Source organism: Kitasatospora phosalacinea, assembly GCF_000717185.1.
In the GTDB taxonomy this organism is placed as follows: domain Bacteria; phylum Actinomycetota; class Actinomycetes; order Streptomycetales; family Streptomycetaceae; genus Kitasatospora; species Kitasatospora phosalacinea_A.
This window is the reverse complement of record NZ_JNYE01000033.1, coordinates 1-57,671: the sequence shown is the minus strand read 5'-3', so window position 1 is coordinate 57,671 and position 57,671 is coordinate 1. Positions and strand designations below refer to the sequence as shown.

Annotated in this window: 47 protein-coding genes and 1 pseudogene; 15 read left to right on the top strand and 33 right to left on the bottom strand. The window is 73.9% G+C overall.

Features of this window, described 5'->3' with window-relative positions; all coding sequences use genetic code 11:
- Positions 1-177 precede the first annotated feature (177 nt).
- The 4 genes from OO57_RS39510 to OO57_RS16505 form a co-directional block, all read right to left on the bottom strand.
- Positions 178-666: a hypothetical protein gene (locus OO57_RS39510; protein ID WP_051777743.1), complete on the bottom strand. Its 489-nt coding sequence runs from the start codon at positions 664-666 to the stop codon at positions 178-180.
- A 188-nt stretch (positions 667-854) separates the two neighbouring features.
- Positions 855-2,006 carry an adenosine deaminase gene (locus tag OO57_RS16515; RefSeq protein ID WP_033253233.1) on the bottom strand — a complete coding sequence of 384 codons (1,152 nt, stop codon included), beginning with the start codon at positions 2,004-2,006 and terminating at the stop codon, positions 855-857.
- A 48-nt stretch (positions 2,007-2,054) separates the two neighbouring features.
- Positions 2,055-2,744: a hypothetical protein gene (locus OO57_RS16510; protein WP_033253232.1), complete on the bottom strand. Its 690-nt coding sequence runs from the start codon at positions 2,742-2,744 to the stop codon at positions 2,055-2,057.
- Positions 2,745-2,853: 109 nt separating this feature from the next.
- Positions 2,854-3,810, bottom strand: a complete 957-nt coding sequence (locus OO57_RS16505; protein WP_033253231.1) for a LysR family transcriptional regulator — start codon at positions 3,808-3,810, stop codon at positions 2,854-2,856.
- A gap of 64 nt (positions 3,811-3,874) precedes the next feature.
- Here OO57_RS16505 and OO57_RS16500 point away from each other — a divergent pair, with 64 nt between their 5' ends.
- Both OO57_RS16500 and OO57_RS16495 read left to right on the top strand, forming a co-directional pair.
- On the top strand, positions 3,875-5,149 hold the full coding sequence (locus tag OO57_RS16500; RefSeq protein ID WP_033253230.1) for an MFS transporter: 1,275 nt from the start codon (positions 3,875-3,877) through the stop codon (positions 5,147-5,149).
- Positions 5,146-5,703, top strand: a complete 558-nt coding sequence (locus OO57_RS16495; RefSeq protein ID WP_033253229.1) for a Uma2 family endonuclease — start codon at positions 5,146-5,148, stop codon at positions 5,701-5,703. The genes OO57_RS16500 and OO57_RS16495 overlap by 4 nt, the downstream gene beginning before the upstream one ends.
- Before the next feature lie 18 nt (positions 5,704-5,721).
- Here the strand turns inward: OO57_RS16495 and OO57_RS16490 are convergent, their stop codons facing one another.
- The 8 genes from OO57_RS16490 to OO57_RS16455 all read right to left on the bottom strand — a co-directional run bounded on the left by OO57_RS16490 (position 5,722) and on the right by OO57_RS16455 (position 16,478).
- Entirely contained in the window at positions 5,722-6,999 is a 1,278-nt protein-coding gene (locus OO57_RS16490) for a thymidine phosphorylase (RefSeq protein WP_033253228.1), read from the bottom strand.
- A gap of 85 nt (positions 7,000-7,084) precedes the next feature.
- Entirely contained in the window at positions 7,085-7,492 is a 408-nt protein-coding gene (locus OO57_RS16485; RefSeq protein ID WP_033253227.1) for a cytidine deaminase, read from the bottom strand.
- The gene (locus tag OO57_RS16480; protein WP_033253226.1) at positions 7,489-8,754 is read right to left on the bottom strand and encodes an ABC transporter permease; all 1,266 of its coding nucleotides are present in this window, start codon (positions 8,752-8,754) and stop codon (positions 7,489-7,491) included. Before OO57_RS16480 ends, OO57_RS16485 begins: the two co-directional genes overlap by 4 nt.
- Complete coding sequence (locus OO57_RS16475; protein ID WP_051777741.1) at positions 8,751-9,917, bottom strand: ABC transporter permease; 1,167 nt, start codon at positions 9,915-9,917, stop codon at positions 8,751-8,753. The genes OO57_RS16480 and OO57_RS16475 overlap by 4 nt, the downstream gene beginning before the upstream one ends.
- A gap of 4 nt (positions 9,918-9,921) precedes the next feature.
- Positions 9,922-11,535, bottom strand: a complete 1,614-nt coding sequence (locus OO57_RS16470; protein WP_051777739.1) for an ABC transporter ATP-binding protein — start codon at positions 11,533-11,535, stop codon at positions 9,922-9,924.
- 328 nt (positions 11,536-11,863) lie between these two features.
- Positions 11,864-12,919: a BMP family lipoprotein gene (locus tag OO57_RS16465; RefSeq protein WP_033253224.1), complete on the bottom strand. Its 1,056-nt coding sequence runs from the start codon at positions 12,917-12,919 to the stop codon at positions 11,864-11,866.
- 285 nt (positions 12,920-13,204) lie between these two features.
- On the bottom strand, positions 13,205-15,046 hold the full coding sequence (locus OO57_RS16460) for a glycosyl hydrolase family 28-related protein (protein ID WP_033253223.1): 1,842 nt from the start codon (positions 15,044-15,046) through the stop codon (positions 13,205-13,207).
- A 181-nt stretch (positions 15,047-15,227) separates the two neighbouring features.
- A complete protein-coding gene (locus OO57_RS16455) occupies positions 15,228-16,478 on the bottom strand; it encodes an amidohydrolase (RefSeq protein ID WP_418909892.1) in 1,251 nt (416 codons plus the stop codon).
- Positions 16,479-16,879: 401 nt separating this feature from the next.
- Here OO57_RS16455 and OO57_RS16450 point away from each other — a divergent pair, with 401 nt between their 5' ends.
- Entirely contained in the window at positions 16,880-18,943 is a 2,064-nt protein-coding gene (locus OO57_RS16450; RefSeq protein WP_051777736.1) for a S53 family peptidase, read from the top strand.
- A 291-nt stretch (positions 18,944-19,234) separates the two neighbouring features.
- Here OO57_RS16450 and OO57_RS16445 read toward each other — a convergent pair whose 3' ends face one another.
- On the bottom strand, positions 19,235-20,824 hold the full coding sequence (locus OO57_RS16445; protein ID WP_033253222.1) for an acyl-CoA mutase large subunit family protein: 1,590 nt from the start codon (positions 20,822-20,824) through the stop codon (positions 19,235-19,237).
- Between the two features lie 175 nt (positions 20,825-20,999).
- On the opposite strand from OO57_RS16445, the gene OO57_RS16440 reads away from it, so the two are divergent.
- Entirely contained in the window at positions 21,000-21,743 is a 744-nt protein-coding gene (locus tag OO57_RS16440) for an SDR family oxidoreductase (RefSeq protein ID WP_033253221.1), read from the top strand.
- Positions 21,744-22,056: 313 nt separating this feature from the next.
- A complete protein-coding gene (locus OO57_RS16435) occupies positions 22,057-22,494 on the top strand; it encodes a 2-oxo-4-hydroxy-4-carboxy-5-ureidoimidazoline decarboxylase (protein WP_418909891.1) in 438 nt (145 codons plus the stop codon).
- Between the two features lie 39 nt (positions 22,495-22,533).
- Here OO57_RS16435 and OO57_RS16430 read toward each other — a convergent pair whose 3' ends face one another.
- On the bottom strand, positions 22,534-23,235 hold the full coding sequence (locus OO57_RS16430; RefSeq protein WP_033253219.1) for a hypothetical protein: 702 nt from the start codon (positions 23,233-23,235) through the stop codon (positions 22,534-22,536).
- Positions 23,236-23,477: 242 nt separating this feature from the next.
- Between OO57_RS16430 and sdhC the strand changes: the two genes are divergently transcribed.
- From sdhC to OO57_RS16410, 4 genes are read left to right on the top strand one after another with little or no spacing between them, the layout of a single operon-like run.
- Entirely contained in the window at positions 23,478-23,858 is a 381-nt protein-coding gene (gene sdhC, locus OO57_RS16425; protein WP_033253218.1) for a succinate dehydrogenase, cytochrome b556 subunit, read from the top strand.
- A gap of 5 nt (positions 23,859-23,863) precedes the next feature.
- Positions 23,864-24,352 (top strand): succinate dehydrogenase hydrophobic membrane anchor subunit, encoded by a 489-nt coding sequence (locus OO57_RS16420; protein ID WP_106974005.1) that lies wholly within the window; start codon positions 23,864-23,866, stop codon positions 24,350-24,352.
- 27 nt (positions 24,353-24,379) lie between these two features.
- Positions 24,380-26,122: a succinate dehydrogenase flavoprotein subunit gene (sdhA, locus tag OO57_RS16415; RefSeq protein ID WP_033253217.1), complete on the top strand. Its 1,743-nt coding sequence runs from the start codon at positions 24,380-24,382 to the stop codon at positions 26,120-26,122.
- Positions 26,122-26,895: a succinate dehydrogenase iron-sulfur subunit gene (locus OO57_RS16410; protein WP_033253216.1), complete on the top strand. Its 774-nt coding sequence runs from the start codon at positions 26,122-26,124 to the stop codon at positions 26,893-26,895. The genes sdhA and OO57_RS16410 overlap by 1 nt, the downstream gene beginning before the upstream one ends.
- A gap of 67 nt (positions 26,896-26,962) precedes the next feature.
- Here the strand turns inward: OO57_RS16410 and OO57_RS16405 are convergent, their stop codons facing one another.
- The 3 genes from OO57_RS16405 to OO57_RS16395 form a co-directional block, all read right to left on the bottom strand.
- Positions 26,963-28,306: a hypothetical protein gene (locus OO57_RS16405; RefSeq protein WP_158715142.1), complete on the bottom strand. Its 1,344-nt coding sequence runs from the start codon at positions 28,304-28,306 to the stop codon at positions 26,963-26,965.
- Positions 28,307-28,560: 254 nt separating this feature from the next.
- Complete coding sequence (locus OO57_RS46800; protein ID WP_033253214.1) at positions 28,561-30,177, bottom strand: hypothetical protein; 1,617 nt, start codon at positions 30,175-30,177, stop codon at positions 28,561-28,563.
- Between the two features lie 109 nt (positions 30,178-30,286).
- Positions 30,287-30,562: an SCO4848 family membrane protein gene (locus OO57_RS16395; protein WP_033253213.1), complete on the bottom strand. Its 276-nt coding sequence runs from the start codon at positions 30,560-30,562 to the stop codon at positions 30,287-30,289.
- Positions 30,563-30,699: 137 nt separating this feature from the next.
- On the opposite strand from OO57_RS16395, the gene OO57_RS16390 reads away from it, so the two are divergent.
- Positions 30,700-31,941: a D-alanyl-D-alanine carboxypeptidase family protein gene (locus OO57_RS16390; RefSeq protein WP_234337368.1), complete on the top strand. Its 1,242-nt coding sequence runs from the start codon at positions 30,700-30,702 to the stop codon at positions 31,939-31,941.
- A gap of 70 nt (positions 31,942-32,011) precedes the next feature.
- Here OO57_RS16390 and OO57_RS16385 read toward each other — a convergent pair whose 3' ends face one another.
- From OO57_RS16385 to OO57_RS16375, 3 genes are all read right to left on the bottom strand, one after another.
- Entirely contained in the window at positions 32,012-32,872 is an 861-nt protein-coding gene (locus OO57_RS16385; protein WP_033253212.1) for a class I SAM-dependent methyltransferase, read from the bottom strand.
- A gap of 88 nt (positions 32,873-32,960) precedes the next feature.
- Positions 32,961-33,905 carry a YihY/virulence factor BrkB family protein gene (locus OO57_RS16380; protein WP_033253211.1) on the bottom strand — a complete coding sequence of 315 codons (945 nt, stop codon included), beginning with the start codon at positions 33,903-33,905 and terminating at the stop codon, positions 32,961-32,963.
- 216 nt (positions 33,906-34,121) lie between these two features.
- Positions 34,122-35,120, bottom strand: a complete 999-nt coding sequence (locus tag OO57_RS16375) for a glycosyltransferase family 2 protein (protein WP_051777734.1) — start codon at positions 35,118-35,120, stop codon at positions 34,122-34,124.
- 140 nt (positions 35,121-35,260) lie between these two features.
- Here OO57_RS16375 and OO57_RS16370 point away from each other — a divergent pair, with 140 nt between their 5' ends.
- Both OO57_RS16370 and OO57_RS16365 read left to right on the top strand, forming a co-directional pair.
- On the top strand, positions 35,261-38,842 hold the full coding sequence (locus OO57_RS16370; RefSeq protein ID WP_033253210.1) for a bifunctional glycosyltransferase/CDP-glycerol:glycerophosphate glycerophosphotransferase: 3,582 nt from the start codon (positions 35,261-35,263) through the stop codon (positions 38,840-38,842).
- Between the two features lie 220 nt (positions 38,843-39,062).
- Positions 39,063-41,483 (top strand): CDP-glycerol glycerophosphotransferase family protein, encoded by a 2,421-nt coding sequence (locus tag OO57_RS16365; RefSeq protein WP_051777732.1) that lies wholly within the window; start codon positions 39,063-39,065, stop codon positions 41,481-41,483.
- A gap of 70 nt (positions 41,484-41,553) precedes the next feature.
- On the opposite strand, the gene OO57_RS16360 is transcribed toward OO57_RS16365, so the two are convergent.
- The 7 genes from OO57_RS16360 to OO57_RS16330 form a co-directional block, all read right to left on the bottom strand.
- Positions 41,554-43,320: a Stealth CR1 domain-containing protein gene (locus tag OO57_RS16360; RefSeq protein ID WP_158715141.1), complete on the bottom strand. Its 1,767-nt coding sequence runs from the start codon at positions 43,318-43,320 to the stop codon at positions 41,554-41,556.
- Positions 43,321-43,441: 121 nt separating this feature from the next.
- Positions 43,442-43,999 carry a 2'-5' RNA ligase family protein gene (locus tag OO57_RS16355; RefSeq protein WP_051777728.1) on the bottom strand — a complete coding sequence of 186 codons (558 nt, stop codon included), beginning with the start codon at positions 43,997-43,999 and terminating at the stop codon, positions 43,442-43,444.
- Positions 43,999-44,991 (bottom strand): tryptophan--tRNA ligase, encoded by a 993-nt coding sequence (gene trpS, locus OO57_RS16350; protein ID WP_033253244.1) that lies wholly within the window; start codon positions 44,989-44,991, stop codon positions 43,999-44,001. Before trpS ends, OO57_RS16355 begins: the two co-directional genes overlap by 1 nt.
- A 74-nt stretch (positions 44,992-45,065) precedes the next feature.
- On the bottom strand, positions 45,066-46,379 hold the full coding sequence (locus OO57_RS16345; protein WP_033253209.1) for a hemolysin family protein: 1,314 nt from the start codon (positions 46,377-46,379) through the stop codon (positions 45,066-45,068).
- 80 nt (positions 46,380-46,459) lie between these two features.
- Positions 46,460-47,452: a malate dehydrogenase gene (locus tag OO57_RS16340; RefSeq protein ID WP_033253208.1), complete on the bottom strand. Its 993-nt coding sequence runs from the start codon at positions 47,450-47,452 to the stop codon at positions 46,460-46,462.
- 310 nt (positions 47,453-47,762) lie between these two features.
- On the bottom strand, positions 47,763-48,176 hold the full coding sequence (locus OO57_RS16335; RefSeq protein ID WP_051777726.1) for a DUF3017 domain-containing protein: 414 nt from the start codon (positions 48,174-48,176) through the stop codon (positions 47,763-47,765).
- Between the two features lie 5 nt (positions 48,177-48,181).
- Positions 48,182-49,036: a bifunctional methylenetetrahydrofolate dehydrogenase/methenyltetrahydrofolate cyclohydrolase gene (locus OO57_RS16330; RefSeq protein ID WP_033253207.1), complete on the bottom strand. Its 855-nt coding sequence runs from the start codon at positions 49,034-49,036 to the stop codon at positions 48,182-48,184.
- 346 nt (positions 49,037-49,382) lie between these two features.
- On the opposite strand from OO57_RS16330, the gene OO57_RS16325 reads away from it, so the two are divergent.
- Together OO57_RS16325 and OO57_RS16320 are read left to right on the top strand one after the other, a co-directional pair.
- Positions 49,383-49,865: a DUF2752 domain-containing protein gene (locus tag OO57_RS16325; RefSeq protein WP_199811269.1), complete on the top strand. Its 483-nt coding sequence runs from the start codon at positions 49,383-49,385 to the stop codon at positions 49,863-49,865.
- Between the two features lie 137 nt (positions 49,866-50,002).
- The gene (locus OO57_RS16320; RefSeq protein ID WP_033253206.1) at positions 50,003-50,761 is read left to right on the top strand and encodes an RDD family protein; all 759 of its coding nucleotides are present in this window, start codon (positions 50,003-50,005) and stop codon (positions 50,759-50,761) included.
- A gap of 89 nt (positions 50,762-50,850) precedes the next feature.
- Here the strand turns inward: OO57_RS16320 and purH are convergent, their stop codons facing one another.
- Together purH and purN are read right to left on the bottom strand one after the other, a co-directional pair.
- Complete coding sequence (gene purH, locus OO57_RS16315) at positions 50,851-52,434, bottom strand: bifunctional phosphoribosylaminoimidazolecarboxamide formyltransferase/IMP cyclohydrolase (RefSeq protein WP_051777724.1); 1,584 nt, start codon at positions 52,432-52,434, stop codon at positions 50,851-50,853.
- Positions 52,431-53,090, bottom strand: coding sequence for a phosphoribosylglycinamide formyltransferase (purN, locus tag OO57_RS16310; protein ID WP_234337367.1), 660 nt, complete (start codon positions 53,088-53,090; stop codon positions 52,431-52,433). The genes purH and purN overlap by 4 nt, the downstream gene beginning before the upstream one ends.
- 365 nt (positions 53,091-53,455) lie before the next feature.
- Here purN and OO57_RS16305 point away from each other — a divergent pair, with 365 nt between their 5' ends.
- A complete protein-coding gene (locus OO57_RS16305; RefSeq protein ID WP_051777722.1) occupies positions 53,456-54,076 on the top strand; it encodes a hypothetical protein in 621 nt (206 codons plus the stop codon).
- A 54-nt stretch (positions 54,077-54,130) separates the two neighbouring features.
- On the opposite strand, the gene OO57_RS41130 is transcribed toward OO57_RS16305, so the two are convergent.
- The 4 genes and pseudogenes from OO57_RS41130 to OO57_RS16285 all read right to left on the bottom strand — a co-directional run bounded on the left by OO57_RS41130 (position 54,131) and on the right by OO57_RS16285 (position 57,633).
- Positions 54,131-54,349, bottom strand: coding sequence for a DUF397 domain-containing protein (locus OO57_RS41130; RefSeq protein ID WP_033253240.1), 219 nt, complete (start codon positions 54,347-54,349; stop codon positions 54,131-54,133).
- A gap of 36 nt (positions 54,350-54,385) precedes the next feature.
- Positions 54,386-55,333, bottom strand: a pseudogene (locus tag OO57_RS39505) (helix-turn-helix domain-containing protein); the annotation flags it as partial.
- Between the two features lie 414 nt (positions 55,334-55,747).
- The gene (locus tag OO57_RS16290; RefSeq protein ID WP_033253203.1) at positions 55,748-56,485 is read right to left on the bottom strand and encodes a response regulator transcription factor; all 738 of its coding nucleotides are present in this window, start codon (positions 56,483-56,485) and stop codon (positions 55,748-55,750) included.
- Positions 56,482-57,633, bottom strand: a complete 1,152-nt coding sequence (locus OO57_RS16285) for a sensor histidine kinase (protein ID WP_033253202.1) — start codon at positions 57,631-57,633, stop codon at positions 56,482-56,484. The genes OO57_RS16290 and OO57_RS16285 overlap by 4 nt, the downstream gene beginning before the upstream one ends.
- Positions 57,634-57,671 lie beyond the last annotated feature (38 nt).

Sequence of the window (57,671 nt, the reverse complement as noted above, 5' to 3'; positions counted from 1 at the left end):
TCGCCGCGAACGGGCCCACCTGGCCCTGCCGCCGATCCTCCCGCAGGAACCCCCGCAGCACCGCCACTTCGGACCGCACGAACACCGCCGAACACCGCTGCGCGCCACCGCCCCCGGGCGCGCCGGAGGGCCGCTCCCGCGTACGGGAACGGCCCTCCGGCCACGCCTACCGCCGGGTCAGCCGCCCAGGCCCGGCAGGCCGGGCAGGCCGGGGGCGCCGCCGCCGGTCGGGGAGAGGCTGGTCAGGGTGCCGACCACGCCGCCGACCGGGGTCTTGGCCAGGCCCTGGCCGCCGGGGACGGAGTCCAGCCCGCCGACCCGGTTGGCCGCGGCGGGCGCGGGGGCGCCCTGCTCCTGGTCCACGCCGCCCGGGCCGGTCTGCTCGGCGACCGGCGGGGCCTGCTCCTCGGCGGGCGCGGGGGCGGCGGCCGGGGCGCCGGCGGTCGGGTTGAGGGTGCCGGTCACGGTGCCGAGCTGGTCGCCGCCGGGGAGCTTGCTCACCGCGCCGGTGGCCGCGCCGGTCACGCCGGGGTTGGTGAGCGCGCTGGTCGGCAGTCCGAGGCCGCCGGGGGCGACCGGCGCGGCGGCGGCGGAGCCCGCGGCGACCGCGGCGAAGGCGACGCCGAGCGCGGCGGTACCGGCAGCCTTGAGAGTGGCCTGCTTCATGTGTGCGTCCTCAGTCCTGGTCGGGCCGGTGCACCGGCGGACGCCCGAGGGGGTCGGGGACGTCGCCGTCACACCGAGTCAGCAGTGACCGGCCCACCGTAGTGAGCGGACCGCGTCCCCTCCAAAGCCCGACCACTCCGGAGAGTGATAAGTCAGACCATCTCCGTGGACGCCGCGGCCGCGCCGGACTACTGGTCGCGCGGGCCGAACAGCCACTCCGCCTTCAGCTCGGCGTACCCCGGCTTGATCACGTCGTTGATCATCGCCAGCCGCTCGTCGAACGGCAGGAACGCCGACTTCATCGCGTTGACGGTGAACCACTCCAGGTCCGCGAGGGTGTAGCCGAACGCGTCCACCAGGTGCGCGAACTCGCGGCTCATCGAGGTGCCGCTCATCAGCCGGTTGTCGGTGTTGACCGTGACCCGGAACTTCAGCCGGGTCAGCAGCCCCAGCGGGTGCTCCGCGTACGAGGCCGCCGCGCCGGTCTGCAGGTTCGAGGTCGGGCACATCTCCAGCGGGATCCGCTTGTCCCGGACGTACGCGGCCAGCCGGCCCAGCTCGACCCGGCCGTCCGCGCCGACCGTGATGTCGTCCACGATCCGCACGCCGTGGCCGAGCCGGTCCGCGCCGCAGCACTGCAGCGCCTCCCAGATCGACGGCAGGCCGAACGCCTCGCCCGCGTGGATGGTGAAGTGGTTGTTCTCGCCCTTGAGGTAGTCGAACGCCGCCTGGTGCCGGGTCGGCGGGTGGCCCGCCTCGGCGCCCGCGATGTCGAACCCGACCACGCCGCGGTCCCGGTGCCGGTTCGCCAGTTCGGCGATCTCCTGCGAGCGGGCGGCGTGCCGCATCGCGGTCAGCAGCGTGCCGACCCGGATCCGGTGCCCGCGCGCCCGGGCGTTCGCCTCGCCCAGCCGGAAGCCCTCGTTGACGGCCTCCACCACCTCGTCCAGGCTCAGCCCCGCCTCCAGGTGCTGCTCCGGCGCGTACCGCACCTCGGCGTACACCACCCCGTCGGCGGCCAGGTCCTCGGCGCAGTCCGCCGCGACCCGCACCAGCGCGGCCCGGGTCTGCATCACCGCGCAGGTGTGCGCGAAGGTCTCCAGGTACCGCTCCAGCGAACCGGAGTCGGCCGCCGCCCGGAACCACTCCCCGAGCTCCTTCGGGTCGGTGGTCGGCAGGCCCTCGTAGCCGCAGTCGGCGGCGAGTTCGACGATCGTCTCCGGCCGCAGCCCGCCGTCCAGGTGGTCGTGCAGCAGCACCTTCGGGGCGCGGGCGATCTGGTCGGGAGTGGGAACGCGCGGGGCCGTGGTGCCCGCGAATGCGGTGATCTGCTTCTCCATTGCCGGAGCATAGACCCTACGCGCGTAGATTGCCTACCACCACGCCGATCACTCCGTCGCCGCCCCGCCTTCCGACCGCTTCCGCGCCTCCTCCCGCTCCCAGGTTGCCCGGTAGGCCCGCTCCACCGCCTCCCGGTCCTCGCCCAGGTCGCGCAGCAGCGTCACCAGGTCCTCGTGGGCCTCCTCCGCCAGCAGCCGGTGGAACAGCGGGACGCCCTCGGCCATCGCCGACCGGCACCGGTCGCCCAGCCGCCCCCAGCCCCGCTCGCACGCCTCCGTGCCGGCCTCCCCGTCGGCGACCGCGGAGAGCAGCTCGACCAACTCCCGCCGGGCGGGCCCGGACAACCCGCCCCGCCGGAGCGCGGCGGTGCCGAGCAGCGCCACCGGCAGGGCCGCCTCCGCCAGGAAGCAGTCGCGCACGACGTGGCCGTCCAGCCCCCGCCCGGACGCCTCCTCGACCGTCCGCGCGGTCAGCAGCCGCTCCAGGTCGGCGGGCACGTGGGCGGCGCCCCGGCCGCAGGCGCAGCCGATCCGGTCCCAGTCGTACGAGTCGTCGGCGGGCGGCCGGTGCTCCGCGAGCAGCGTGCCGGAGGCCCGGTTCCAGCGGGTGACCGTCCCGTCGAGGTGCGCGACCACCAACGTCCGGCCGTCCGCGTCGAACGCCAGCCCGCCGGACCGGCCGAGCCCCTTGGCCTGCGCCCACCGCGTGACACCCCGCCCGACCCCACCCGACGGCACCGGCTTTCCCGGCAGGGCCGGTCGTGCACCCGGACACTCCCTCGCCGCCGCCCCCGCGGCCCGCGCAGCGAAACCCCACCCCTCCCCGCCGCGCAGCGATACCCCGTCCTCAGTCGTGCGCCAGGATGCTCCCCCGCCGCGAGAGCACGAAGTCGCGGAAGGCCGCCGCCGGAGGCGTGAGCGGGCGGGTGGCGGGCCAGGCGAGGCCGATCGCGCGGCGGGTGCGGGGGGCGGTGACCTCCAGTTCGACGACGCCGGGGCGGGGGACGAGCGCGGGCGGGAGGAGGGAGACGCCGAGGCCCGCGGCGACCAGGCCGCGGAGGGTCTCGACCTCCTCGCCCTCGAAGGCGATCCGCGGGGTGAACCCGGCCTCGGCGCAGAAGCCCGCCATGATGTGGCGCAGCCCGTAGCCCTCCTCGACCGTCACCCAGCTCTCGTCCGCGACCTCGGCGAGCCGGATCCGGCGGCGCGCCGCGAGGCGGTGCTCGGCGGGGACGGCGAGGTACAGCCGCTGCTCGTCCAGCGGGCGGGCGGCCAGGTCGGGCGCGTCGGGGAGCGGGGAGACCAGGCAGAGGTCGAGTTCTCCGGCGCGCAGGCGCCCCAGCATCGCGGCCCCGTAGTCCTGGACGAGCTGGAACCGCACCCGCGGGTGCCCGGCCCGGAAGCCGCGCAGCAGGGCCGGCACCGCGTCGCTCCCCATGGTGTGCAGGAAGCCGAAGGCGACGCGTCCGGCGGCCGGGTCGGCTTCGGCGCGGGCTGCCTCGACGCCGCGCTCGACCTCGGCGAGGGCCCGTTCGACGGCGTCCTGCAGGATCCGGCCGGCCCGGGTGAGCCGGACGGTGCGGCCCTGGCGGGCGAGCAGGTCGACGCCGAGGTCGGCTTCGAGGCGGGCGACGGCGCGCGAGAGGGTGGGCTGCGGCATGCCGAGGAGCTGCGCGGCCCGGGTGACGTGCTCCAGCCGGGCGACGGCCGCGAACTCGGCCAACTGCGGTGCGAGCGACGTCACATCGGCGTCGGGTCCGAGTTCGGCGAGGCGGACGGGCGCGGAGCTGCTCTCATGCGTCACGGCATCAGTGTTCCACCATTCATGCATTGGACGCATCAGCCGGCGCGGTCCTAGCGTCGACACCATGCAGCCCGCCAGTACCGAGGCGTCCGCGCCCGCCCCCGTCAGCACTCCCTCCGACCTGCGCCTGCGCCCCGGCAGCCGGGACTTCCGCCGCGCCAACCTCGCCCTGTTCGCCGCGGGCGTGGCCACCTTCGTCCTGCTGTACTCCACCCAGGGCCTGCTGCCGATCCTCTCCGCCGACCTCGACCTGACGCCCGGTCAGGCCAGCTGGACGGCCTCCGCCGCCACCCTCGGCCTCGCCCTCGCCCTGCTCCCGGCCAGCGCCCTGTCCGACCGCTACGGGCGCACCGCGGTGATGACGGCGTCCACGCTGGCCGCCGCGCTGCTCGCGGTGGCGCTGCCGTTCGCCCCGGACCTCAGCACGCTGGTGGTGCTGCGCGCCGTGCAGGGCGCGGCGCTGGCGGGGCTGCCCGCCACCGCGATGGCCTACCTCGCCGAGGAGGTGCACCCGTCGGCGCTGGCCTCCGCGATGGGGCTGTACGTGGCGGGCAACTCGATCGGCGGGATGGGCGGCCGGCTGGTCTCCGGCTGGGCCGCGGCCGCCTGGGGCTGGCGCTGGGGCCTGGCGGTCTCGGCGGGCCTGGCGCTGCTCGCGGCGCTGGCCTTCCGCGCCCTGGTGCCGCGCGCCCGGCACTTCCGCCGCGCGCCGGTCGACGCCCGGGCGCTGGCCGCGACCGTCGCCGGGCACCTGCGCGACCCGCTGCTGCTGCGGCTGTACGCGCTGGGGATGCTGTTCATGGCGGTGTTCGGCGCGGTCTACAACACCGTCGGGTACCGGCTGACCGCCGCGCCCCTCCACCTGCCGCAGTCGGTCGCCGCGTCGGTCTTCGTGGTCTACCTGGTCGGCACCGCCTCCTCCGCCTCGGCGGGCCGCCTGACCGCCCGCTGCGGCCGCCGCGGCACCCTCTACCTGGCGATCGCCACCACCACGGCCGGCCTGCTGCTCTCCCTCGCGGACTCCCTGGCCTGCACGGTCCTCGGCCTGGTCCTGATCACGGCCGGCTTCTTCGCCGGCCACGCCACCGCCTCCTCCGCCGTCGGCCGCACCGCCACCACCGGCCGCGCCCAGGCCTCCGCCCTCTACCTGATCGCCTACTACCTGGGCAACAGCCTCGGCGGCACCCTGGGCGCCGACGCCTACCACTCCACCGGCTGGTCGGGCACCGCCGCCGTCGCCCTCACCGCCATGGCCGGCGCGGCGGGCGTCACCCTCTACGCCACCCGCCGCGCCGTCACGGCCCGCCGCGAGCAGGCCGTCCATACACTTCGGGTATGAGCATCGATCCTGCCCGGTTCGCCAAGCTCCGCGAGATCGCCGGCCAGCTGCCGCAGGTGCCGGGCATAGGAAAGATCGAGATCGCGAACGACACCATCGTGATGATGATGTCCCCGGTGAAGCGGCACGAGCTCGCGGTCATCCGCATCGCCCGCCAGCTCAACGAGCAGCTCCCCCGGACCCACCCCGGCCATATCGCTCACGGCGGTGCGGACCTGGTGGACCCCGTCCGGAGCCGACTGCGCAACCCCGACGTCATGGTCTTCCCCGAGGAGGCCCTCGACAGCGAGGAGGCCGCGCTCCTCCCCCACCAGGTCCTGTTGGTGGTCGAGATCGTCCCGGCGTCCAATCCGGAGAACGACTACCGAGCCAAGGTTGCCGACTACGCCGCCATGGGCATCCCGCTCTACCTGCTGGTCGACCCCCGCCTGGGCACCGGCGTCATCCACTCCGAACCGGGCTACACCGACCGCAGGAACTTCGCCTTCGGCGACACGATCACCGTCGGCCCCTGGAAGCTCGACACCGGCGTCCTGCGCACCTACGGCGGCTAGCAGGACGCCGGTGCACCGCTAACCGATCCGGTCCAGCACGATCGGCGCCGGGGTGAACGCCGTGCCCGCCGGGGCGACGGTGACGGCGCCGTCCAGGGCCTCCAGGGCGTACGGGAAGCGCTCGGGGGTGTCGGTGTGCAGGGTGAGCAGGGGCTGGCCGGCGGTCACCGGATCGCCCGGCTTGGCGTGGAGTTCGACGCCCGCACCGGCCTGGACGGGGTCCTCCTTGCGGGCGCGTCCGGCGCCGAGGCGCCAGGCGGTGACGCCGACGGCGTAGGCGTCGAGGGCGGTGAGGACGCCGGTGGCGGGGGCGGGGACGACGTGCTGCTCGCGGGCGACGGGGAGGGGGGCGTCGGGGTCGCCGCCCTGGGCGGCGATCATGCGGCGCCAGTGGTCCATGGCGGAGCCGTCGCGCAGGGCGTCGGCGGGGTCCTTGCCGTGGACGCCCGCGGCGGCGAGCATCTCGCGGGCGAGGGCGAGGGTGAGTTCGACGACGTCGGCGGGGCCGCCGCCGGCCAGCACCTCGACGGATTCGCGGACTTCGAGCGCGTTGCCCGCGGTGAGTCCGAGCGGGGTGGACATGTCGGTGAGCAGGGCGACCGTGGCGACCCCGGCGGAGCGGCCCAACCCGACCATGGTGCGGGCGAGTTCGCGGGCGTCGTCGAGGTTCTTCATGAAGGCGCCGGAGCCGACCTTGACGTCCAGGACGAGGGCGCCGGTGCCTTCGGCGATCTTCTTGGACATGATCGAGGAGGCGATCAGCGGGATCGCCTCGACGGTGCCGGTGACGTCGCGCAGGGCGTAGAGCTTCTTGTCGGCGGGGGCGAGCCCGTCCCCGGCGGCGCAGATGACGGCGCCGCAGCCGTGCAGCACGTCGAGCATCTCCTCGTTGGAGAGCAGGGCCCGCCAGCCGGGGATCGACTCCAGCTTGTCGAGGGTGCCGCCGGTGTGGCCGAGGCCGCGGCCGGAGAGCTGGGGGACGGCGGCGCCGCAGGCGGCGACCAGCGGGGCGAGCGGGAGGGTGATCTTGTCGCCGACGCCGCCGGTGGAGTGCTTGTCGGCGGTGGGGACGCCGAGGGAGGAGAAGTCCATGCGTTCGCCGGAGCGGATCATCGCGTCGGTCCAGCGGCTGATCTCCCGGGCCGTCATGCCGTTGAGCAGGATGGCCATCGCGAGGGCGGACATCTGCTCGTCGGCGACCTCGCCGCGGGTGTAGGCGTCGATGACCCAGTCGATCTGGGGGTCGGTCAGTTCGCCCCGGTCGCGCTTGGCCCGGATGACGGAGATGGCGTCCATGCAGGTGCTCCAGAAAGAGGTGAAATGCGAAGAGTGCCGCGGGATGTCCTCCCGCGACACTCTACGCGCGTAACCGTCCGAACAGCTACAACTTGTCCGGCCCGAACGCGTCCGGCAGCACCTCGCTCATCGGCCGCACCCCGGAGGGCAGTTCGACCAGCAGGTCGGGCCCGCCGTGCTCGTACAGCAGCTGGCGGCAGCGCCCGCACGGCATCAGCAGCTCGCCGCCGCCGTCCACGCAGGTGAAGGCGACCAGCCGGCCGCCGCCGGAGGCGTGCAGCGCGGAGACCAGGCCGCACTCGGCGCACAGGCCCAGGCCGTACGAGGCGTTCTCCACGTTGCAGCCGACCACCGTGCGGCCGTCCTCGACCAGGGCCGCCGCCCCGACCGGGTACTTGCTGTAGGGCGCGTACGCGTGCCGCATCGCGGCCCGGGCGGCCTCCCGCAGCGCCGCCCAGTCGACCTCCGGCGAAGCCGCCGCGGCCGCCGTCACTTGGCCTGCCCCTTGCGGTAGACCTGGCCGTCGGCCTTGGGCATCCGCAGCCGCTGCGAGGCCAGCGCGAGCACCACCAGGGTGATCACGTACGGGGTGGCGACGATCAGCGGGCGCTGCACCTCGTCGGTGCAGGCGTACCAGGTGGCGACGCCGCCCGCGACGACGGTGCTGATCACACCGGCGGTGAGCTTGCGGCGGTAGAACTGCCAGAGCGCGAGCAGCGCCATCGCGATGGCGACCACCAGCAGCAGCACGTGCACCGAGTCGGCGTCGCGCAGCTGGAGGCTGTCGGTGAAGCCGAACAGGCCCGCGCCCGCGGCCAGGCCGCCGGGCATCCAGTTGCCGAAGATCATCGCGGCCAGGCCGATGAAGCCGCGGCCCTGGGTCTGGCCGTCCCGGTAGAAGTGCGCGGCGACCAGCGAGAGGTACGCGCCGCCGAGGCCCGCGAAGGCGCCGGAGGAGATCACCGCGAGGTACTTGTACTTGTAGACGTTGACGCCCAGCGACTCGGCGGCGGTCGGGTTCTCGCCGCAGGAGCGCAGCCGCAGGCCGAACACGGTGCGCCAGAGCAGGAAGTAGCTGGCGACCAGGAACGCGGCGGCGATCAGGGTGACCACCGACAGGTCGGTGACCAGGCCGCGGACGATGCCGGCCACGTCGGAGACCAGGAACCAGTGGTGCTGCTCGACGTCGCCCAGCCAGCTCGACAGGCCGGGGAAGGTGAAGGTGGGCAGCGAGTCCGCGGGCGGCGACTGGTTGGCGCCGGCGCCGTCGGCCACGTAGTCCTTGTAGTAGATCCGGTTGACGTACGCGCAGATGCCGGGGACCAGCAGGTTGATGCCGACGCCGGAGACGATGTGGTCGACGCCGAAGGTGACGGTGACCAGCGCGTGCAGCAGGCCGCCGAGCGCGCCGCCGACCATGCCGGCCAGCAGGCCGACCCACGGGTTGACCAGGAAGCCGCCCCAGGCGCCGCAGAAGGTGCCGGCCACCATCATGCCCTCGAGGCCGATGTTGACCACGCCCGCGCGCTCCGACCACAGACCGCCGAGGCCCGCCATCGCGATCGGGACGGCGGAGGCCAGCGCGGCGCCGATCTGCCCGGAGGAGGTCAGGCCGTGGTTGCCGGTGGCGGCGCCGACCGCGGCGAACAGCACCAGGGCGAGCGCGATCAGCAGCAGCACCACCGGCCAGGTGAGCTTGGTCCGCTTCGCGGACGCGACCGGCGACTTGGGCTTGCCGGCGACAGCGGTGCTCATGCCGCGACCTCCTTCTGGGCGGCCGCGGCAGCCTGCGCGGCGAGCTCGGCGCCGACCTTCTGCTGCTGGCGCTTGAGGCCGTAGCGGCGCACCAGTTCGTAGGCCACGACGACACAGATGACGATGGTGCCCTGGATCACCGGGATGATCTCGGACGGGTAGTCGCCCCGGGTGGGCAGCTGGGCGCCGGAGGCGTCCAGGAAGGCGAACAGCAGCGCGGAGAACGCGATGCCGACGGGGGTGTTGCGGCCGAGCAGCGCCACCGAGATGCCGATGAAGCCGAGGCCGGTCTGCACGTTCTGCCCGAAGTACGGGGTGTTCTGCATGAGTTCGGGCAGGCCGACCAGGCCGGCCAGCGCGCCGGAGACCACGATCGAGGTGATCACCATGCGCTTGACGTTGACGCCGGAGGCGCTGGCGGCGCTCTCCGAGCGGCCGGTGGCGCGCAGGTCGAAGCCGAACCGGGTGCGGTTCAGGGTGAACTGGAAGACCACGCCGACCAGCACCGCGATCACGACGAAGCCCCACAGGGTGCCGCCCTGGGTCTCGATCGCGAAGAAGTGGCTGGAGTCCGAGATCTTCTCGGTCTGGATCGAGTTGGTGGTGCCGCTGGTCCGCGGCGCGAAGATGCCGGGCACCAGCAGCACGCCGATCACGGCGGTGGCGATGGCGTTCAGCATGATGGTCGAGATGACCTCGCTGACGCCCCGGTAGACCTTGAGCAGGCCGGCGATCGACGCCCACAGGCCGCCGACGCACATCGCGACGATCAGCAGCAGCGGGATCTGCAGGAAGGCCGGCAGGTCGACCTGGCCGCCGACGAACGCGGCGAACATCATGGCCAGCTTGTACTGGCCCTCGATGCCGATGTTGAACAGGTTCATCCGGAACCCGAACGCGGCGGCGGCCGCGGCCAGGTAGTACACGGTGGCCTTGTTCAGCACGGCGACCTGTCCGTCGGACGCGGTGCCGTAGTTCCACATGATGGAGAACGCGTCGAACGGGTCGCGGCCGGAGGCCGCCAGCAGGCCGCCCGCGATGAGCAGCGACAGCAGCACCGCCAGCACGGGGGCGGCCAGGGCGAGCCCGATCCGCTCCAGGTCGATGCGCTCGCGCAGCGACCGCTTGGCCGCGGGCGCGGCCGGGGGGTTGGGACTGGTCATGTGGCTACTCCCCCGCCTGCTCGTCGTCGGCGGTGCCGGCGGACGGGGCGTCGGTCGGTGCGTCGGTCGGTGCGTCGGAGGTGTGCTCGGCCTCGGTGCCCTCGGCGACGACGGCCTGCGCCTCGGCGAGGGCCTCCGGGTCGGACTCGATGTGGCCGGTGGCGGCGCCGGTCATCGCACTGCCCAGGTCCTCGGCGGTGACGGTGGCCGGGTCGGCGTCGGCGACCAGGCGGCCGCGGTAGATCACCCGGATGGTGTCGGACAGGCCGATCAGCTCGTCCAGGTCGGCGGAGATCAGCAGCACCGCGAGGCCCTCGCGCTGGGCGGAGCGGATCTGCTCCCAGATCTGGGCCTGCGCGCCGACGTCCACGCCGCGGGTGGGGTGGGCGGCGATCAGCAGCTTCGGGGAGTGGCTCATCTCCCGGCCGATGATCAGCTTCTGCTGGTTGCCGCCGGACAGCGAGGCCGCGGTGACCTCGATGCCGGGGGTGCGGACGTCGTACTCGTCGACGATCCGCTGGGTGTCGGCCCGGGCGCCGGCCGGGTCGAGCAGCACGCCCTTGGAGTTGGGCCGCTCGGTGACGTGGCCGAGGATCCGGTTCTCCCACAGCGGGGCTTCCAGCAGCAGGCCGTGCCGGTGCCGGTCCTCGGGGATGTAGCCGATCCCGGCCTCGCGGCGGGCCCGGGTCAGGGTGCCGGTCAGGTCGGTGCCGTCCAGCGTGACGGTGCCCGCGTCCAGCGGGAGCATGCCCATGACGGCCTCGACCAGTTCGGCCTGGCCGTTGCCCTCGACGCCGGCGATGCCGAGGATCTCGCCCTTGCGGATCCGCAGCGACACGTCGTCCAGGACGACGCGCTCGACGCCCTCGGCGTCCGGCTTGGCGATCCGCAGGCCCTCGACCCTGAGCATCTCGGTCTCGGTGACGGTCGACTCGCGGCTCTCCGGGGAGGGCAGTTCGGCGCCGACCATCAGCTCGGCCAGCTGCCGGGCGGTGACCTCGCGCGGGTCGGCGTCGCCGACCGTGGTGCCGCGGCGGATCACGCTGATCGCGTCGGCGACCGACAGCACCTCGTGCAGCTTGTGCGAGATGAAGATGACGGTGACGCCCTCGGCCTTGAGCTCGCGCAGGTTGTCGAACAGCGCGTCGACCTCCTGCGGGACGAGGACCGCGGTCGGCTCGTCCAGGATCAGGATCCGGGCGCCGCGGTACAGCACCTTGAGGATCTCCACCCGCTGCCGGTCGGCGACGCCCAGGTCCTCGACCAGCGCGTCCGGCTTGACGCCCAGGCCGTACTGGTCGGACAGCTCGCGGATCCTCGCCTTCGCCTTGGCGCCGATGCCGTGCAGGCCCTCGCCGCCCAGGACGATGTTCTCCCAGACGGTGAAGTTGTCGGCCAGCATGAAGTGCTGGTGGACCATGCCGATGCCGCGCGCGATGGCGTCCGCGGGGGTGGAGAACTCCACCTGCTCGCCGTTGACGGCGATGGTGCCCTCGTCCGGCTTCTGCATCCCGTACAGGATCTTCATCAGGGTGGACTTGCCCGCGCCGTTCTCGCCCATCAGCGCGTGCACGGTGCCCCGCTGCACGGTGATGTCGATGTCGTGGTTGGCCACCACGCCGGGGAAGCGCTTGGTGATGCCGCGCAGTTCGACGGCAGGTGTCGCCGTCCCCGCGCGGGGGGTGCCGTCCGTCGGGACGGAGTCGGAGGGGGTGATGGCGATCTCCTGCTGGTCGTCGGGCGCTTCGTCGCGCTGAGGGCTCAGGGGGAAACCCGGGGGCCGGACCGCGCGGCCGGGGCGCGGGTGCGGCGGTCGGTGCGGAACCGGCAGGGGCCCGGACGGACGCGCCTGGGCGCATTCCGTCCGGGCCCCTGCCGTGCGATCTGGTGGAACCGCCGCCGCCGCGCCGCCCGGCGGACGGGTGGCGCGGCGGGCCGGACCGGCCTTACGGAGCGGTCGGAACCTTGGTGGCGCCGCTGGTGATCTGCTGGGTCGCGGCGTCGAGCTTGGCCTTGATGTCGTCGATGTAGCCGCCGGTGGTGGCCAGCGACACGCCGCCTTCCTTCAGGTCGAAGTTCTTCACGCCGGTCAGCGCGCTGCCGTCCTTGACCGACTTGACGTAGGTGAAGACGGCGGTGTCCACGTTCTTCACCATCGAGGTGAGGATGTGGTCCTTGTACTTGTCCAGGGCGGGCTGCTTGGCCTGGTCGGAGTCGACGCCGATGGCCCACTTGCCGGCGGCCGCGACGGCCTCGATCGCGCCGCTGCCGGAGGAGCCGGCCGCCGAGTAGATGACGTCCGCGCCCTTGTCGAGCTGGCCCTGGGCGGCCTGCTTGCCCTTGCCCGGGTCGGCGAAGCCGGTGAAGTCCGGCGGGGTGGTCAGGTAGGTGACCTCGACCTGGACGTTCGGGTCGACGGACTTGGCGCCCGCGGTGTAGCCGGCCTCGAACTTCTTGATCAGCTCGGACTGCACGCCGCCGATGAAGCCGACGTGCTTGGCCTTCGACTTGTTGGCGGCGGCCACGCCCGCCAGGTAGGAGCCCTGCTCCTCGGAGAAGGTGAGCGAGGTGACGTTCTCCGGCTGGTCGGCCGAGGAGGAGTCGATGATCGCGAACTTGACGTTCGGGTTGTCCTTGGCGACCTTGTTCACCGCGTCCTGGTAGACGAAGCCCACCGCGATGATCGGGTTGAAGCCGCTGGTCACCAGGGACTTGAGGCGCTGCTCCTTGTCGCCCTCGGACTCACCGGACTTGGCCTCGGCCTCGTTGATGGTCGCGCCCAGCTCGTTCTTGGCCTGGTCCAGGCCGCGCGCGGCGGAGTCGTTGAAGGACTGGTCGCCGCGGCCGCCGATGTCGTAGGCCATGCCGACCTTGAACGTCGAGCTGCCGGCGCCGGCCGAGGTGGAGTTGTTGTCGGTGCTCTTTGCGCCGCAGGCGGCGAGCGAGGCGATGCCCAGGGAACCCGAGAGCACGGCCGCGGCGAGCTTGAGTGAACGGCGCAAGGGAGTTTCTCCTTCTCACACACCCGGTTGGCGTGGTCGAGCGCCACCGTAACGCGCGTAGAACACGGTTGTGTTACGGCCTGCGGAGGCATCCGGGTTGTTATCAAAATGTGGTCGTACGCCCAGGCAAATCCGGACATAGCAGCACACATGATCAACCCGATGTTCATTACCGGCTGGTATCGGGCCACCACGGTACGCCTCCCCCGGATCACCGAGAAGATGCCGCGCCGCTCCCCTCGGCGCGGCACCCCCGGCCGGTCGGCCCCGGTCGGCCCCGGTCGGTCAGCCCAGGCCGACCCAGAACATCTGCACCGTGGTGTTCCGGTTCTGCGCCGGGGCGAAGGAGTCCGGCAGCGCGGTGGCGGAGCCGTCCAGGTGGGCGACCCGGTAGGTGGCCGGGGTGAGCCCGGCGTTCAGGAAGGCGCCCGGGTCGGGGAAGGTCGAACCGCGGGCGAAGGACGGCGGGGTGGCCGCGTTGGCCAGCAGCGCCACCCAGTGGAAGCCGGGGCCCAGGGTGACCGGGCCGGTCAGCGGCATCCGGCACAGCCTGTTCGCCGTGCCCGCCCAGGCCGCCGACTGGTCCGCGGTGCGGGCCAGCAGCCGGCCGGTGCGGTCGTAGACGCCGGCCAGGTTGCCCGCGGTGAACCCGGCGCCGGCCCCGGCCAGCAGCACCGAGACCGCCGAGACGGTGACCGGCTGGTGCGTCTCCACCCGCACCAGGTAGACGTTGCCCGGGGTCAGCCGGGTGTTCAGGTCGCTCGCGACGGCCGGGTCGAAGGACCAGGTGCCGTAGCCCGAGTCGGCGGGCTGCGGGGCGTTGCCGACCGGGGTGACGGCGGGCGAGGGGACGTCGTAGGACACGCCGTCCTTGGTGGTGCGGTTGTGCATGGTGGTGCCGGTGTCCACCACCGCGCCCGCGTCGTCGCGCACGCTGGCCACCGTGCCGACCAGCACGCAGCCGGTCAGCAGCACCCGCAGCGCCCGCTCGGCGTGCACGCCGTAGTCGGGGGCGAGCAGGCCGCCGGGCACGTCGTCGCCGGAGACGTGGGTGGCGCAGCCGGTCAGCGCGACCGGGAGGGCGGCGGTGCCCTCCGGGGCGGTGATCCGGAAGCCCGCGTAACCGCCGGGGACGGCGTTGTCGTTGCGGCCGTCCCGGCTGGCCTGGCAGCCGGTCAGGGTGAGGACGTGCGGCGCGGGCGACCGGGCGGGGTCGTTCTGGGCGCTCTCGACCAGCCAGCCGTTGCGGCGGTTGCGGTCGGTCTGGCACTCGGTGAAGCCGACCGTCCCGCACTTGCCGGTCAGGTGGAAGCCGTTGCCGTCGTTCCAGGTGGCCCGGACGCCGACGAAGCCGGTGGCGCCGATGCCGTCGAAGGACCAGCCGTCGCCGCCGTTGGCCCCCGCCTCGCAGGAGTCGAACACCGAGTCGGCGAAGGAGAACGGCGCGCCGCCGGTGTTCTCCGCGCGCCAGCCGCCGAGCTTGTTGGCCTCCAGGCTCAGGTGGGAGACCTCCCAGCCGCCGGGGAAGCCGCCCGCGGCGCTGTCGGTGCGCACGCCGTAGCCCTGGAAGTTGAAGACGCCGACGTTCTGCAGCCGGACGGCCTTGACCGAACCCCGGGCGACCAGGCCGTCGACGTTCCCCCCGGCGGTGTCGGTGGCCCGGCCGGAGGCCAGCACCAGGTCGCGCAGGCGGGCGCCGTGGCCGGTCAGCTCGATCAGCGCGGAGCCGGTGAAGTGGCCCCACAGCGGCTTGATGAACACCGGCGGCACCGGGTTGCCCTGGGCGTTCTTCGGCAGGTAGCCGAACCAGCGGCTGCCGGTGGTGCCCGCCAGCGTGACGTGGGCGGGCACCGACAGCGTCCTGGTGACCACGTACTGCCCGGTCGGGAAGTACACCACCCCGCCGGGCGGGCAGGCCGCGACGGCGTCGGTGATCGCCTGCCAGTCGTCGGTGGCGGCGTCGCCCTTCGCGCCGTGCGCCTTGACGCTGATCCAGTCGACCGGCGGTGCGGCCGGGGCGTCGGCGGCGTTCGCGGCCGGTGCGGCGGCCAGTCCGGCGGCGGCGGTGGCTCCGGCCGCTCCGGCCGCTCCGGCGGCGAACAGGAGTCCGCGGCGGGTGCTGCGCATGGTTCGGTCCCTCCCCTGGGTGATCGTTGCGCCGATGATTCGACCACGCAGCGACCCGCCGGGGCGAGGACTCCGGCATTCGTCCCGGTTCGGGACCGGTCCGGAGCCCGTCCGGAGCCCGTCCGGGACCGGTCCGGGACCGGTCCGGGACCGGTCCGGACCCGCCTCGGCCCCGGGCGCCTCAGACCCGGGCGTGCTCCAGGGCGAGCGAGGCGAACAGTTCCACGCCGACGGCGATCGACCGCTCGTCGGCGTCGAAGTCGCCCTGGTGGAGGTCGCGCGGGCCCTTCTCGTGCGGGCCGCGCACGCCGAGCCGGGCGAGCGCGCCGGGGGCGTGCTCCAGGTACCAGGAGAAGTCCTCGCCGCCGAGGCTCTGCTCGGTCGGCTCGACCACCGGGCCGCGCCCCTCGGCGAACCGGGCGTTCATCGCGGTCTCCAGCTGCTCGATCGAGGAGGCCTCGTTGACCACCGGCGGGACGCCCCGGTGGTAGTCCAGCGTCCACTTGGCGCGGTACGTCTCGGCGAGGTGCGCGACCAGCTCCTCCAGCGCCTCGGGCGCCTCCCGCCAGCCCGCCAGCTCCAGGCAGCGGACGGTGCCCTCCAGCTCGGCGTGCAGCGGGATCACGTTCGGCGCGGAGCCGGCCGCGATCCGCCCCCACACCAGCGAGACGCCCCAGCGCGGGTCCATCCGGCGGGAGAGCGCGGCGGGCAGTTCGGCGGCCAGCTTGGCGACCGCGCCGACCAGGTCGGTGGTCAGGTGCGGGCGGGCGGTGTGCCCGCCCGGACCGTCCAGCGCGATCCGCACCTTGTCGCAGGCCGAGGTGATCGCCCCGGTCTTCAGCGCGATCCGGCCGACCGGCACCTTGGGGTCGCAGTGCACGGCGAAGATCCGGCCGACGCCCTCCATGCCGCCCGCCGCGATCACGTCCAGCGCGCCGCCGGGCATCATCTCCTCGGCGGGCTGGAAGATCAGCCGCACCGGGCGGGCCAGCTCGCCCGCGGCCAGCGCCTGGGCCAGCACCAGCCCGGTGCCGAGCACCACCGCGGTGTGCACGTCGTGCCCGCAGGCGTGCGCCCGGCCGGGGAGCGTGGAGCGGTACGGCACGTCCTCCTTGGCGTCGTCGATCGGCAGCGCGTCGATGTCGGCGCGGAAGGCCAGCAGCGGGGTGCCGGGCGCGGTGCCCGGCGGAACGAGGTCCACCAGCAGGCCGGTGCCGCCCGGCAGCACCCGGGGCTCCAGCCCGGCGGCGACCAGCCGCTCGCGCAGCAGGCGGGTGGTGCGGAACTCCTGGCGACCGAGCTCGGGGTGCCGGTGGAGGTCACGGCGCAGCTCGATCAACTCGGCCCGGTACGACGCCACCCGGGCGCGCAGGTCGACGACGGGGCGGGCGGCGGTGACGGTGGCGGCGGCTGCCGACTGGGGATCGTTCACCTTGACAAGGGTAGGCCGGTGGTGGGGTTTTGGCCCGGCTTCCGGAGAACTCCGCACCGGATGGGTGCATAGCGGCCGCTGAGATGGGTATGCCACTTCGTTTCGCCTCCGCCCTTCCGGCGCCGGGTTCCGCGGGGTGCAACGACCCGCACCGGGGATCGGACACGGCGACTGCTCCGGACGGGCCCGGGGCGCGGGGGGCCAAACGTTTCCCCCCGATCGAGTCATGCCGGGGTAAAGCTTTCGGGCGTGCTCTTGAGCAGCGCACATCAGTCCGAATAGACAGCTTGCGCACAGTCAACTGCGGTGCCGCGGTGGGGGGTCTTCCGCTCGCGGCGCGCCCCGTCACGCCCTCACGAGGGGCAGCTGACGCTCCATCGAACCGAGAAGGGGGGACCGACGTGCCCATCGCGCGCAACCAGCTCGCCAAGCTCGCCAAGAGCACTGCTCCGGCCACCGTCGCCGCCGCACTCATCCTCACCACCCTCGGCGCGGCCGCCCCGGCCTCCGCCGCCACCCCGGCGGGCGACAGCGCCCGGACCCTGCCCGGCACCCACCCCGAGTGGGCCACCCCGCAGGCCGACGCCGGTGCCGCCGACGCCGCCGCCCCGGCCACCGCCCGGATCTACCTGGCCGGCCGCGACGCCAGCGGCCTGGCCGCGCTCGCCAAGGCGGTCTCCGACCCGAACTCCCCCTCGTACGGCCGCTACCTGAGTGCCGACCAGGTCCGGGCGGAGTTCGGCGCCACCCCCGAGCAGGTCAAGGCCGTCACCGACTGGGTGACCGGCGCGGGCCTGAGCGTCTCGGCCAGCACCGGCCACTACGTGCAGGTCTCCGGTTCCACCGCCGCGATGGCCACGGCCTTCGGCACCGGCTTCCGCAACTACCGCACCGCCGACGGCACCCACCGCGCCCCGGCCTCCGACGCGAAGGTCCCCGCCGCGGTGGCGGGCTCGGTGCTGGCCGTCTCCGGCCTCGCCGACGCGATCCACAAGAACAGCTCGGACGCCACCTCGGTCCGCGCGGCCGAGCAGCGCACGAACGCCGCCTCCCGGCTCGCCGCCCCCGACAAGAAGGCCCCGGCCGCCCTGCCGGAGGTGCCGACCTGCTCCGAGGACGGCTACGGCTCCAAGACCGCCGCGGGCGCCCCGGTCGGGTACGAGAAGAACGAGCCCTTCGCCCCCTGCTCCTACGTCCCGTCCCAGCTGCGCAAGGCGTACGGCGTCAGCGACGCCAAGGTCACCGGCAAGGGCGCCCGGGTCGCGATCATCGACGCCTACGGCCTGTCCACCATGGAGCAGGACGCGAACCACTTCTCCGCCCTGCACGGCGACCGGCCGTTCGCCCCGGGCCAGTACACCGAGTACGTCACCCCGGGCGAGTGGACCCACCAGGACGAGTGCGGCGGCCCCGAGGGCTGGGCGGGCGAGGAGGCCCTCGACGTCGAGATGGTGCACGGCCTCGCGCCCGACGCCCAGGTCGTCTACGTCGGCGGCAACTCCTGCTACGACGAGGACCTGTACGACGCGATGGCCAAGGTCGTCGACGAGCACCTGGCCGACGTGGTCTCCAACTCCTGGGGCGAGATCATGCACGGCACCACCGGCGACATCGACCCGGCCGTGGTCGCCGCCGACAACCAGATATTCCAGCTCGGCGCGGTGACCGGCATCGGCTTCACCTTCTCCTCCGGCGACTGCGGCGACAGCTCCCCCGGCGCGGCCGCCACCGGCGTCAACTGCCAGGCCGAGACCGACCAGGCCCAGGCCGACTGGCCGTCCGCCTCCCCGTGGGTCACCTCGGTCGGCGGCACCGCCCTCCAGCTCGGCGACAAGTCCGGCAGGTACGGCAGCGAGGTCTCGATGGGCGACCTGCGCTCGGTGCTCTCCGCCGACCAGAAGTCCTGGAGCCCGTTCCCCGGCAACTTCTACTTCGGCGGTGGCGGCGGCGTCTCCAAGGACTTCGCCCAGCCCTGGTACCAGCAGGGCGTCGTCCCCGACCAGGTCGCCATGACCGCGGCCGACGGCACCGAGTCCGCGACCCCGCTGCGCGCCACCCCCGACATCGCGATGAGCGGCGACCTGGTCGCCGCCACCCTGGTCGGCTACACCGACGGCGGCACCTACAGCGAGGGCGGCTACGGCGGCACCTCGGTCTCCGCCCCGGAGACCGCCGCGATGTTCGCCAACGCCATCCAGTCCCGCGGCGGCCGCGCCCTCGGCTTCGCCAACCCGGCCCTCTACGACCGCGCCGGCACCAACGCCTTCCACGACGTCAACGACGACGCCAACCACAGCAAGCGCGGCAACGTCGTCGACCTCGGCGTCGTGAGCGGCTCGCTCCGCGTCCGCCTCTACAAGATCGGCGCCGACTACGGCCTCTCCGCGAACCGCGGCTACGACACGGCCACCGGCCTGGGCTCCCCGGGCAAGAACTTCTTCAAGTCCTTCACCATCGAGAAGTAGCCGCTGGCAACGGCGGAGGGGCTGTCGGGGAACCTCCCCGGCAGCCCCTCCACCGTTCCCGCCGGGGGCGGGGAAGCGGCAGCACGGAGCAGCAGGCGACACAACGCCCGAAGGGCCGTTCGGAAGTCTCCCGACGGCCCTTCTCCCCCCGCCCTACCTCCGCCGCACCCCCGCGCCCCCGCGCCCCCGCGCCCCGCCAGGGGCGCGGGGAACTGCGCGCAGCGGAAGGAACACACCGGCCGGGTCGCGGCGCGGACGGGCGCCGCACCCCCGGCGCGGTCCCGGCGGGGCTCAGAAGCGGTCGACCGGCACGTACGTCCCCCACACCCCGCGGAGCGCGTCGCAGACCTCGCCGACCGTGGCCCGGGCCGCCAGGGCCTCCTTCATGGGGTAGAGCACGTTGTCGGTGCCCTCCGCCGCCTTGCGCAGCTGCGACAGGGCGCGGTCGACCGCCGAGGAGTCCCGGTCGGCGCGCAGGCGGGCGAGCCGCTGGGCCTGCTGGGCCTCGATCGCCGGGTCGACCCGCAGCGGCTCGTAGGGCTCCTCCTCGGCGAGCTGGAAGCGGTTGACGCCGACCACGGTGCGTTCGCCGGAGTCCTGCTCCTGCTGGATGCGGTAGGCGGTGCGCTCGATCTCGCCCTTCTGGTAGCCCTGTTCGATGGCGGCGACGGCGCCGCCCATGTCCTCGACCTTGGCCATCAGCTCCAGTGCGGCGGCCTCCATCTCGTCCGTCATCGCCTCGACCACGTACGAGCCCGCGAACGGGTCGACGGTGGCGGTGACGTCGGTCTCGAAGGCGAGCACCTGCTGGGTGCGCAGCGCGAGCCGGGCGGACTTCTCGGTCGGCAGGGCGATCGCCTCGTCGAAGGAGTTGGTGTGCAGCGACTGCGTCCCGCCGAGGACGGCGGCGAGCGCCTGCACCGAGACGCGCACCAGGTTGACCTCGGGCTGCTGGGCGGTGAGCTGGACGCCCGCGGTCTGGGTGTGGAAGCGCAGCATCTGCGACTTGGGGTTCTTCGCGCCGAACTCCTCCTTCATGACGCGGGCCCAGATCCGGCGCGCGGCGCGGAACTTGGCGACCTCCTCCAGCAGCGTGGTGCGGGAGACGAAGAAGAAGGAGAGCCGGGGCGCGAAGTCGTCGACGTCCATCCCGGCGGCGACCGCGGTGCGGACGTACTCGATGCCGTTGGCGAGGGTGAAGGCGATCTCCTGCGCGGGGTTCGCCCCGGCCTCGGCCATGTGGTAGCCGGAGATGGAGATGGTGTTCCACTTGGGGATCTCGGCCCGGCAGTACTGGAACACGTCGGCGATCAGCCGCAGGCTGGGCTTGGGCGGGAAGATGTACGTGCCGCGGGCGATGTACTCCTTGAGCACGTCGTTCTGGATGGTGCCGGTGAGCCGGCCCGAGGACACGCCCTGGGCCTCGCCGACCAGCTGGTAGAGCAGCAGCAGCAGCGAGCCGGGCGCGTTGATGGTCATCGAGGTGGAGACCTCGCCGAGCGGGATGCCGCCGAAGAGGACGTTCATGTCCTCGACGCTGTCGACCGCGACGCCGACCTTGCCGACCTCGCCGTGCGAGATCGCGGCGTCCGAGTCGTACCCCATCTGGGTGGGCAGGTCGAAGGCGACCGACAGGCCCATGGTGCCGTTGGCGATCAGCTGCTTGTAGCGGGCGTTGGACTCGGCGGCGGTGCCGAAGCCCGCGTACTGGCGCATCGTCCACGGCTTGCCGGTGTACATGCTCGGGTAGACGCCCCGGGTGAACGGGTACTGCCCGGGCGCGCCGAGGCGGGCCGCGGCGTCGAAGCCGGCCAGGGTGTCGGGGCCGTACACCGGCTCGATCGGCAGGCCCGACTCGGTGCGGCGGGGCTCGGCTGCCATGGGGGTCCTCCGCGGTCTGTGTGTGAACGTTCACTAATGACTGGCTGGGTACGCAATGTAGCTGTGCCCTCTAAAGAGCAGACAGATGCCACGGCTGGGAGCTTGCTCACAACACCCGCGGGCCGCCCCTTGGGATGATCGGTGCACCGAACCGGACACACGAGGAGTGCACGACATGACCGAGCAGAAGGTGGCCGTGGTCACCGGCGCCAGCAGCGGCATCGGGGCGGCGACCGCCCGCCGACTCGCCGCGGACGGCTTCGAGGTGGTGCTGACCGCCCGCCGCACCGAGCGGATCGAGGCGCTGGCGAAGGAGGTCGGCGGCCGCTCCTACACCCTGGACGTCACCGACCGGGCCGCGGTGGACGCCTTCGCGGCCGAGGTGGGCCGGGTCGACGTCCTGGTCAACAACGCGGGCGGCGCGCTCGGCGCGGAGAGCGTGGAGAACGGCGACCCGGCGGACTGGCGCACCATGTACGAGGTCAACGTGATCGGCGTGCTGCACCTCACCCAGGCGCTGCTGCCCGCGCTGCGCGCCACCGGCGACGGCACCGTGCTGATCATGTCCTCGACGGCGGCGCTGGCCGCGTACGAGGGCGGCGGCGGGTACGTGGCGGCCAAGCACGCCGTCCACTCGGTGGCCCAGACCCTGCGCCTCGAACTCGTGGGCGAGCCGGTCCGGGTGATCGAGATCGCGCCCGGCATGGTGAAGTCCGAGGGCTTCGCGCTGACCCGCTTCCGCGGCGACCGGGACAAGGCGGACGCGGTGTACGCCGGGGTCGCCGAGCCGCTGACCTCGGAGGACGTCGCCGACACCGTCTCCTGGGCGGTGACCCGGCCGCCCCACGTCAACATCGACCTGCTGGTGGTACGGCCCCGCGCCCAGGCCGCCAACCACAAGGTGCACCGGGTCAGTTGATCCGCTCCGCGTGAACGGGAAGGGCGGCGGGTCACAACTTGATAGCTCGATCGAGTGAAATCGGCCCGCCGCCTCCCCAACTGATGGGTGCTCAACTACCGTGGAGGCGCTGCCCCGCCGAGCTGCGTCAGCCCCGAGCGGCGGCATTGCCGCACCCCCATCCGGGGTCCACTCCCGTCTCTGGAGCATTCCGCCTTCCCGCCCTCACGAGGAGGATCCGCTGGCCAGCGACATCCCGCCGCAGCGCCTGGACGTGCGGACGGAGCCGTCCCTGCTGGGACTCCACCGATTCAACGAAGCCGACTCCGGTGCGGTGGAGGAAGCGCTGCTCGCCTGTTGCGGCAGCCACCGCTGGGCCCTCCGCCTCACCGCCCACCGCCCGTACCCCGACGTCGAGTCCCTGCTCGCCGCGGCCAGCGAGGCCAGCTACGACCTGCGCCCGGCGGACCTCGCGGAGGCCCTCGCCGACGAGAGCTGGATGCCCCAGCCCCTGCTCGGCATGCGCGCCCCCGGCAGCCAGGCGGCGCGCACCGCGCTGCGCGCCGCCCACGCCGCGTACGAGGCCCGTTTCGGGCACGTCTTCGTGGTCTGCCTCGACGGGGTCGACCCCGAGGAGATGCTCGACGCCGTGCTCACCTCCATCCGCACCCGACTGGCCAACGACCCCGACGAGGAACGCCTCGTCTCCGCCGAGGAGTTGCGGCGGATCGCGCTCAGCCGCCTGGAGCACCTGGTGGCAGTGAAGGGCTGAGGCCCGCCCCCGACCCCGCCCCGGGACCCGGTAGCCCCGCTACCGGGTCCTCAGTTTCGCCAGCTGCGCCCGCACCACGCCGGGGTCCGGCGCCGGGGCCGGGCGGCCGGTCGCGTCGAGGGTGGTGAACACCGCGAGGACGTCGCCGCTGCGGGCGACCAGGGCGCGCTGGGCGATGACGGCGCCGCCGGTTTCATCCGTGAGGGTGAACGCGGTCGCGGCGTCGGCTCCTTCGGGGGTGGGCGTGTCGATCCGGGTGAGCCGGTGGCGGCCCGCGGTGGAGGTGAACGCCCGGCAGTGGTCCAGGACCTGGTCGAGCCCGCCGTGGACGGCGACGGCGCGGCCGGGCCGGAAGGCCAGGATCGCGGTGTAGAGGGAGGCCGGGCCGTCCCCGCTGCGGGCGATGTCGAGGTCGGCCTCGGCGAGCGGCCCGGCCGCGCCCTTGGAGGGGGTGAGCGCGTCCAGGACGGGCTGGCAGGCCGGGACGTCGGCGGTCTCCGGGGGGCTGGAGATGTCGTTCTGGCCGGGCTGCATGAGCGTGACGTGCCAGCCGGGGGCGAGTTCGGCGTCGGTGACGGCGAGGGCGCGCACCGCGGCGGCGTCGTACTCGGGCGTCGCACCGGTGCCGAAGCCGGGCAGCGCGGCGGCGGTGTCCGCGGAGAGGTCGGCCGGGGCGGCGGCCGCGCAGCCGGCGGCGAGGGCGAGGGCGGCGAGGACGGCGAGGGCGGGCAGGGGGCGCACGGCGGGTCTCTCTGCTGGGCGGCGGGAGCGGGAGGCGCACCTTAGCGCAGTCGGGCGATGACCCTGAGTGACGGTTCCCGGTCCGATTAGGCCGTGCGTGCCTGATTGATCACACCAGGGGCCCCCGGCGGCTCTTGTCGACGGGGCGTCGATAGGATGCTCGCGGCCGGTGGACCGTATCCGGCCGGGCTGACCGACACCGAAGCCGGCCGAGCCCCCGAACCGCTTCCGGAGGGTTTTCCGTGCCGGCTGGAACGCTGTACCGCGGCCGGGAAGGCATGTGGAGCTGGGTGGCTCATCGAGTCACCGGCGTCCTGATCTTCTTCTTCCTGTTCGCACATGTTCTTGACACCGCCCTGGTGCGGGTGTCGCCCGAGGCGTACGACTCGGTGATCGCCACGTACAAGATCCCGCTGGTGAACCTGATGGAGTACGGCCTGGTGGCCGCCATCCTGTTCCACGCCCTGAACGGCCTGCGGGTCGTGGCGGTGGACTTCTGGGCCAAGGGCCCGAAGTACCAGAAGCAGATGCTGTGGACCGTCGTGGGCGTCTGGGTCGTCCTGATGGCCGGCTCGTTCTACCCCGTCCTCGAGCACACCCTTCGCACCTGGTTCGGGGGCTGATCCGCGTGTCCACTGACACCAACGACCTGGTGGTTCCCTCCCTCCATGCCCACACCGGCAAGGGCCTGGGCACCGGCAACCCCGCCGACGCCTTCGTGGTGGAGCCCGCCCGGGCGCGCACCCGGAAGACCCCGCGCCGCACCCGCACCAACTTCGAGATGCTCGCCTGGCTGTTCATGCGCCTGTCGGGTGTCGTCCTGGTGGTGCTGGTCCTGGGCCACCTGCTGATCAACCTGATGCTGGACGGCGGCGTCTCCCGGGTCAGCTTCGCCTTCGTGGCGGGCCGCTGGGCCTCCCCGTTCTGGCAGGGCTGGGACCTGCTGATGCTGTGGCTGGCGATGCTGCACGGCGCCAACGGCATGCGCACCGTCATCAACGACTACGCGGAGAAGGACGCCACTCGTCTGTGGCTCAAGGGTCTCCTGGGCGTCGCGACCGTGTTCACGGTCCTCCTCGGCACCCTGGTGATCTTCACCTTCGACCCGAACATCTAGACGAGCCACCAGAGGCGACTGACCCCCATGCAGATTCACCAGTACGACACCGTCATCGTCGGCGCCGGCGGCGCCGGCATGCGCGCGGCCATCGAGTCGACGCAGCGCAGCCGCACCGCGGTGCTGACCAAGCTCTACCCGACCCGGTCCCACACCGGCGCGGCGCAGGGCGGCATGTGTGCCGCGCTCGCCAACGTCGAGGAGGACAACTGGGAGTGGCACACCTTCGACACGGTCAAGGGCGGTGACTACCTGGTCGACCAGGACGCCGCCGAGATCATGTGCAAGGAGGCCATCGACGCCGTCCTCGACCTGGAGAAGATGGGCCTCCCCTTCTCCCGCACCGACCAGGGCCGGATCGACCAGCGCCGCTTCGGCGGCCACTCCCGCAACCACGGCGAGGCCCCGGTCCGCCGGTCCTGCTACGCCGCGGACCGCACCGGCCACATGATCCTGCAGACGCTGTTCCAGAACTGCGTCAAGCACGGCGTCGAGTTCTTCAACGAGTTCTACGTCCTCGACCTGCTGATCAACGAGGGCCGCACCGCCGGCGTGGTGGCCTACGAGCTCGCCACCGGCGAGATCCACGTCTTCCAGGCCAAGGCCGTGGTGTTCGCCTCCGGCGGCACGGGCAAGATGTTCAAGGTCACCTCGAACGCGCACACCCTGACCGGTGACGGCCAGGCCGTGGCGCTGCGCCGGGGCCTGCCGCTGGAGGACATGGAGTTCTTCCAGTTCCACCCGACGGGCATCTGGCGGATGGGCATCCTGCTCACCGAGGGCGCCCGCGGCGAGGGCGGCATCCTGCGCAACAAGGACGGCGAGCGCTTCATGGAGCGCTACGCCCCCGTCATGAAGGACCTCGCGTCCCGTGACGTGTGCTCCCGCGCGATCTACTCGGAGATCCGGGCCGGCCGCGGCTGCGGCCCCGACGGCGACCACGTCTACCTGGACCTGACCCACCTGCCGCCGGAGCAGCTGGACGCCAAGCTGCCGGACATCACCGAGTTCGCGCGCACCTACCTCGGCATCGAGCCCTACACGGACCCGATCCCGATCCAGCCCACCGCGCACTACGCGATGGGCGGCATCCCGACCAACGTCGAGGGTGAGGTCCTGAAGAACAACACCGAGGTCGTCCCGGGCCTGTACGCCGCGGGCGAGGTCGCGTGCGTGTCGGTGCACGGCGCCAACCGCCTGGGCACCAACTCGCTGCTGGACATCAACGTGTTCGGCCGCCGGGCGGGCATCGCCGCCGCCGAGTACTCCGACAAGCACGACTTCGTGCCGCTGCCGGAGGACCCGGGCGCGCTGGTCGAGGCGCTGGTGGAGGGCCTGCGGAACGCCACCGGCACCGAGTCGGTCGCGAAGATCCGCCAGGAGCTGCAGGAGTCGATGGACGCCAACGTGTCCGTCTACCGCACCGGCAAGACCCTGCAGCAGGCGGTCGAGGACGTGGCGGCGCTCAAGGAGCGCTTCAAGAACGTCTCGATCGCGGACAAGGGCTCGCGCTACAACACCGACCTGCTGGAGGCCGTCGAGCTGGGCAACCTGCTCGACCTGGCCGAGGTCCTGGTCGTCTCGGCGCTGGCCCGCGAGGAGTCCCGCGGCGGTCACTACCGCGAGGACTTCCCGACCCGTGACGACGTGAAGTTCATGCAGCACACCATGGCGTACCGCGAGGTGGCCGAGGACGGCACCACCTCCATCCGCCTCGACTACAAGCCGGTCGTGCAGACCCGCTACCAGCCGATGGAGCGTAAGTACTGATGTCCACTCCGACCGTCGAGACGCACTCGGCCGCGCTGGACGCGGTCGAGGCGGGCAGCGCCCAGCTGATCAGCGTCACCTTCCGGATCCGCCGGTTCAACCCGGAGGAGCACCCGGACCCGGTGTGGGTGGACTACCAGCTCCTGATGGACCCGAAGGAGCGCGTCCTGGACGCGCTCAACAAGATCAAGTGGGAGCAGGACGGCACGCTCACGTACCGCCGCTCCTGCGCGCACGGCATCTGCGGTTCGGACGCCATGCGGATCAACGGGCGCAACCGGCTGGCGTGCAAGACCCTGATCAAGGACGTCAACCCGGAGAAGCCGATCACGATCGAGGCCATCAAGGGCCTCGCGGTCCTCAAGGACCTGATCGTGGACATGGACCCGTTCTTCCAGGCGTACAAGGACGTCATGCCGTTCCTGATCACCTCGGGGAACGAGCCGACCCGCGAGCGCCTGCAGTCGCAGGCCGACCGCGAGCGCTTCGACGACACCACCAAGTGCATCCTGTGCGCCGCGTGCACCTCCTCGTGCCCGGTGTTCTGGAACGACGGCCAGTACTTCGGCCCGGCGGCGATCGTCAACGCGCACCGCTTCATCTTCGACTCGCGCGACGAGGGCGGCGAGCAGCGCCTGGAGATCCTCAACGACCGTGAGGGCGTGTGGCGCTGCCGCACCACCTTCAACTGCTCGGAGGCCTGCCCGCGCGGCATCGAGGTCACCAAGGCGATCCAGGAGGTGAAGCGCGCGCTCGTCACGCGCCGCTTCTAGTCCGACCCGTCCGAAGGGCCCGTCCGGAGTTCGCTCCGGGCGGGCCCTCCGGCGTGTCCGGGGTGCGTCAGGCGGTGCGGCGGGTGCGGACGGTGGCGAGGGTGAGCAGCAGCGGGCCGAGGAACAGGGCGGCGGCCATGGTGCGGTAGTCCTGGTCGGCGGCGGAGGCGGTGAGCGCCAGCTGGGTGCCGAGGACGGCCGCGCCCGCGACCGGGACGAGGGCGGCCAGCCGGTGCCGCCAGGCGTACAGGACGGCGGCGGCCAGGCCCAGGTAGGCCCACAGGGCACCGCGCCACAGCAGCCAGTCGAGCTGCGGGGCGCGCAGCAGGGTGCGGCTCCAGGACGCGGCGGCGTGCAGGGGGTGCCACAGGCCGCGGGAGTCGGCCGCCGGGCCCGGGACCCCGGTGGCGGCGTGCGGGCCGCTGCTGCCCGCCCAGACGCCCCAGGCGAGCCGTCCCCGGCAGAGCCGGGCGTCCAGCACCCGGTCGGGGTGGTCGCGCAGCAACCGGCGCCAGGCGGCGGCGAGTTCGCCCTGGTGGCGGCGGGCCGCGGCGGCGTCCCACGGCCCGGTGAGGGCGGCGCTCGCGGAGCAGTCGGCGCCCGCCGCGTCCCAGGTCGCGGGCGGGGCGACGGCGGTCAGGGCGGGGCCGAGCGGGGCGGGGGCGCGGTGCTGGGCCAGGGCCAGGTCGGCGGCCCGCAGGGTGTGCAGGTCGCCGCCGCGGTCGGCGGGGTGGCCGAGCAGGCCGAGCGCGATCGGCACCGCCAGCGCGAACGAGGCCAGCAGCACCAGGCGCACCCGCGCCCCGGGCAGCGCCGGCAGCAGCACCGCGACCGCGACCAGCGCCGTCCCGGCGCCCCGGGTGCCGGTCAGCGCGAGGGCGCAGACGGCCGAGAACAGCACGGCCAGATCCAGCCGCTGGGCGGGCCCGCCGAGCTGCAGGCCGCCCTCGACCCGCCGGACCAGCAGCCGCAGCCCGGCCCCGGTGAGCAGCAGCGCGGCGACGGTGGCGACCGCCCCGGGCGTGGCCGAGACCACCAGGGTCGCGGTCGGCGGGAGCGCGGCCAGCGCGAGGGCGACCGGCCCGCTGTGGCGCCCGCGCACCCCGAACCGGGCGAGCGCGGCCACCAGGTACCCGAGCGCGAAGGCCGCCGCCGCGGTCTGCAGCAGCGTGGCGGGCCCGGCGTGCACGGCCCGCACGGCCGCCGCGTACAGCGGCGCCGACCCGTCGGGCACCGCCCCGGTGTACGCCGGGTACACCGCCGCCCACCACAGCAGCAGCACCGCCCAGCAGGCCGCCGCCACCACGAAGGGCAGCCGCAGCCGGGACTTGGCCCGCCGGTGCCGCCGCGCCCGCTCCTGGCGCCGCGCCCACTCCGGACGGGCCTCCTCGTGGGTGGTACTGGTGCTCACGCCGAAGCCCTCCCCCACAGTTCGTGCCGGGCAGGCTAGCAGCGGGATTCGGCCATTTGAAGAGGGCATGCACATGCGCCCGTCCGTGGCCGGCGGCAGGACGACCCGGGAAACGGTGCGCCCGACGTTGCCCGCGCCCTCCTGCGTCCCCGGGCGCGGTCAGCCGGCCGGGCCACCGGCACGATCCGGCCGTTCCCCCACCCCGGTTCCGGACGCTTCACCACCGCCCTCCCCCGGGAAGTCGACGGTGGTGGTCAGGCGAGCGGGCCGCGGTCCCTCGGGGCGGCGGCGCCGTGGTAGGCGAGCAGGTGCCGGTCGGCGGTGACGGCGTACAGGTCGGGCTGCCCGTCGCCGTTGAGGTCGCCGGAGCTGCCGAGGGTCGGGTAGTCGGCGACCGGGAAGGTGCCGAGGACGGTGCCCGCGGCCGGGTCGGCGAGGCCGGAGAAGTCGTAGCCGCCGTCGGCGAGCTTCGGCACGGCGTGCGCGCGCAGCAGGCCGGTGGACTGCTCGCGGGACCACAGGGCGAGGTTGCCGTCGGCGTCGGGGCCGGGGGCGATCAGGTCGTAGCCGTTCCAGGCGCCGCTGGTGGTGAGGCGGGTGGACTTGCCGAACCGGGAGGGGTCGCGCTGCAGCCACAGGTCGCCCTGCTCGACGTCCAGCAGGTTGAGGCCGTAGGGCCGGGCCTGGTCGACCGAGCCGAACGCGACCAGCTGCCGGACGTCCCGGTAGGTGGTGCTGCGCCCGTCCGGGCAAGTGGTCGGGAGGTTGGCGAGGTCGGTGCAGGAGCTGGGGTGCCGGACCAGAGCCGGGCTGTTCGCGCCGACCGGGAACGCGCCCTGGTTGGCGTACATGTAGAGGTAGCCGTTGTTGCCGGGGGCGGTGCTGCGGACGAAGAGCGTGTCGGCCGGTGCGCTGTTGCCCCAGCCCTTGTGGACCACCTGCAGGCCGCTCCAGCTGCCGTCGAGCGGGGCCCGCTCGGCGGGGACGACGGTGGTGGGGGTGGTGCCCGCGGCGTCGCCGCTGATCACCAGCAGGTTGCCCCGGGAGTCCGGCAGCAGGATGTCGGGGACGCCGTCGTTGTCCACGTCGCCGAGGGCCTTGGGCGGGTTGGGGTTGGACGGCGCGAAGAAGCTGTAGCGGACCGGCTGGGTGGTGTTGCCCGCGTGGTCGACGGCCTGCACCTGGAGGTCGTGGGTGCCCCACCCGGCGGGCTTGAGGGTCACGGTGGCGGTGCCGTCCGCGTCCGGCAGGACCACGTCGGGGTCGGCCGGGTCGCAGCCGCCGACGCCCTCCGTGCCGTCCAGCACGTAGCGGAAGCAGGCCAGGCCGGAGCCGGTGTCGGAGGCGGAGAAGGTGAACGCGCCGGGCTGCCCGGCGTACTTGCCGCCGCCGCTGTCGGGGAAGTCGTCCGAGTGGACGGTGGGCGCCGCGGGCTGGGTGGTGTCGACGCCGAAGCGGCAGGTCTCGGTGGGCTGCCCGGAGCCCGGCCGGTACTGCGGCCAGACCTGCCAGGTGTAGCCGGCGCCGTCGGGGAGGTTCGCGACGGAGGTCCGGACGGCGCCGAGGTCCGCGTCGGCGGTGGTGTCGAGGACCTTCGCACCGGTGGCGTCCCACAGCTTGAAGCGGGCGGCGGGCGCGGTGGTGCGCGCGTACAGTTCGGGGCCGAACTGGCTCACGCTGACCCAGCCCGGCGTGCCGGTGGCGTTGCAGCCGTCGGTTCGGCCGGTGTCCAGGTAGGTGCCGGGCAGGACGGTCGGGCCGGTGACGGCCGGACCGGGTTCGGCCTGTGCCGCGGGCGCGGCGAACAGGCCCGCGGCGAGGACGGCCGTGGCGCACGCGGCGAGCAGCCGCGGCGGGACGGAGCGGGACAAGGGACCCCCCAGGAAGACGGTGTGCGGGCGTGCGCGATCGTCGCCCGGCCGCGCATCCTGCTCCGGAACGGGGTTGGGACGCAAGCGAATTGCCCTTGCCCGGCCGCGGCTACTCCGCGGCGGGGGCGGGCTCCTGGCCGCGCAGGGCACGCAGGGCGCGCAGGCCGCGGACGCCGATCCAGCCGATGGCGAGGCCGAGCAGCAGGGAGGTGACGGCGAGCAGCAGGTGGACCCAGAAGAAGGCGGTGGGCTGGGAGTGGTCGCCGTTCACGAAGGCCTGGCCGCCGGAGTCCTTCCAGAGGTTCTTGACGAAGGTCGTCCAGATGAAGACGGACCAGACGCCGAAGGCGGTGAGGAACCAGGAGACCGGGCGGCTGAGCTTCATGGCGGGGTCCTTCGCGGCAGACGGGGTGCCCGTCCAGTATGCGGGGCCCGCCGATCGGAGCAGTGGGCGGTACACGTTCGTGGTGGCGCGCGGCGGCGCCGCGGGGGGGCCGGGCGCGGCCGGGTTACTTTCCCGGAATGCTGATAATCCGCCGGATCCTCCACGGTTCGTCCGCTGCCGTCCTGGTCCTGGTGCCCGCCGCTGCCGCCGCGGCCGCCGTTCCGGGCGACGCGCCGCCGCCCGCGGTGGTGGGCGGGGAGCGGCTGGGTGCGGCCGGGGTGCAGGTGGCGGCGGGGGCCCCGGCGCTGCCGAAGGACCTGACCGGGAAGTCCTGGGTGGTCGCGGACGCGGGCAGCGGGCAGGTGCTGGCCGCGTTCAACGCGCACGCGCAGCTGCCGCCCGCGTCGACCCTGAAGATGCTGTTCGCGGACACCGTGCTGCCCCGCTTCCACGCCTCCGACGTGCACCGGGTGACCTGGTCGGAGCTGCAGGGGATGGGCGCGGGCAGCAGCCTGGTCGGCATCAAGGAGGACCTCGACTACAAGGTCGAGGACCTGTGGCGCGGGGTGTTCCTGTCCTCCGGCAACGACGCGGTGCACGTGCTGGCGAACATGAACGGCGGCGTGGCGAAGACCGTCGCCGACATGCAGGCCCGGGCGGAGCAGTTGCAGGCCCGGGACACCCACGTGGTCAGCCCGGACGGCTACGACATGGACGGGCAGGTCACCTCGGCGTACGACCTGACCCTGTTCGCCCGGGCGGGCCTGCGCAACCCGGAGTTCCGGGCGTACTGCGCGACCCGCTGGGCGCAGTTCCCGGGCGCGGTGGACAAGAAGACCGGGCAGCGCGGCAGCTTCGGCATCGCCAACACCGACCGGCTGCTGGGCAAGTACCCGGGCCTGATCGGGGTGAAGAACGGCTACACCACGAACGCGGGCGCCACCTACACGGGCGCGGCCGAGCGCGGCGGGCGGACGCTGCTGGTGACGGTGATGCACCCGGCGAGCAGCCCGAAGGTGTACGACGAGGCGGCGGCGCTGCTCGACTGGGGCTTCGCCGCGGCGGGCAAGGTCGAGCCGGTGGGGGTGCTGGCCGAGGACGGCGGCGCGGAGCAGGGCTCCCCGGCGCCCGCCGCGGAGCCGGTCGCGGCCCGGCCCGACCCGGGCCCGTCCGACCCGGCCCGGCCCGCGGAGCCCGGCTCGGGGAGCGGGCTGGCGGCGCACGCGGCGGCCTCCGGGCCGGGCCCGGTGACCTGGTCGGCGGTGGGGCTGTGCGCGGCGGTCGCGGCGGCCGGGCTGCTGCGGCTGCGGGCGCTGCGCCGCCGGGCCGCCGGACGCCAGGGGGGCCGGGCCGACGGGGGCTGGTCGGACGAGGGCTGAGCGGGCCGGGGCTGAGCGGGCCGGGGCGCGCCGCCGGTGCACGGGGGGTACCGGCGGCGCCGACGGGGCGTCAGGCGGCCTTGCGCCCGTTGCGCAGGGCGCGGCGCACCGCGCGGGCGGCGAACGGCGGCAGCACGTCCAGGGCGACCCGGCGGGACAGCGAGCGCTGCGGGGCGGGCCGCGCGGGCGGCGCGGGCTCGTCCCAGGCGAGGCGGTGGCAGACCTGCCCGGCGAGGTGCTCCTCGTCGAGCCGGAAGCCCTCGGCGCGCCAGTCCCGGGCGAGCAGGTCGGCGCGGACGGCGTCCGCGTCGCCCCAGGTGCCGTAGAACTTCTCGGGGGTGAGCAGCACCGGCCGCAGCCCGAGGGTGAACACGGCCTCCCAGACGGCGGCCGCCACGCCGGGGGTGTGCGGGGCGCGGTAGTCGTCGAGGGCGACGACGCCGTTCTTGGCGAGCGCGTCGCGGGCGACCAGGATGTCGCCCGCCACGTGCTCGTACAGGTGGGAGGCGTCGATGTGGACGAAGCGGCAGCTGTCGGCGGCGATCCGGCCGTCGGCGAGCACCGAGGTGGGGGCCTGGACGATCACCGGGAGCTCGGGGTGGAAGGCCCGGTAGTTGGTCTCGAAGGCGCGCCGGGTGAGGGTCTCCCGGTAGGACATGCTCATCTCGGCGGAGTTCTCGTCGTCGGGCGCGTCGAGGTCGAACAGGTCGCAGACCGTGAAGGTCTCGCCGCTCTGCAGGTGGTTGCCGAGCAGGATCGCCGAGCGGCCCAGGTAGGCGCCCATCTCCAGCAGGTCGCCGCTGGTCCCGGCGGCGGTCTGCCGGTCCAGCAGGTGGGAGAACACCTCCCGGTCGGCCCGGAAGAACCATCCGGGCACGTCGTCGGGGGCGGCGGGAGCGGCGGGAGCGGCACTGGTGTCTAGAGCGGACACACGGTCTCCTGGGTGCGGGCCGGGGCGTGCGGGACGCCACCGGGTGCGGTCGGCGGCCGAAGCCGGACGGGTGTGAGCGGGATCATAGTCACTCGTCCGAATGCCGGACAGTGGCTCGGGCTGGTGTCTTCCCAGCGGTTTCGAGGGCCGCCTCGGCCTGCCGGACGGCCCGCAGCCGGGCCTCCTCCGGGTCGGCCAGGGCCGTCCAGGCCGCGCAGTACATCAGCAGCCGGGCGACGAAGTCGATCCACAGCAGCAGCGCCACCGGCACGCCGAACGCCCCGTACAGGCTGCGGCCGGCCACCGAGCCCAGGTACGAGGAGAGCAGCAGCTTCAGCAGTTCGAAGCCGACCGCGCCGATCAGCGCGCCCTCCAGCAGGGCGCGGCGGTGCTGGTCGCGGATCCGCGGGAACGGGCCGAGCAGGTAGGCGAACAGCAGCAGGTCGGCGCAGACCGCGATCAGGAAGCCCAGCGCGGACAGCGCCCAGCGGGCGGCCCCGCCGTGCAGGCCGAGGCCGTCGGCGAGCCGTTGGGCGAGGGTGGTGGCCACCGCGGAGGCGGCCAGCGAGGCCAGGCAGACCAGGCCCAGGCCGAGCAGCACCACGCAGTCGCGGGCCTTGACCAGGACCGGGTTCCCGCCCTCGTCCGGCAGCCGCCAGGCGGTGCGCACGGCACCGCGCATGGTGTCGACCCAGCCGAGGCCGGAGACCAGCAGCAGCACGCCGGAGACCAGTCCGACGGTGCCCGCGTTGGCGACCATGGCGTTCAGGTCGAGCGAGTCGGCGAGGCCGGGCAGCTGCTCGGAGATCTTGTCCTGCAACTGGTGGACCCGGGCGTCGGAGAGGGTGGCCAGGGCGATCGCCAGGGCCACGGTGAGCAGCGGGAACAACGCCAGGAACCCGAAGAAGGTGACCGCCCCGGCCAGCCGGTTGCCCTGCACGTCGTCGAACAGCAGGTACACCCGGTAGGGGCGGCTGCGCAGCAGGCGGGCGACCAGCGGGCCGACCACGGGCAGCTTGGTGAGGAAGTCCACCCTTGGCTGTATACCGCCGCCCGGCCCCCCGAACGCGGACCGACGCGACGGCACACCACCGGACGCCCCCGGCGCCCCCGGACGCCCGGCCCCTCCCGGCGGAGGGCGGGCCCGCGCGGCAGCGCGCGTCCCAGCGGCGGACGGCCCTGGAAACCGGGGTGCCTGCCGCAGGCGATCAGCCGCCTACCGGGGCGGGCCCGCGCAGCGGTTCGCGTTTCAGCGGCGGACGGCCCGGCGGGCCCGGGCGAGCATGCGCAGGCCCTGGAAGCCGAGGTGGTTGCCGCGGGCGACCAGTTCGCCGCGCAGGCCTTCGCGGCCGGGGGCGGGGCGGTAGCCGGCGGGGCGGTGGCGGGTGCAGTGCTCGGCGGCGCGGCGGAAGAACTCGCGGCGGTCCCCGGCCGGGACGCGTCCGGGCCTGGAGACCACGGTGGCGAGGTGGCCGAGCATCCTCCGGTAGACGACGGGGCGCCAGCGGCCCAGGTCGGGGCGGGCGTCGAGGAAGGCGAACACCCGGTCGTACTGGGCGAAGACGTCGAAGTGCTTGCGGGAGGCGGTGGCGAGGATGTTGCCGCCCTCGCGGCGCTGCCGGTAGTGGACGCCGACGGTGTCGAGCAGGGTGATCCGCTCGGCGGCGAGCAGCGCCGGGTAGGTGAACGGGGTGTCCTCGTAGTAGCCGGGCGGGAAGGACAGGCCGTTGTCGGCCAGGAAGCCGCGGCGGTACGCCTTGTTCCAGGCGACCTGGAGCAGGTCGAGCAGGTCGGGCCGTTCGTCCGTGGTGAACACCTCGGGGCCGGGCCGGGCGAAGACGGGGGCGGAGGCGGAGCGGGCGACCCGGCCGTCCCAGTAGGTGCGGGCGTAGTCGAACACCAGCAGGTCGGGGTCGCCGGTGGCGCGCAGCCGGGCGTCGATGTCGGCGAGCAGGCCGGGGGTGAGGGTGTCGTCGCTGTCCAGGAAGAGCACGTAGTCGCCGGTGGCGAGTTCCGCGCCCGCGTTGCGGGCCGGGCCGAGGCCGACGTTCTCGGGCAGGTGGCGGACGGTGACCCGGGGGTCGCGGGCGGCGGCCGCGTCCAGGATGGCGCCGCAGCCGTCGGGCGAGCGGTCGTCCACCCCGATCAGTTCGAAGTCCGCGAAGGTTTGTGCAAGCACCGACTCCAGGCACTCCGGGAGGTACTCCTCGACGGCGTGCACCGGCACCACCACACTGAACCGCGGCATCTCATCACTCTCCCGACCCGACCTGGCCTGGCGCAGACTAGCAAGCCCGGAGGGGTAGGATCGCGGCCGGTGACGGTCCGCTTTCGTACGTTTCGACGGACCCGCCGGCCGCACCCCCGAGGAAAGGCTCTGCGCTACCGATGGCCCCCCGTCTCTCCGTCGTCGTTCCGATCTACAACGTCGAGCGCTACCTCGAGGAGTGCCTGGACTCCATCGCCGCCCAGACCTTCGCCGACTTCGAGTGCGTCATGGTCGACGACGGCTCCAAGGACTCCAGCGCCGAGATCGCGCGGGCCTACGCCGCGAAGGACTCCCGGTTCCGGCTGGTGCAGCAGGTGAACAAGGGTCTGGGGGCGGCCCGCAACACCGGCTACCGGAACATCTCCCCGGACAGCGAGTTCCTGGCGTTCGTCGACAGCGACGACACCATGCCGCCGTCCGCGTACGAGCTGATGATCGGCACCCTGGACGAGACCGGCTCGGACTTCTGCACCGGCAACGTGCTGCGCTTCCGCGCGGTCGGCCACTACCAGTCCGGCGGCCACCGCAGGCCGTTCGCGACGACCCGGCTGCGCACCCACATCACCGAGATCCCGGCGCTGATCACCGACCGCACCGCCTGGAACAAGGTCTACCGCCGCTCCTTCTTCGACGAGGCGGGCGTGTTGTACCCCGAGGGCATCCTGTACGAGGACGCGCCGGTCAGCGTGCCGCACCACTTCCTGGCCCGCCGGGTCGACGTGCTCGCCGAGCCGATCTACCACTGGCGCGAGCGGGAGGTCGGCGAGATGTCGATCACCCAGATGAAGACCAACCCGAAGGGCGTCATCGACCGGGTCAGGTCGATGGAGCTGGTCCGGGAGTGGCTCTCGGCGCAGAGCGACCCGAAGTTCCGCAAGTACCTGCGCACCTACGACGAGAACAACCTCGTCGAGGAGATCCCGATGTTCTTCGGGTCGGTGCTGGAGAACGACCCGGACTACAACGCCGCCTACCTGGAGTCGGCCGGCCGGCTGCTGCGCGCCATCGGGCCCGAGCCGGTCCGCAGGCTGCGCGCCCCGCTGCGGCTGAAGTACCACCTGACCCTGCAGGGCCGGCTGGAGGAGCTGATCGAGCAGCTCCGCTTCGAGAAGGACAGCAACGGCGCCGCCCCGGCCCGCGGCCTGCTCCGCCCGTACGCCGACTACCCGTTCCTGCGCGGCGGCCGCAAGAGCGTCCCGGCGGACGTGCTGCGGCTGAAGAACGCCCTGGTGATGCGCTCGCGGCTGTACGAGGCCCGCTGGGAGGGCGGCAAGCTGAAGCTCAGCGGCCACGCCTTCCCCGAGCACCTGGGCGCCGAGCACAAGCACGACATGGTCAAGGCGCTGGTCCTGCGCGAGGCCAAGGGCCGCGGCGTGGTGGCCGTGCAGACCAAGGCGCAGTACTCCCCGGAGGCCACCGCCAGCTCCCCGCACGACCTGTACAGCTGCGACTGGGCGGGCTTCAGCGCGTCCATCGACCCGCAGCGGCTGAAGTCCCGCGGGGCCTGGAAGGACGGCTCCTGGCGGGTGCTGGTGGCCGGGGTCGGCAAGGGCGGCGTGTACAAGGGCCGGGTGTCGGTCGGCTGGCACGACCGCAACGAGTACCCGCCGGTGCACTGGGTCGAGGACGACGTCCGGATCGTGCCCTGGTCGCGCGACGGGCACCTGCTGCTGCGGGTGGAGCGGGTGCGGGCCCGCGCGGTCGCGGCCTCGGCGCAGGACGGCACCGTGGAGCTGCGCGGCCTGGTCCGCTCCGGCCCCGACCTGGCGGGCGGCGAACTGAAGCTGCGGCACGTCGAGTCCGACCGCGAGCTGTTCGCCGAGCTGGAGCTCGGCACCCCGGCCGGGCGCGACCTGCCGTTCACCGCGCGGGTGCGGCTGTCCGAGCTGACCGCCGTCCGGGAGGCCTGGGACGCGCTCGACCCGACCGCCGAGGAGCGCACCCGGGACCGCTGGGACCTGGAGCTGAAGCTCACCGACGGCAGCTCGCTGCCCGTGGTGCTGGACGACCGGGCCGCCCCGGTCCGGCTGCACGTGCCGCTGCCCGGCGGCGACCGCGCGCTGTACGCCAAGCCCTCCCCCTCCGGCTACCTGCAGCTGTGCGACCAGGTGCTGCAGCCGGTGATCGAGGAGGTGGCGCGCGCCACCGACGGCGAGGGCTTCGTGCTCAGCGGCTCCTTCCCGCTGCCCGGCACCCACCGCTACGAGCTGGTGATCCGGCACCCCAAGCGCCAGGAGGAGCACGCCTACCCGATGGAGATCGCCGACGGACGGTTCCGGGCCGCGCTGCCCGCCGTCCCGACCGCGTCCTTCGCCGGGCGGGTGCCGCTGCACAAGGGCACCTGGACGGTGCTGTTCCGCCCGGTCGGCGCCCCGGTCGACAGCCTGTGGCCGGCCGCCGCGCTCTCCGACCGGACCTTCGACGCGCTGCCGCTGGAGATCGAGGCCCGCGGCAAGCGGGTCGCCCTGGAGCGCCGCCTGTTCGACACCCTCACGCTGGAGTCGCACGACCCGCTGGACCCCGACGAGCGCAGCGGCTACCGGCAGCGGCTGCTGCGGCACGGTTACGCCGCGGCGCAGGACGCCCCGCTGACCGACACGGTGCTGTACCACACCGTCCGGGAGGACTGGTGGACCGTCGACGGCGGCCTGTACGGCGACTCGCCGCGGGCCGTGCACGAGGAGCTGGTCCGCCGCGGCCTGCCGCTGCGCCACCTGTGGACCTCCAACGACCTGCAGGCCGAGCTGCCGCAGACCGCCGAGTGCGTCCGCCACCGCTCCCCCGAGTGGTTCGAGGCGCTGGCCACCGCGAAGTACGTCGTCACCTCGACCCACCTGCCCACGTACTTCCGCCGCCGCCCCGGCCAGGTCGTCCTGCAGACCTGGCAGGGCGTGCCGCTGAAGCGGATCGGCACCGACTTCGAGAAGGTCTGGTTCACCGACTCCGGGTACCTGGAGCACCTCAAGGAGGAGGTGCCGCAGTGGAGCCTGCTGACCGCGGGCAACCGCTGGTCGGTGCCGGTGCTGCGGCGCGCCTTCGGGTACGGGGGCGAGGTGCTGGAGAGCGGGGCCCCGCGCAACGACCTGCTGTTCGCCGCCGACCGGGAGAAGACCGCCGAGCGGGTGCGCGAGCAGCTGGGCCTGCCCGAGGGCAAGAAGGTCGTGCTGTACGCGCCGACCTTCCGGGAGGACCGCCGGCTGCCCGACGGCGGCTACCAGTTCAACCTGCAGCTCGACCTGGAGGCGGCCCGCGCCGCGCTGGGCGACGACCAGGTGCTGCTGGTGCGCAGCCACGAGGTGGTGCGCGGGCAGATCGCCGAGGCCGGGAACGGCTACGTGTGGGACGTCAGCACCTACCCCGACGCGGCGGAGCTGCTGCTGGTCGCCGACGTGCTGGTGACCGACTACTCGGCCTCGGTGTTCGACTTCGTGAACACCGGCCGCCCGGTGCTGTTCTTCGCCTACGACCTGGAGCACTACCGCGACAACCTGCGCGGTTTCAGCTTCGACTTCGAGGCCCAGGCGCCCGGCCCGCTGCTGCGCACCTCCGCCGAGGTCGTCGCGGCGCTCGGCGACGTGCCCGCGGCCACCGCCGGGTACGCGGACAGGTACGCGGCCTTCCGCGAGGCGTACGCGGACCTGGACGACGGCCGGGCCTCGGCCCGGGTCGTGGACGCCCTGCTCGCCGAGGGCGAGGCGTAGCCGCGGGAGCCGTTCCCGGCCGGGGCCGTTCGCCCGTTCCCGGCCGGGCCGCCCTCCGGCACCAGCCGGGGACGCTGGGTGATCACCTCCGTCAACCGGTCGACGCCGCGTCACCGCCGGTCGACTCCCAGCCAATTCCCGCCCGACTCCCGGGAAATCTGAGAATTTTCCCAGCAGGGGGGGAATTGACTTTCCCGGTTCGCCTGGCTGTCATGGGCGGGTGTCACGACTCTCCCTCTTCGCCGGTCGCCAGGACCGCTCCCGCACCACCGCCGACCCCGCCGCCCGGGTCGGGTTGCGGCAGGCGGCCTGGGACGGCGACGTCCTGTCGCTGCTCGGCGACGGCCGCCTGGAGGGGCAGCCCGGGGACCGCCCGGGGCGGACCGAGGTCGAACTCGAACTGACCCCGCCGTCCGGGCAGCGGGCGCTGAAGCTGCGGACCTTCCCGCGTTACCTGCCCGAGGCCACCGACGACAGCGGCCAGGAGGAACTGGGGCTCGACTGGACCGGATTCACCGCCCTGGTCGAGCCGCAGGCGCTGCGCCAGCGCGGCCAGTGGCTGCCCGGCACCTGGAAGGTGACCGCGCTGGTCGCGGCCGGCTCCCAGCGGGTGCGCACCCCGGTCGTCGCGCACTGGTGCGGCAGCGCCGAGTACCCGCCCGCCCGCTGGGTCGACGAGGGCGTGCTGCTGGTGCCCCGCTTCGGCTCCGAGACCCTGCAGCTGACCGTACTGCCCGGCCGGGCCGTCGCCACCGGCCTGGAGCGCACCGCGGACGGCTTCCAGGTCTCCGGCCGGGCCCCCGCCGACGCCGCCGGCAGCTCCCTGGTACTGCGCCACCGCGAGTCCGACACCGCCCTGACCTGCGCCACCGACTGGGACGGCCCCGCGTTCACCGCCCGCGTCACCGCCGCGAACTGCGACCTCTCCGGGCACTGGGAGCCCGCCCTGCTGCACCCCGACGGCCGCACCGTCGACCTGCGGACGGACCTGCCGCCCACCGGCGCCCGCCAGTTCCCGCTGCCGGACCGGCAGGTGCTGTACGCCAAGCAGCTCTCCGACCTGCGCCTGCAGTTCTGCGTCCAGGACCCGGAGCCGGTGGTCGACGCCCTCGCGCCCGTCCCGGCGGGCTACCGGCTGACCGGCGAGCTCCCGCACCACGGCGGCGCCGCCGTGGAGCTGGTGCTGCGCCACAGCGGCGACGGCCGCGAACGGCGCCGCCCCGTCGAGCTGACCGCCGACGGCCGCTTCGACACCGTCCTGGCGCTGGAGCCGGACGCCTCCGACGGCCGCCCCCGGCCGCTCGCCAAGGGCGTCTGGGAGCTGTCGCTGCGCCGGGTCGGCGCCCCCGAGCACGAGGGCCTGTCGCTGCGCCTGCACCCCGGCGCGCTGGCGGGGCTGCCGCTGCGCGCCGCCCGCGGCCCCAAGACCTTCCTGCTGGAGCGCCGCTGGCACGACACCCTGATCCTGGACAGCACCCCGGTGCTGTCCGCCGCCGAGCGCAACGCCCGCCGCCAGCTGCGGTTGCGCACCGTCGACTACCCGGCGGCCCGCCGCCTGCCGCTGCGCGACGCCGTGCTGTACGACGTCTTCGGCGGCCGCAGCTACTCCTGCAACCCGCGCGCCGTGCACGAGGAGCTGGCCGCCCGCGGCCTGCCGCTGGAGCACCTGTGGGTGGTCGAGGACGGCCAGGAGCAGCCCCCGCCGGGCACCACCGCGCTGCGGATGTGGAGCCCCGAGTGGTACGAGGCGCTGGCCACCTGCCGCTACCTGGTCGGCAACACGCACTTCCCGGACTTCCTGGAGCGCCGCGAGGGCCAGGTCGTCGCCCAGCTGTGGCACGGCACCCCGCTCAAGCGGATAGCGCGCCAGGTCCGCACCGACTGGATGGCCGAGGACGGCTACCTGGACCGGCTGGAGCACGAGGTGAAGCAGTGGAACCTGCTGCTCTCCCCCAGCCCGTTCGCCACCCCGGTCCTCGCCGACTCCTTCGACTACCGCGACGAGCCGCTGGAGGCGGGCTACCCGCGCAACGACCGCCTGGTGCGGGCCGACCCGGCCGAGCGGGCCGCGGTCCGCGCCCGGCTCGGCGTCCCGGAGGGGCGCACCGCCGTGCTGTACGCCCCGACCTGGCGCGACGACCAGCGCGAGGGCGACCGCTACCGGCTCGACCTGCAGCTGGACGTCGAGGCGGCCCGGGCCGCGCTCGGCGAGGACCACGTGCTGCTGCTGCGGCCGCACGTGCACGTCGGCGGGCGGATCCCGGACGACGACTTCGTCCGGGACGTCTCGGACCACCCGGACGTCGCCGACCTGATGCTGGCCGCCGACGTGCTGGTCACCGACTACTCCTCGCTGATGTTCGACTTCGCGGTGACCGGCCGTCCGATGCTGTTCTTCACCTACGACCTGGAGCACTACCGCAGCAGGCTGCGCGGCTTCACCTTCGACTTCGAGGCGCACGCCCCGGGGCCGCTGCTGGCCGACTCCGCCGCCGTGGTGGCCGCCCTGCGCGACCTGGACCCGGCGCCGCACGCGGAGCGCTACCGGGCCTTCCGGGAGCGGTTCTGCCCGCTGGACGACGGGCGGGCCGCGGCCCGGGTGGTCGACCGGATGCTCGAACTCGCCGAGCGGCGGGACTGAGGCCCGGCGGGCGCGCGGCCGGGCCCCGGGAACCTTCGGGTTCCCGGGGCCCGGTCGTGTGCGCGGTCGGTCAGTGCGCGGCGGCGGTCTCCCGGGCGGCGGCGGTGCGGGCGGCGGCGGTGCGGGCGGGCGACGGTACGAGGGGGGTGCCGGCCGCGGCGGCGGGGCGCTCGTACGGGCCGGGGACCGGGAAGTACGCCTGCAGGAACTCGGCCATCGCGCGGTCCTGCTCCTCGGTCGGGCCGCCGTCGTTGGGGCCGTCGGCCAGGCAGAACACGTCCAGGTCGCGGTCGGCGAGCAGTCGGGCGAGCCGGGCGCGGCCCTCGGCCTCGTGGAGGGCGAGGTACGCGTGGTCGAGCCCGCCGTCGACCGCGCCGCCGTTCAGCAGGCCGTGGTAGAGCGCCAGGGTGATCGGTGCGATGTCGGTCCTGGCCCGGAACGCGGAGCGTTCGGTGGCGGCCAGTTCGGCGCCCCAGATCCGTTCGGCGTCCGCCATCAGCGAGCGGGCGAGCGGGTGCGCGAGGACGCGGGTGAGGGCGCGGCCGTGCTCGGCGGCCAGCAGGTGACGGGTGTTCTGCTGGACGGCGGTGTAGACGTTGGCGGTGCCGGTCGGGCCGTCCGCCCCGGCGGGCGGGACGATCCGGTGGTCGCGGACGACCTTGGGCTGGCCGCTGCCGAGGAAGAAGTCCTCGCGGCGGACCGGGCGGCCGAGGAAGACGTCGTCGTTGAAGTACAGGAAGTGCTCGGCCAGGCCGGGGATCCGGTGCAGCCCGGTCTCGATCGCGTGCGAGTTGAACACCCCGCCGCCGGCCAGCAGGTCGCGGTGCGACACGACGCTGATGCCGGGTGCCCCGGTGTCCAGCCAGTCGGGGGTCTGGTCGTCGGTGACCAGGTGGATCCGCCGGATCCACGGGGCGTACATGGCCAGCGAGCGCAGGCAGTAGCACAGTTCGTCGCGGTTGCGGTAGCGGTGGCTGCCGTCGTCGCCGAGCGGGGCGTCGGGGCCGCCGGGGGTGTCGCCGAGCAGCCGGGCGCGGGCCTCGGCGCGGCGGGCCCGCCAGGCGGGGTCGGAGTCGTCGACCCAGGTGATCACGGCGTCCACGGGGTGGCGGACGTCCTCCGGCAGGTCGTGCAGGAAGGGGGCGGCGACCGGGTAGTCGCGGGTGCCGAGGCGGACGGTGCCGGCCGGTTCCAGCGAGGGCAGCCACCAGCCGAACGGGGTCTCGTCGATGGCGGCGACGGCGCCGCCCGAGGAGTCGTCGGCGTCCCAGAACTCCAGGTCGCAGCCGTAGTCCGGGCCGTAGTGCAGGGTGCGGCCGGTGGTGACGGCGGGGCGGAACAGCCGCAGGCCCTTGACCCGCTCCGGCGGCTCGGCGCCCTCGGGGCCGGGCCGCTCGTGCGCGACGACGGCGGCGGGCAGCTGCTCGGCCAGCACGGTGCGGTGGACGCGGCCGTGGCCGAGCAGTTCGGCGTACGCGGGGGCGCCGGTGAAGGCCGCGGCGAGCGCGCCCAGCACGGCGGCCCGGTCGCCGGGGCGGATCGCCAGCCGGGGGCGGGGGCCGCGGTCGGGTATCAGCAGGTAGTCCAGGTCGGCCGCGTCGAGCGCCGCGGTGGCGGCCAGCAGGTTGGCCTCCCGGGCCTGCGGGGCGAGCAGGTCGTCGCGGACCTCGGCGAGCAGGCCCGCGTGCCGCACCAGGGCGGGGTCGGCGGCCAGCAGCTCGTCCTCGCGCAAGCGCCGCCGGTCCGGGGCCGCGGGGGCGGGGGCGCGCTTGACTCCGATCGCCCGCAGGGTGCGTCCGGCTGCCCGCCGTACCAGTTTCCGTGCCCGGGTTGCCATGTCTCTCCCACTACGAACTGCTGTGGGACCGACGCTAGCCAGGGGCGAACACAAGTCCAAGGTACGGCAAAGGATTCATGGCGAACTGGGAGAAAACCCGGATGGGACGCACAGGAACCGCTCAGCTCCGGCCGAACGCGTAGCTGCGCCACGGGCGCCACACCGCGTCCGGGCCGAAGGTGGACAGCACGAACTCGGCCACCTCGAAGACCGCCCGGAAGCCCTTGGTCCGCTCGTACGCCACGTCCAGGGCGGGCTCGGGCAGGCCGTGCGCGACGGTGACGTGCGGGTGGTACGGGAAGGCCAGCTCGCGGGCCAGCGGGCCGGAGCGGACCTCGGCCTCCAGCACCCGGCACTCCTGGGCGCCCTCCTCCACCCGGATGAACACCACCGGGGAGACCGGGCGGAAGGTGCCGCTGCCCTGGAGCAGCATCCGGAACGGCCGCTGCCCGGCGGCCACCGCCCGCAGGTGGCGCTCTATCCCGGGCAGCAGCCCGGTGCGGGTCTCGGTCGGCGGCAGCAGGGTGACGTGGGTCGGTATCGACCTGGCCTGCGGGTCGCCGTGCCCGGCCCGGGCGTCCTGCACCCGGCTGCCGTACGGCTCCGGGACGTGTACGGACACGCCGATGGTGACGGCCTCGTCGAGGCCGTCACCACCGGGGGCGGCAGCCGTCGGCATCAGCGCTTGGGAGCCAGGAAGCCGACCCGGTCGTACACCTCGGCGAGCGTCTCGGACGCCACCGCACGGGCCTTCTCGGCGCCCAGCGCGAGGACGCGGTCGAGCTCGGCCGGGTCGTCCAGGTACTGCCGGGTGCGGGCCTGGAACGGGGTGACCCACTCGGTGAACAGGTCGGCCAGCTCGGTCTTCAGGGCGCCGTACATCTTGCCCTCGAAGTGCGCGACCAGTTCGTCGACCGACAGCCCGCTGAGCGCGGAGTGGATCCGCAGCAGGTTGGAGACGCCGGGCTTGGCCGCCTCGTCGTAGGTGACGACGGTGTCGGTGTCGGTGACGGCGCTCTTGAACTTCTTGGCGCTGGTCTTCGCCGGGTCGAGCAGGTTGACCAGGCCCTTGTCGGTGGCCGCGGACTTGCTCATCTTCGCGGCCGGGTCCTGGAGGTCCTGGATCTTGGCGGTGGCCTTGAGGATGTACGGCTCGGGCACCGTGAAGGTCTTGCCGTAGCGGGTGTTGAAGCGGTCCGCGAGGTCGCGGGTGAGCTCCAGGTGCTGGCGCTGGTCCTCGCCCACCGGCACCGCGTCGGCCTGGTAGAGCAGCACGTCGGCGACCATCAGCACCGGGTAGGTGAACAGGCCGACCGTGGTGCGGTCACTGCCCTGCTTGGCCGACTTGTCCTTGAACTGGGTCATCCGGGAGGCCTCGCCGAAGCCGGTGAGGCAGTTCATCACCCAGGCCAGCTGCGCGTGCTCGGGCACCTGCGACTGCACGAACAGGGTGCAGCGCTCCGGGTCCAGGCCCGCGCCGAGCAGCTGGGCGGCGGAGACCCGGGTGTTCTGCCGCAGCGCCGCCGGGTCCTGCTCGACGGTGATCGCGTGCAGGTCGACGACCATGTAGAAGGCGTCGTTGGCCTCCTGGAGGTCGACCCACTGGCGCACCGCGCCGAGGTAGTTGCCCAGGTGGAAGGAGCCCGAGGTGGGCTGGATGCCGGAGAGCACCCGGGGACGGTCCTTCACGGGACCGGTGACCGCTGCGTTGACCATGGGGCCATTGTTCCAGTTCCCCGGGCCGGTCAGGAAACCTCCGGCCCCACTGGGTCCGCCGGTGTGACGGTGCTCACCCGCAGCCGCTCGATCCGCCGCCCGTCGAGGCGGGCCACGGTCAGCCGCGCCCCGGTGTCGGTGAGCACCTGGTCGCCCTTGTGCGGCAGCCGGCCCAGCTCGCGCACCACGAACCCGGCGACCGTCTCGTACGGGCCCTCGGGCAGGGTCAGCCCGGTCTCCTGGGCGAAGTCGGCGAGGTTCAGCAGCCCGTCGATCTCCATGCCGCCGCCCGCCAGCCGGCGGGTCGCGGTGGTGTCCTGGGCGTCGTACTCGTCGCGGATCTCGCCGACCACCTCCTCGACCAGGTCCTCCAGGGTGACGATGCCCGCGGTGCCGCCGTACTCGTCGACCACGATCGCCAGGTGGTGGCCCTCCCGGCGCATCTCGCCCATCGCCTCCAGCACCCGCTTGGTGGCCGGGAGCAGCTTCACCGGGCGGGCCAGCTCCCGCACCCGGACGGCCTGTTCGCCGCGCGCGCCGTACAGGTCGCGGACGTGCACGAAGCCGGTCACCGCGTCGTACGAGCCGTCCACCACCGGGTAGCGGGAGTGCGGCGCGGAGTCGGTCTCGTGCCGGACCTCGGCCACCGCGCGGTCGCCGTCCAGGAAGGTCACCTCGGTGCGCGGCACCATCACCTCGCGCAGCTGGCGCTCCCCCGCCGCGAACACCTCGTTGATCAACTCGCGTTCGTCCGAGCCGAGTTCGGTGTTGGCGGCGACCAGGCCGCGCAGCTCCTCCGGGCTCATCACGCCGCGCCCGGCGCTCGGGTCGCCGCCCAGCAGGCGCACCATCAGGTTGGTCGAGTGCCCCAGCAGCCAGATCACCGGCCGCAGCACCACCGACATCACGTCCACCACCGGCGCGGCCAGCAGCGCGATCGACTCGGCCCGCTGCAGGCCGATCCGCTTGGGCGTCAACTCGCCCAGCACCAGCGAGGCGTAGGAGATCACCAGGGTCAGGCCGACCAGCGCCACCGCGTCCGCGACGCCCTCGGACAGGCCAGCCCGGACGAACACCGGCGCCAGTTTGCCCGCCAGGGTGTCCGCGCCGAACGCCGCCGACAGGAAGCCCATGCAGGTCACCCCGACCTGCACCGCCGCCAGGAACCGGTTCGGGTCCGCCGCCAGGTGCGCGGCCCGTGCCGCCCGCCGCGACCCCACCGCCTCCAGGGTGCGGATCTGCCCCTCGCGCAGCGAGATCAGCGCGATCTCGGCGACGTTGAACAGCCCGCCCAGCATGATGAACACCAGGACGAGCGCGGCGTCCTGCAGGGTTTCGCTCACGGGCCGAGTGTAGGGCGCCCGCAGCACGACGGCCGGGCGCCCCGAGGGCGCCCGGCCGTTCAGCCGCTGTGGGGAGGCGCTCAGATGAGGCCGAGCTGCTGCACCGCGTCGCGCTCCTCGGCGAGCTCGCCGACCGAGGCGTCGATCCGCTTGCGGTCGAACTCCGAGAGGTCCAGGCCCTGGACGATCTCGAACTTGCCGTCCTTGGTGGTGACCGGGAACGAGGAGATCAGGCCCTCGGGCACGCCGTACGAGCCGTCCGAGACGATGCCCATCGAGGTCCAGTCGCCCGCCGGGGTGCCGTTGACCCAGGTGTGCACGTGGTCGATGGCGGCGTTCGCGGCCGAGGCGGCCGAGGACGCGCCGCGGACCTCGATGATCTCGGCGCCGCGCTTGGCGACCTTCGGGATGAAGAAGTTCTCGACCCACTCCTGGTCCGCGCCGACCGCGTCGAAGGCGGCCTTGCCGGAGATCTCGGCGTGGAACAGGTCCGGGTACTGGGTGGCCGAGTGGTTGCCCCAGATGGTGACCTTCTTGACGTCCTCGACGGTGACGCCGGCCTTCTTCGCCAGCTGCGCCACGGCCCGGTTGTGGTCCAGGCGGGTCATCGCGGTGAAGCGCTCGGCCGGCACGTCCGGGGCGTTGCGCTGGGCGATCAGGGCGTTGGTGTTGGCGGGGTTGCCGACCACCAGGACCTTGATGTCGTCCGCGGCGTTGGCGTTGATCGCCTTGCCCTGCGGGCCGAAGATGCCGCCGTTGGCGGAGAGCAGGTCGCCGCGCTCCATGCCCGCGGTGCGCGGACGGGCGCCGACCAGCAGCGCGACGTTGGCGCCGTCGAAGGCGACGTTCGCCTGGTCGGTGATGGTGATGTCGCGCAGCAGCGGGAACGCGCAGTCGTCCAGCTCCATGGCGACGCCCTCCGCCGCCTTCAGGCCCTGCGGGATCTCCAGCAGGCGCAGGTTCACCGGGACGTCGGCACCCAGCAGGTGACCGGAGGCGATGCGGAAGAGCAGCGCGTAGCCGATCTGGCCGGCGGCTCCGGTGACGGTGACATTGACGGGGGTGCGAGTCATTTCAGCCTTCTCCTGCGATCGCCAGGTGCCCCAGGGCACACCGGCGCGCTGGAGCCGAGGATGATCTCTCGATATCGAGAGACCTGGGTAAGGCTATCGCAAGGCGGTTGTCACCACCGACCGGGGCACGCTCCGGGCCGGGCCGGGGCACGCACGGAGCCGGGCCGGGGCACGCACGGAGCCGGGCCGGGGCGCGCACCGGGCCGGGCCGGGGCGCGCACCGGGCCGGGCCGGGGCGCGCACCGGGCCGGGCCGGAACGCACGGAGCCGGGAGCGCGGTTCCCCGCGCTCCCGGCTCCGGCGCCGACGGCTACCGCATCGGGTGCCCGATCAGCCGGCCGATGTTCTCCAGCACCGGCACCCGCAGCCACGGGTCGGGCTGGGCCACCAGCGTGAGCAGGACGATCGCGCCGCCGAGCACGAACATCAGCGCGACGTCGGTGAACCGGCTGCGGACGGCGAGCATGCCGACGTCGGGCAGCCCCAGCCGGAGCAGGGCGCCGAGCAGCGGGGCCGCGCCGACCGCGAGCAGGCCGAGCCGGAAGTGGCCCTGCCAGGTGATGAGCAGGCCCGCCGCGGCGACCAGCAGGACCAGCGTTATCGGCCACTGCCGCAGCGGCAGGGTGCGGCCGCGGCCGAACGCGGCCGCGGAGCCCTCCGGCGGCAGGGTGCCCCGGGTGGTGACGGGGGGACGGCGACGGCCGCGCCGCGTGACGCCGGGCACCGGTGTCAGGCGCCGGCGCGGCGCTCGGCCGCCTCGACGATGTTGTTGAGGAGCATCGCGCGGGTCATCGGGCCGACGCCGCCGGGGTTGGGGGAGATCCAGCCGGCCACCTCGGCGACGCCGGGGTGCACGTCGCCGACGATCTTGCCCTCGCTGCGGGAGACGCCGACGTCGAGGACGGCCGCGCCGGGCTTGACGTCCTCGGGCTTGACCAGGTGCGGGACACCGGCGGCGGCGACGATGACGTCGGCGTTGCGCAGGTGCGCGGCGAGGTCGCGGGTGCCGGTGTGGCAGAGCGTCACGGTGGCGTTCTCGCTGCGGCGGGTGAGCAGCAGGCCGATGGAGCGGCCGACGGTGATGCCGCGGCCGACCACGACGACCTCGGCGCCGTCGATCGCGACGCCGTGGCGGCGGAGCAGCTCGACGATGCCGAGCGGGGTGCAGGGCAGCGGGCCGTCGATGCCGAGGACGAGGCGGCCGAGCGAGGTCGGGTGCAGGCCGTCGGCGTCCTTGTCCGGGTCCATGAGTTCGAGCACGCGGTTCTGGTCCAGGCCCTTGGGGAGCGGCAGTTGGACGATGTAGCCGGTGCAGGACGGGTCGGCGTTGAGCTCGCGGACGACGTTCTCGACGTCCTCCTGGGTGGCGGTGGCGGGCAGTTCGCGCTGGATCGAGGCGATGCCGATCTCCGCGCAGTCCCGGTGCTTGCCGTTGACGTACCACCGGCTGCCCGGGTCGTCGCCGACCAGGACGGTGCCGAGGCCGGGGACGATGCCCCGCTCCTTGAGGGCCGCCACGCGGACGGCGAGTTCGGACTTGATCGCGGCCGCGGTGGCCTTGCCATCGAGAATCTGGGCAGTCATGGGGACATTCTCCCGGATCGGGGGTGCGGGCCGCGCCGCCGGACCGCCTGCCGGACCGGCGCGCCGCCGTCCGGCACCGGGGGTCGGCGCGGGGCCACGGAGCGTACCGGGCCCGTTGCGGTTGGGGCACGGTCCGGTCCGGGTTCCGGGCAGCGGCTGGACATCGCGGTGTGGTACGGACGACGATGGCGGGGCAATCCCCGCCGCGCCGGACCCCGGTGACGGGCTGCCGCCGGCGGGGGACGACAGCCGGGGGAAGAACGACAGTGAGCGAACCGTACGGGCCGGGGCCGCAGGGCGTCCGCGGCGCGGGTGCCGCTCCGTCGCACCGTTCCCCCGCCGGGCCGTGAACGCCGTCGGGGCGCCCGCCCCGGCACCGCCCGCCGCGGCACCGCCCGCCGCCCCCTCCGCTGCTCCGCCCGCCGCGCCGGCGTCCCGTCGGCGGCGCCCGGCGGGCACCGTGCCCGGCGGGGCGGCGCGGGTGGTGCTGCGGGCGGCGGCGGTCGCCGGGGCGGCCGTCGCGGTGGCCGCGCTCCAGGAGGTGCACGACCCGGGGGTGCTGTGTCCGCTGCGCCTGTTGACCGGCGTCCCGTGCCCGCTGTGCGGCAGCACCACGGTGTTCGTCGAGGCGGGCCACGGCCGTTGGAGCGCCGCGCTGCTGGCGAACCCGGTGACGGCGCTGGCCGCGGTGGCGCTGGTGGGCGGCCCGCTCGGCCCGGGCCGCTGGTGGCGGCAGCTGTCGTACGCGCACCGCAACCTGCTGGTGGGTGCGGCCCTGGCGGTCGGCTGGGTCTGGGAGTTGGCCCGGCTCGGACCGCTGCGCTCCTGAACGGGCGGCACGGCCGTGGCGGTTGACCGGTGCTCCGTCGGAGCGGTCCGCTACTCTGCCCCGCGGTCGGTGTCCCCACCAGCCCGTCCCCAGGTCTTTCCCGTCCCGTCCCCGTCCCTTCCTGCCCGGAGGCACCGATGAGCTACCCGCCCGACCCGAACAACCCGTACGGCCAGCCGCCGCAGCAGCAGCCCGGCTACGGCTACCCGCAGCAGGCCCCGCCGCCCGCGGGCTACGGCTACCCGCAGCAGGGCCAGCCGCAGCAGCCCTACGGCTACCCGCAGGCGCAGGTGCCGCCGCAGGCCAACTACGGCTACCCGCAGATGCCGGGCACGATCCAGGCCAACAACGGCTACATCAACATCGCCAACGTCGGCACCGTCCGGATCGCGACCATGGGGCAGCGCTTCCTGGCCCGCCTGCTGGACAGCCTGGTCACCTCGGTGATCGTCGGCATCGCGCTGTTCGGCGGCCTGGCCGGTGTGATCGGCATCGCCGACAAGACCAGGCAGGACTGCACGGGCTACGACTTCGCGAGCCAGGCGTGGAGCGACTGCATGGACCAGAACACGCAGCAGGACACCAACATCGGCCTGGCGTTCCTCGGCCTGATCGGCATCATCGCCGTGTTCGGCCTGCTGTACGAGTGGCTGCTGGTCGGCCTTGCCGGTGCGACCATCGGCAAGATGGCGATGGGCCTGCGGGTGGTCCGGGAGACCGACGGCCAGAACCCGGGCGTGGGCGGCGGCTTCATCCGCTTCATCATCCCGATGGTCGGCTACTTCGTCTGCGGCATCGGCATGCTGCTGGTCTACCTGTCGCCGTTCTTCGACAACTCCGGCAAGCTGCAGGGCTGGCAGGACCGCGCGGCCGGCACCATCGTGATCAAGAAGTAGCGGTACCGCGCGAAGCCCGAGGGCCCCGCACGCCAGGAGTTCCTGGGGTGCGGGGCCCTCGGTGTCACCGGCCCGGCGGCCGGTGGCGGTCAGTGGAAGAAGTGCCGGGTCCCGGTGAGGTACATGGTCACGCCGGCCTTCTCGGCGGCCGCGATCACCTCTTCGTCGCGGATCGAACCGCCGGGCTGCACCACGGCCTTGACGCCCGCGGCGAGCAGGATCTCCAGGCCGTCGGCGAACGGGAAGAACGCGTCGGAGGCGGCGTAGGCGCCCCGGGCGCGCTCACCGGCCCGCTCGACGGCGAGCTTGCAGGAGTCGACCCGGTTGACCTGGCCCATGCCGACGCCGACCGAGGCGCCGTCCTTGGCGAGCAGGATCGCGTTGGACTTGACGGCCCGGCAGGCCCGCCAGGCGAAGGACAGCTCGGCGAGCTCCTCGGCGGACAGCGCCTCGCCGGTGGCCAGCGTCCAGGTGGACGGGTCGTCACCGGCCGCGTCGACCCGGTCGACCTGCTGGAGCAGCAGGCCGCCGGAGATCCGGCGCGACTCCAGCGCGTCGGCGGGGGCGCCGGGGGCGCGCAGCACCCGGAGGTTCTTCTTCTTGGCCAGCACCTCCAGGGCGCCGTCCTCGTAGCCGGGGGCGACGACGACCTCGGTGAAGATCGGGGCGATCTGCTCGGCCAGCTCGACGGAGACCGGGCGGTTGACGGCGATCACGCCGCCGTACGCGGAGACCGGGTCGCAGGCGTGGGCCTTGCGGTGCGCCTCGGCGACGTCCGCGCCGGTGCCGATGCCGCACGGGTTGGCGTGCTTGATGATGGCGACGGCCGGGCCCTCGTGGTCGTACGCGGCGCGGCGGGCCGCGTCGGTGTCCACGTAGTTGTTGTAGGACATCTCCTTGCCCTGCAGCTGCTCGGCGCCCGCGAGGCCGCCCGTCCCGTCGGTGTACAGGGCGGCCTGCTGGTGCGGGTTCTCGCCGTAGCGCAGGACGTTGCCGAGCTCCCAGGTGCTGCCGAGGAAGGACGGGAACGCGGCCTCGGACCCGGTGTAGCCCGACTCCTCGAACCAGCTCGCGACGGCGACGTCGTACGCGGCGGTGTGCGCGAACGCGGCGGCCGCGAGGCGCTTGCGGGTCAGCAGGTCGAAGCCGCCGCCCTGCACGGCGGTCAGCACGTCCGCGTAGCGGGCCGGGTCGACCACGACGGCCACCGAGGGGTGGTTCTTCGCGGCGGCGCGGACCATGGACGGGCCGCCGATGTCGATCTGCTCGACGCACTCGTCCGGGGTGGCGCCGGAGGCGACGGTGGCGGTGAACGGGTACAGGTTCACCACGACCAGGTCGAACGGCTCGACGCCCAGCTCGGCGAGCTGCGCGCGGTGCGACTCCAGGCGCAGGTCGGCCAGCACGCCGGCGTGCACGCGCGGGTGCAGGGTCTTGACCCGGCCGTCCAGGCACTCGGGGAAGCCGGTCAGCTCGGAGACCTCGGTGACCGGGACGCCCGCAGCGGCGATCTTCCCGGCGGTGGAGCCGGTGGAGACGATGGCGACCCCGGCGGCGTGCAGCCCCTGGGCCAGCTCCTCCAACCCGGTCTTGTCGTAGACGCTGATCAGCGCGCGCCGGATCGGGCGCACGTTCTCGGAGACGGGGGTGTTACCGGAGGAAGCGGCGCTCATGCCGGAATCCATACCTTTCGGTCCTCGATGCGGTGTCCTTCGCGGGCCAGCCGGCCCACGACCTCGACGAGCAGCTTGCGCTCGACAGTCTTGATGCGCTCGTGCAGCGCCTCGCCGCCGTCGGCGTGGTCGGCGTCCTCGACCTCCACCACGCCCTGGGCGATGATCGGCCCGGTGTCGACCCCGGCGTCCACCAGGTGCACGGTGCAGCCGGTGACCTTCACCCCGTACGCCAGCGCGTCGGGCACGCCGTGCGCCCCCGGGAAGGCGGGCAGCAGCGCGGGGTGGGTGTTGACGGTGCGCCCGGCGAAGGCGGCGACGAACGCGGGGCCGAGGATCTTCATGAACCCGGCGGTGACCACCAGGTCCGGTTCGTACGAGGCGACGGCGGCGGTCAGCGCGGCGTCCCAGGCGGCCCGGTCGGCGTGGTCCTTGATCCGCTCGACGAAGACCGGGACGCCGGCCTTCTCGGCCCGCCCGATGCCCGCGATGCCGTCGCGGTCGGCGCCCACCGCGACGATCCGCGCCCCGTAGGCGGGGTCGGCGGCGGCGTCGATCAGCGCCTGGAGGTTGGTGCCGGAGCCGGAGACCAGCACCACCAGCCGGGCCGGGCCGGGGGTACGGGGCGGGAACACTTGGGCGTCAGCGGCAGCCACGGCGCGATTCTCCGTACGTCGGGTTGTCGCCCGCTGGTACGTCCACCGTCGGTGGGGCCACTACGGGCGGCGGCAGGTCGGGAGCGGGCGGCGGACCGCCGGGGCCGCGGCGCTGCGGGTGCCCGGGGAACCGACGGGAGCTGCCGACCGTCACCACGATAACGGCTGGTGGGAGGCCACCCGTAACCGCCCGGCCACGCTACGCGCGTAGTTGAGACGGGGATCTCCCGGCCCGACCACCGCGTCCGGGGCACCAACCCGGCAGGGTGCCGCACGGCCGGAAACCGACTGGGGGATCATTGACCGGACCGCCCGATCCCCCACCCACGGGGCGGACCACCCGACGAGCAGAAACGGCCGAGACCATGAGCAGCGGCGAGGACAGCGGCGAGCGCAACCCCTTCGCGCCCCCTCCGCCCGGCGCGCCCGACCAGCCGTGGCGGCCCCGCACCCCCCGGCCCCCCGCGACCGGACAGCAACCCGACGGACAGCAGCCCGACGGCCGCCCCGACGAGGACCTCCCCCAGCCCCCGCCGTGGGGTCCCCGCCCCGACCCCGGCCGGCAGCCCGCCCCGCCCAAGCCCGACCCCGCCGACCCGACCCAGCGCGCCGCCCGCAACGCCCTGCTCTCCGGCTTCGCCGCGCTGCTCGCCACCCTGTTCAACCAGTTCTGGCTGGCCTTCCCGCTGGCCCTGCTCGCCATCTGGTACGCCGTCACCGTCCTGCGCACCCCCGCCGAACCCGCGGCCGACCCCTTCTCCCCGCGCCCCGTCCGCCCCCAGGTCCCGGCCGCCCTCAGCGCCCTCCTGACCGGCGGCCTCGCCCTGGTCGTCTCGCTGAGCGTCTTCACCATGCAGTTCGTCTACCGCGACTACCTCGACTGCCGGGACAACTCGATCACCCAGGAAGCCGTCCACAGCTGCGCCAAGGAGTACGACGTCCCCACCTGGATCAGCGACAACCTCTACGGCACCCCCGACGAATGACCCACACCGGAGCCCCCGGGAGATCCCCCCGGGGGCTCCGCACGACCCGGTAGGTCAGACCCCGCCGAGCACGCCGCTGGCGGCCGCCCCGGCGAAGGCGCGCCACGCCGCGGCGGACAGCGCGAGGTGCCCGCCCTCGGGGTCCTTGCTGTCGCGGACCAGCACCACACCGTGGGAGGCGGCGCGGGCGGTGCTGACCTCGACGCACGAGCCGCCGCCACCGGAGCAACTGGACTTGAACCAACTGGCGTTGGTCGGGTCAACGGGGACCATGTTGCATAGATCCTTCCGGGCCTTGCTGAGCAGCGCGAGGGAGTCAGCCGGGGAGAGTGCTTCGACCTGCAGCCGATGATGGTCGTCCAACCAGCCTGCCACGGTTTCGAGTTCACGTTCGACGTAGCCCCGCTGGTGCGTCTCGGTGTAGCCCGCCAGTGACCCGTCGGGCATCGTCAGCAGGATGGTCATGTGCGTGAAGGGCCGCTTCGCCCCGCGGGCGAACGGCATGATCTACAGCACGATGTTGGGGCGCGCGGACAGTTCGGCCAGCCAGTTGAGCTGCCGAACGGCCACCTCGGGCGAGCCGACCACCGTACGAATGCAGCTCTCGTCCAGCACCAGGTGCAGTTCCGGCGGGTCCGGCAAGTGCAGGGGCGCCTGCCTGCCGAGCAGCACGCCAACTCGTTCCGCGGCCTGGTCGGGCGTCACCGCCCCGCGCTCCACGTAACCCGCCTCCAGGGCTCGGGCGAACTCCTCGGTCTGGGCTGTGCCCGGTGGCAGCCCGATGTCCCACGCCTGGATCCGGCGGGCCGCCGCCTCCAGGCCCACGTACTCCGGGAAGCCGCCGTGGAAGGCGGTGCGGCCGAGTATCCACCACGCGCCCTCCAATGCGCCCGCCGCGCCCAGGGCCCGGTCGATCGCGCGGACGAACTCAACTGGCGGGCGGCGCCTGCCGTTCTCGATCAGCGAGACGTACGCGCCCGTGTAGCCGGCCCGGGCGCCCAGGCCGTCCTGGGTGAGGCGTTCGCGTCTGCGCCGTTCACGGATCTGCCGGCCGAAGGCCGCGAGGGGGGAGGACGAGGGGTCAAGGCTGCGGGCGCTCGGTGCGGGCGACCGCTTCGGGCACCGGAAGGGGGAGCGCTGGGAGAGCCTGTGGGCCGAGGTCGACCCGGCCCCGGCGGACCCGGACCGGACGCCCGACCGGACGCCCGAGCGGGGGGTCGCGCGGTGATCCCGGTGGAGTACTACCCGGAGGGCCACCTCGGGCTGGACTGGCACGCGGTCAGCGAGGACCTGGACGGGGTGGTGCTGGCGAGCTCCCCCCGCGGGGTGGCGATCGCCCGGGCCACCGACCCGCACCGGGTGCTGTTCCTCGACCCGGACGAGTGGGCCGACCTGCGCGACGCCGTCAAGCAGGGCCACTGCGACCACCTGCTCGGGGACCGCGCGCTGTGCGCCGATCCCACGCCCCGCAACCTCCCGCTGCCGGGCGACCGGGTCTACGTCGTGCTGGCCGACCGCACGGGCCCGGGCGCCGCCGACCCGGCCGCGTTCGCCGCCCGGCTGGCCGAACTGCTCCGCCGGGGCGCGTACGAGACCGTCCCCGCCACCCCCGCCACCCCGGCCGCGACCGGCCCGGCCGCGTCCGGCCCGGTCGGCACCGGTCAGTCCCGGTCAGTCCCGGTCCGCGGCCCCCTCGGGGGTCGGGGTGACGAAGCCGGACTCGTAGGCGGCGATCACCGCCTGGGTGCGGTCGCGGGCGCCGAGCTTGCCGAGCACCGCGCTGACGTGCGTCTTCACGGTCTGCACGCCCAGGTGCAGCCGTTCGCCGATCTCCGCGTTGGACAGGCCGCGGGCCATCAGCCGCAGCACCTCGCCCTCCCGCCCGGTCAGGCCCGCCCGGGCCACCGCGCCGCCGTCCGCGGCGGGCCCGGCGTGCCCGGCCCGGGCGGCGGCGAGGCGGCGGATCGCGGCCGGGAACAGCAGCGACCCGCCCGCGGCGACCAGCCGGACGGCCTGGACGACCTCCGCCGGGCGGGAGCGCTTGAGCAGGAAGCCGTCGGCGCCCGCGCGCAGCGCCTCGTACACGTAGTCGTCGGCCTCGAAGGTGGTGACCACCAGGATCTTCGGCGCCGGGCCGGTGCCGCGACCGGCCCCGCGAGCGGCCTCGCGAGCGGCCTCGCGGTCGGCGTCGCGCAGGATCGCCCGGGTCGCGGCGAGGCCGTCCAGGCCGGGCATCCGGACGTCCATCAGCACCACGTCGGGGCGCAGCGAGCGGACCAGGCCGAGCGCCTCGGCGCCGTCGGAGGCCTCGCCGACCACCTCCACGTCCGGCTGGGCGTCCAGGACGGCGCGCAGGCCGAAGCGGATCAGTTCCTCGTCGTCGACCAGCAGCACCTTGATCACGCTCATCCGCCCAACCGTAGCGGCAGCCGCACCCGCAGCAGCCAGTCCGCCCCCGTGCCGTCCGCCCCTGTGCCGTTCGCCCCCGCCTCGCACTCGCCGCCGAGCAGCACCGCCCGCTCCCGCACCCCGCGCAGGCCCTTGCCGCCGCCCTTGCGCGAACTGCCCTTCCCGGTGAGGGCGTTGCGGCAGGACAGCTCCAGCACCCCGGCCTCCACCGCGCCGCGGACCAGGATCGGCGCGCCGGGGGCGTGTCGCAGCGCGTTGGTCACGCCCTCCTGGAGGATCCGGTACGCCTCCCGGGACAGCACTCCGGGCAACTCGTCGGCGCGGACGTCGAGTTCGGCGTCGACGGGGCTGCCGGTCGCCGTCGCGGCGGCGAACAGTTCGGCGGCGCGGTCCAGTCCGGGCTGCTCGGTGGCGGTCGCGTCCGGAGTCTCGCGCAGCAGCACCAGCATCCGCTCCAGGTCGTCCAGGGCCCGCCGCCCGGTGGTCTCGATCGCCTCCAACGCCCGTTCCCGGAACGCCGGATCGGCCACCTCGCGGGCCGCCCCCGCCTGCACCACCGTCACCGTCAGCGCGTGCCCGATCGAGTCGTGCAGCTCCCGGGCCAGCCGGTTGCGCTCCAGCAGCCGCTCGGCCCGGACCTCCGCGGCCGCCAGCCGGTCCGCCCCCGACGGGCCCAACAGCCGTACGGCTAGGGAGAGTTGAAGCCGACCGGCGTACACCACCAGCCACAGCAGGGCGAACGCCACCGGCGGCGCGAGCAGCGGCTCGGCCACCGCCGTCCGGAGCGCGAGGACCGTCACCACGCCGAGCGCCACCCCCAGCGCGACCCGGGCCACCAGCCAGCACGCCGTCCGCCCCCGGTCCGCCCAGCCCGCCGACGGCGCGACCCCGATCTCCTCCTCCCGCGCGGGCGCCAGCAGCAGCCGCGCCTGCACGCCCTCCCCGCGCCGCACCCCCGGCACCAGCGCCACCAGGCACAGCAGCGGCACGTCCAGCGCCACCGCCCACAGCACCGCCCGCCCGGTCGACACCCCCTCCGTCCCCGGGTAGACCAGCAGCACCACCCCGGCGAACACCAGTCCGATCACCAGGTGCACCCAGCGGGTGTACGTCGCGGGGCGCAGCAGCGGAGCGAGGAGTGCAGGCATCCGGCCATCCTGCCCCCTCCCGCCCGCCCCCTCCTCCC

What these genes read in the sequence shown, in the direction of transcription:
- OO57_RS39510 (WP_051777743.1), bottom strand. Translation starts at nt 666, where the DNA reads ATGAAGCAGGCCACTCTCAAGGCTGCCGGTACCGCCGCGCTCGGCGTC.
- OO57_RS16515 (WP_033253233.1), bottom strand. Translation starts at nt 2,006, where the DNA reads ATGGAGAAGCAGATCACCGCATTCGCGGGCACCACGGCCCCGCGCGTT.
- OO57_RS16500 (WP_033253230.1), top strand. Translation starts at nt 3,875, where the DNA reads ATGCAGCCCGCCAGTACCGAGGCGTCCGCGCCCGCCCCCGTCAGCACT.
- OO57_RS16495 (WP_033253229.1), top strand. Translation starts at nt 5,146, where the DNA reads ATGAGCATCGATCCTGCCCGGTTCGCCAAGCTCCGCGAGATCGCCGGC.
- OO57_RS16490 (WP_033253228.1), bottom strand. Translation starts at nt 6,999, where the DNA reads ATGGACGCCATCTCCGTCATCCGGGCCAAGCGCGACCGGGGCGAACTG.
- OO57_RS16480 (WP_033253226.1), bottom strand. Translation starts at nt 8,754, where the DNA reads ATGAGCACCGCTGTCGCCGGCAAGCCCAAGTCGCCGGTCGCGTCCGCG.
- OO57_RS16475 (WP_051777741.1), bottom strand. Translation starts at nt 9,917, where the DNA reads ATGACCAGTCCCAACCCCCCGGCCGCGCCCGCGGCCAAGCGGTCGCTG.
- OO57_RS16460 (WP_033253223.1), bottom strand. Translation starts at nt 15,046, where the DNA reads ATGCGCAGCACCCGCCGCGGACTCCTGTTCGCCGCCGGAGCGGCCGGA.
- OO57_RS16445 (WP_033253222.1), bottom strand. Translation starts at nt 20,824, where the DNA reads ATGGCAGCCGAGCCCCGCCGCACCGAGTCGGGCCTGCCGATCGAGCCG.
- OO57_RS16440 (WP_033253221.1), top strand. Translation starts at nt 21,000, where the DNA reads ATGACCGAGCAGAAGGTGGCCGTGGTCACCGGCGCCAGCAGCGGCATC.
- sdhA (WP_033253217.1), top strand. Translation starts at nt 24,380, where the DNA reads ATGCAGATTCACCAGTACGACACCGTCATCGTCGGCGCCGGCGGCGCC.
- OO57_RS16410 (WP_033253216.1), top strand. Translation starts at nt 26,122, where the DNA reads ATGTCCACTCCGACCGTCGAGACGCACTCGGCCGCGCTGGACGCGGTC.
- OO57_RS16395 (WP_033253213.1), bottom strand. Translation starts at nt 30,562, where the DNA reads ATGAAGCTCAGCCGCCCGGTCTCCTGGTTCCTCACCGCCTTCGGCGTC.
- OO57_RS16390 (WP_234337368.1), top strand. Translation starts at nt 30,700, where the DNA reads ATGCTGATAATCCGCCGGATCCTCCACGGTTCGTCCGCTGCCGTCCTG.
- OO57_RS16375 (WP_051777734.1), bottom strand. Translation starts at nt 35,120, where the DNA reads ATGCCGCGGTTCAGTGTGGTGGTGCCGGTGCACGCCGTCGAGGAGTAC.
- OO57_RS16370 (WP_033253210.1), top strand. Translation starts at nt 35,261, where the DNA reads ATGGCCCCCCGTCTCTCCGTCGTCGTTCCGATCTACAACGTCGAGCGC.
- OO57_RS16360 (WP_158715141.1), bottom strand. Translation starts at nt 43,320, where the DNA reads ATGGCAACCCGGGCACGGAAACTGGTACGGCGGGCAGCCGGACGCACC.
- OO57_RS16355 (WP_051777728.1), bottom strand. Translation starts at nt 43,999, where the DNA reads ATGCCGACGGCTGCCGCCCCCGGTGGTGACGGCCTCGACGAGGCCGTC.
- OO57_RS16340 (WP_033253208.1), bottom strand. Translation starts at nt 47,452, where the DNA reads ATGACTCGCACCCCCGTCAATGTCACCGTCACCGGAGCCGCCGGCCAG.
- OO57_RS16330 (WP_033253207.1), bottom strand. Translation starts at nt 49,036, where the DNA reads ATGACTGCCCAGATTCTCGATGGCAAGGCCACCGCGGCCGCGATCAAG.
- OO57_RS16320 (WP_033253206.1), top strand. Translation starts at nt 50,003, where the DNA reads ATGAGCTACCCGCCCGACCCGAACAACCCGTACGGCCAGCCGCCGCAG.
- purH (WP_051777724.1), bottom strand. Translation starts at nt 52,434, where the DNA reads ATGAGCGCCGCTTCCTCCGGTAACACCCCCGTCTCCGAGAACGTGCGC.
- OO57_RS16305 (WP_051777722.1), top strand. Translation starts at nt 53,456, where the DNA reads ATGAGCAGCGGCGAGGACAGCGGCGAGCGCAACCCCTTCGCGCCCCCT.
- OO57_RS41130 (WP_033253240.1), bottom strand. Translation starts at nt 54,349, where the DNA reads ATGGTCCCCGTTGACCCGACCAACGCCAGTTGGTTCAAGTCCAGTTGC.
- OO57_RS16290 (WP_033253203.1), bottom strand. Translation starts at nt 56,485, where the DNA reads ATGAGCGTGATCAAGGTGCTGCTGGTCGACGACGAGGAACTGATCCGC.
- OO57_RS16285 (WP_033253202.1), bottom strand. Translation starts at nt 57,633, where the DNA reads ATGCCTGCACTCCTCGCTCCGCTGCTGCGCCCCGCGACGTACACCCGC.